Annotated in this window: 60 protein-coding genes (1 of these 60 cut by a window edge); 46 read left to right on the top strand and 14 right to left on the bottom strand. The window is 67.0% G+C overall.

Going from position 1 to position 54,874, the window contains the following annotated elements:
• From QZ332_RS04305 to QZ332_RS04235, 15 genes are all read left to right on the top strand, one after another.
• Positions 1-653, top strand: partial view of a hypothetical protein gene (locus QZ332_RS04305; RefSeq protein ID WP_295762747.1) — the 3' portion only. Its footprint begins 58 nt before the window's first position; only the last 653 of its 711 coding nucleotides appear in the window; its start codon lies beyond the left edge, outside the window; the stop codon is at positions 651-653.
• 58 nt (positions 654-711) lie between these two features.
• On the top strand, positions 712-1,119 hold the full coding sequence (ytfJ, locus tag QZ332_RS04300) for a GerW family sporulation protein (RefSeq protein WP_295762744.1): 408 nt from the start codon (positions 712-714) through the stop codon (positions 1,117-1,119).
• 51 nt (positions 1,120-1,170) lie between these two features.
• Entirely contained in the window at positions 1,171-2,268 is a 1,098-nt protein-coding gene (locus tag QZ332_RS04295; protein WP_295762741.1) for a D-alanyl-D-alanine carboxypeptidase family protein, read from the top strand.
• Positions 2,269-2,277: 9 nt separating this feature from the next.
• Positions 2,278-2,982, top strand: coding sequence for a pseudouridine synthase (locus QZ332_RS04290; protein WP_295762738.1), 705 nt, complete (start codon positions 2,278-2,280; stop codon positions 2,980-2,982).
• An 848-nt stretch (positions 2,983-3,830) separates the two neighbouring features.
• Complete coding sequence (locus tag QZ332_RS04285) at positions 3,831-4,376, top strand: CNNM domain-containing protein (RefSeq protein ID WP_295762735.1); 546 nt, start codon at positions 3,831-3,833, stop codon at positions 4,374-4,376.
• 11 nt (positions 4,377-4,387) lie between these two features.
• Entirely contained in the window at positions 4,388-6,238 is a 1,851-nt protein-coding gene (dxs, locus tag QZ332_RS04280; RefSeq protein WP_295762732.1) for a 1-deoxy-D-xylulose-5-phosphate synthase, read from the top strand.
• On the top strand, positions 6,238-7,062 hold the full coding sequence (locus QZ332_RS04275; protein WP_295762729.1) for a TlyA family RNA methyltransferase: 825 nt from the start codon (positions 6,238-6,240) through the stop codon (positions 7,060-7,062). The genes dxs and QZ332_RS04275 overlap by 1 nt, the downstream gene beginning before the upstream one ends.
• Positions 7,059-7,937, top strand: a complete 879-nt coding sequence (locus QZ332_RS04270; protein WP_295762726.1) for an NAD(+)/NADH kinase — start codon at positions 7,059-7,061, stop codon at positions 7,935-7,937. The genes QZ332_RS04275 and QZ332_RS04270 overlap by 4 nt, the downstream gene beginning before the upstream one ends.
• On the top strand, positions 7,934-8,383 hold the full coding sequence (gene argR / locus QZ332_RS04265) for an arginine repressor (RefSeq protein WP_295762723.1): 450 nt from the start codon (positions 7,934-7,936) through the stop codon (positions 8,381-8,383). The genes QZ332_RS04270 and argR overlap by 4 nt, the downstream gene beginning before the upstream one ends.
• Positions 8,384-8,607: 224 nt before the next feature.
• Positions 8,608-10,290, top strand: a complete 1,683-nt coding sequence (recN, locus tag QZ332_RS04260) for a DNA repair protein RecN (protein WP_295762721.1) — start codon at positions 8,608-8,610, stop codon at positions 10,288-10,290.
• Between the two features lie 112 nt (positions 10,291-10,402).
• Positions 10,403-11,047: a nucleotidyltransferase domain-containing protein gene (locus QZ332_RS04255; protein ID WP_295762718.1), complete on the top strand. Its 645-nt coding sequence runs from the start codon at positions 10,403-10,405 to the stop codon at positions 11,045-11,047.
• Between the two features lie 72 nt (positions 11,048-11,119).
• Positions 11,120-11,758, top strand: a complete 639-nt coding sequence (gene nth, locus QZ332_RS04250; RefSeq protein WP_295762715.1) for an endonuclease III — start codon at positions 11,120-11,122, stop codon at positions 11,756-11,758.
• 190 nt (positions 11,759-11,948) lie between these two features.
• Positions 11,949-12,206, top strand: coding sequence for a hypothetical protein (locus QZ332_RS04245; RefSeq protein ID WP_295762712.1), 258 nt, complete (start codon positions 11,949-11,951; stop codon positions 12,204-12,206).
• A 21-nt stretch (positions 12,207-12,227) separates the two neighbouring features.
• Positions 12,228-12,662, top strand: a complete 435-nt coding sequence (locus QZ332_RS04240; protein WP_295762709.1) for a hypothetical protein — start codon at positions 12,228-12,230, stop codon at positions 12,660-12,662.
• Positions 12,663-13,007: 345 nt separating this feature from the next.
• Positions 13,008-13,148: a hypothetical protein gene (locus QZ332_RS04235; RefSeq protein ID WP_295762707.1), complete on the top strand. Its 141-nt coding sequence runs from the start codon at positions 13,008-13,010 to the stop codon at positions 13,146-13,148.
• A 106-nt stretch (positions 13,149-13,254) separates the two neighbouring features.
• Here the strand turns inward: QZ332_RS04235 and QZ332_RS04230 are convergent, their stop codons facing one another.
• The 4 genes from QZ332_RS04230 to trpS all read right to left on the bottom strand — a co-directional run bounded on the left by QZ332_RS04230 (position 13,255) and on the right by trpS (position 17,450).
• A complete protein-coding gene (locus tag QZ332_RS04230; protein ID WP_295762704.1) occupies positions 13,255-14,040 on the bottom strand; it encodes a hypothetical protein in 786 nt (261 codons plus the stop codon).
• A gap of 1 nt (position 14,041) precedes the next feature.
• On the bottom strand, positions 14,042-15,193 hold the full coding sequence (gene wecB, locus QZ332_RS04225; RefSeq protein WP_295762701.1) for a non-hydrolyzing UDP-N-acetylglucosamine 2-epimerase: 1,152 nt from the start codon (positions 15,191-15,193) through the stop codon (positions 14,042-14,044).
• A gap of 83 nt (positions 15,194-15,276) precedes the next feature.
• Positions 15,277-16,437, bottom strand: coding sequence for an MraY family glycosyltransferase (locus tag QZ332_RS04220; protein ID WP_295762697.1), 1,161 nt, complete (start codon positions 16,435-16,437; stop codon positions 15,277-15,279).
• A gap of 11 nt (positions 16,438-16,448) precedes the next feature.
• The gene (trpS, locus tag QZ332_RS04215) at positions 16,449-17,450 is read right to left on the bottom strand and encodes a tryptophan--tRNA ligase (protein WP_295762692.1); all 1,002 of its coding nucleotides are present in this window, start codon (positions 17,448-17,450) and stop codon (positions 16,449-16,451) included.
• A gap of 204 nt (positions 17,451-17,654) precedes the next feature.
• On the opposite strand from trpS, the gene lepB (QZ332_RS04210) reads away from it, so the two are divergent.
• The 13 genes from lepB (QZ332_RS04210) (at position 17,655) to yihA (ending at position 30,229) form a co-directional block, all read left to right on the top strand.
• Positions 17,655-18,236, top strand: coding sequence for a signal peptidase I (gene lepB, locus QZ332_RS04210; RefSeq protein ID WP_295762689.1), 582 nt, complete (start codon positions 17,655-17,657; stop codon positions 18,234-18,236).
• 43 nt (positions 18,237-18,279) lie between these two features.
• A complete protein-coding gene (gene lepB, locus QZ332_RS04205) occupies positions 18,280-18,870 on the top strand; it encodes a signal peptidase I (RefSeq protein WP_295762686.1) in 591 nt (196 codons plus the stop codon).
• Positions 18,870-19,742, top strand: a complete 873-nt coding sequence (ylqF, locus tag QZ332_RS04200) for a ribosome biogenesis GTPase YlqF (RefSeq protein WP_295762683.1) — start codon at positions 18,870-18,872, stop codon at positions 19,740-19,742. Before lepB (QZ332_RS04205) ends, ylqF begins: the two co-directional genes overlap by 1 nt.
• An 8-nt stretch (positions 19,743-19,750) precedes the next feature.
• Entirely contained in the window at positions 19,751-20,257 is a 507-nt protein-coding gene (locus QZ332_RS04195; protein ID WP_295762680.1) for a hypothetical protein, read from the top strand.
• Complete coding sequence (locus QZ332_RS04190; protein WP_295762677.1) at positions 20,220-20,843, top strand: ribonuclease HII; 624 nt, start codon at positions 20,220-20,222, stop codon at positions 20,841-20,843. The genes QZ332_RS04195 and QZ332_RS04190 overlap by 38 nt, the downstream gene beginning before the upstream one ends.
• Positions 20,840-21,199, top strand: a complete 360-nt coding sequence (locus QZ332_RS04185) for a YraN family protein (RefSeq protein ID WP_295762673.1) — start codon at positions 20,840-20,842, stop codon at positions 21,197-21,199. The genes QZ332_RS04190 and QZ332_RS04185 overlap by 4 nt, the downstream gene beginning before the upstream one ends.
• Positions 21,200-21,229: 30 nt before the next feature.
• Positions 21,230-22,717 (top strand): threonine synthase, encoded by a 1,488-nt coding sequence (gene thrC / locus QZ332_RS04180; RefSeq protein WP_295762671.1) that lies wholly within the window; start codon positions 21,230-21,232, stop codon positions 22,715-22,717.
• Positions 22,717-23,397 carry a metallophosphoesterase gene (locus tag QZ332_RS04175; protein WP_295762668.1) on the top strand — a complete coding sequence of 227 codons (681 nt, stop codon included), beginning with the start codon at positions 22,717-22,719 and terminating at the stop codon, positions 23,395-23,397. Before thrC ends, QZ332_RS04175 begins: the two co-directional genes overlap by 1 nt.
• A gap of 91 nt (positions 23,398-23,488) precedes the next feature.
• Positions 23,489-24,949 (top strand): trigger factor, encoded by a 1,461-nt coding sequence (gene tig / locus QZ332_RS04170; RefSeq protein ID WP_295762665.1) that lies wholly within the window; start codon positions 23,489-23,491, stop codon positions 24,947-24,949.
• 150 nt (positions 24,950-25,099) lie between these two features.
• Positions 25,100-25,711 (top strand): ATP-dependent Clp protease proteolytic subunit, encoded by a 612-nt coding sequence (locus QZ332_RS04165; RefSeq protein ID WP_295762662.1) that lies wholly within the window; start codon positions 25,100-25,102, stop codon positions 25,709-25,711.
• A 37-nt stretch (positions 25,712-25,748) separates the two neighbouring features.
• Entirely contained in the window at positions 25,749-27,059 is a 1,311-nt protein-coding gene (gene clpX, locus QZ332_RS04160) for an ATP-dependent Clp protease ATP-binding subunit ClpX (RefSeq protein ID WP_295762659.1), read from the top strand.
• A gap of 124 nt (positions 27,060-27,183) precedes the next feature.
• The gene (gene lon / locus QZ332_RS04155) at positions 27,184-29,619 is read left to right on the top strand and encodes an endopeptidase La (RefSeq protein ID WP_295762656.1); all 2,436 of its coding nucleotides are present in this window, start codon (positions 27,184-27,186) and stop codon (positions 29,617-29,619) included.
• Positions 29,620-29,629: 10 nt separating this feature from the next.
• Complete coding sequence (yihA, locus tag QZ332_RS04150) at positions 29,630-30,229, top strand: ribosome biogenesis GTP-binding protein YihA/YsxC (RefSeq protein ID WP_295762653.1); 600 nt, start codon at positions 29,630-29,632, stop codon at positions 30,227-30,229.
• 324 nt (positions 30,230-30,553) lie between these two features.
• On the opposite strand, the gene gpmI is transcribed toward yihA, so the two are convergent.
• The 4 genes from gpmI to QZ332_RS04130 all read right to left on the bottom strand — a co-directional run bounded on the left by gpmI (position 30,554) and on the right by QZ332_RS04130 (position 35,344).
• Positions 30,554-32,071 carry a 2,3-bisphosphoglycerate-independent phosphoglycerate mutase gene (gene gpmI / locus QZ332_RS04145; protein WP_295762650.1) on the bottom strand — a complete coding sequence of 506 codons (1,518 nt, stop codon included), beginning with the start codon at positions 32,069-32,071 and terminating at the stop codon, positions 30,554-30,556.
• 157 nt (positions 32,072-32,228) lie between these two features.
• Complete coding sequence (gene tpiA, locus QZ332_RS04140) at positions 32,229-33,002, bottom strand: triose-phosphate isomerase (RefSeq protein ID WP_295762648.1); 774 nt, start codon at positions 33,000-33,002, stop codon at positions 32,229-32,231.
• Between the two features lie 506 nt (positions 33,003-33,508).
• The gene (gene pgk / locus QZ332_RS04135) at positions 33,509-34,789 is read right to left on the bottom strand and encodes a phosphoglycerate kinase (protein WP_295762645.1); all 1,281 of its coding nucleotides are present in this window, start codon (positions 34,787-34,789) and stop codon (positions 33,509-33,511) included.
• 48 nt (positions 34,790-34,837) lie between these two features.
• A complete protein-coding gene (locus QZ332_RS04130; protein WP_295762642.1) occupies positions 34,838-35,344 on the bottom strand; it encodes a tRNA (cytidine(34)-2'-O)-methyltransferase in 507 nt (168 codons plus the stop codon).
• A 348-nt stretch (positions 35,345-35,692) separates the two neighbouring features.
• On the opposite strand from QZ332_RS04130, the gene QZ332_RS04125 reads away from it, so the two are divergent.
• The 7 genes from QZ332_RS04125 (at position 35,693) to QZ332_RS04095 (ending at position 44,772) form a co-directional block, all read left to right on the top strand.
• Positions 35,693-36,145, top strand: coding sequence for a hypothetical protein (locus tag QZ332_RS04125; protein WP_295762639.1), 453 nt, complete (start codon positions 35,693-35,695; stop codon positions 36,143-36,145).
• A gap of 73 nt (positions 36,146-36,218) precedes the next feature.
• The gene (locus tag QZ332_RS04120) at positions 36,219-37,175 is read left to right on the top strand and encodes a ribose-phosphate pyrophosphokinase (protein WP_295762637.1); all 957 of its coding nucleotides are present in this window, start codon (positions 36,219-36,221) and stop codon (positions 37,173-37,175) included.
• A gap of 205 nt (positions 37,176-37,380) precedes the next feature.
• Entirely contained in the window at positions 37,381-37,977 is a 597-nt protein-coding gene (pth, locus tag QZ332_RS04115; protein ID WP_295762635.1) for an aminoacyl-tRNA hydrolase, read from the top strand.
• Between the two features lie 15 nt (positions 37,978-37,992).
• Positions 37,993-41,493: a transcription-repair coupling factor gene (mfd, locus tag QZ332_RS04110; RefSeq protein WP_295762632.1), complete on the top strand. Its 3,501-nt coding sequence runs from the start codon at positions 37,993-37,995 to the stop codon at positions 41,491-41,493.
• Between the two features lie 230 nt (positions 41,494-41,723).
• The gene (locus QZ332_RS04105) at positions 41,724-42,734 is read left to right on the top strand and encodes a peptidylprolyl isomerase (protein ID WP_295762629.1); all 1,011 of its coding nucleotides are present in this window, start codon (positions 41,724-41,726) and stop codon (positions 42,732-42,734) included.
• A 248-nt stretch (positions 42,735-42,982) separates the two neighbouring features.
• Positions 42,983-44,239 (top strand): acetyl-CoA C-acetyltransferase, encoded by a 1,257-nt coding sequence (locus QZ332_RS04100; RefSeq protein WP_295762626.1) that lies wholly within the window; start codon positions 42,983-42,985, stop codon positions 44,237-44,239.
• A gap of 134 nt (positions 44,240-44,373) precedes the next feature.
• Positions 44,374-44,772, top strand: coding sequence for a VOC family protein (locus QZ332_RS04095; RefSeq protein ID WP_295762624.1), 399 nt, complete (start codon positions 44,374-44,376; stop codon positions 44,770-44,772).
• Between the two features lie 53 nt (positions 44,773-44,825).
• On the opposite strand, the gene QZ332_RS04090 is transcribed toward QZ332_RS04095, so the two are convergent.
• The 6 genes from QZ332_RS04090 to rpsT all read right to left on the bottom strand — a co-directional run bounded on the left by QZ332_RS04090 (position 44,826) and on the right by rpsT (position 48,727).
• Positions 44,826-45,065, bottom strand: a complete 240-nt coding sequence (locus QZ332_RS04090) for a GlsB/YeaQ/YmgE family stress response membrane protein (RefSeq protein ID WP_295762621.1) — start codon at positions 45,063-45,065, stop codon at positions 44,826-44,828.
• Between the two features lie 60 nt (positions 45,066-45,125).
• Entirely contained in the window at positions 45,126-45,746 is a 621-nt protein-coding gene (locus QZ332_RS04085; RefSeq protein WP_295762619.1) for a TatD family nuclease-associated radical SAM protein, read from the bottom strand.
• A 22-nt stretch (positions 45,747-45,768) separates the two neighbouring features.
• Positions 45,769-46,638: a hypothetical protein gene (locus tag QZ332_RS04080; protein WP_295762616.1), complete on the bottom strand. Its 870-nt coding sequence runs from the start codon at positions 46,636-46,638 to the stop codon at positions 45,769-45,771.
• Positions 46,639-46,649: 11 nt separating this feature from the next.
• Entirely contained in the window at positions 46,650-47,546 is an 897-nt protein-coding gene (locus QZ332_RS04075; RefSeq protein ID WP_295762613.1) for a hypothetical protein, read from the bottom strand.
• The gene (locus tag QZ332_RS04070; RefSeq protein ID WP_295762610.1) at positions 47,543-48,337 is read right to left on the bottom strand and encodes a TatD family hydrolase; all 795 of its coding nucleotides are present in this window, start codon (positions 48,335-48,337) and stop codon (positions 47,543-47,545) included. Before QZ332_RS04070 ends, QZ332_RS04075 begins: the two co-directional genes overlap by 4 nt.
• A gap of 126 nt (positions 48,338-48,463) precedes the next feature.
• Positions 48,464-48,727, bottom strand: a complete 264-nt coding sequence (gene rpsT / locus QZ332_RS04065) for a 30S ribosomal protein S20 (protein ID WP_293279654.1) — start codon at positions 48,725-48,727, stop codon at positions 48,464-48,466.
• 217 nt (positions 48,728-48,944) lie between these two features.
• Here rpsT and QZ332_RS04060 point away from each other — a divergent pair, with 217 nt between their 5' ends.
• The 11 genes from QZ332_RS04060 to QZ332_RS04010 all read left to right on the top strand — a co-directional run bounded on the left by QZ332_RS04060 (position 48,945) and on the right by QZ332_RS04010 (position 54,682).
• The gene (locus QZ332_RS04060) at positions 48,945-49,583 is read left to right on the top strand and encodes a hypothetical protein (RefSeq protein WP_295762607.1); all 639 of its coding nucleotides are present in this window, start codon (positions 48,945-48,947) and stop codon (positions 49,581-49,583) included.
• A gap of 46 nt (positions 49,584-49,629) precedes the next feature.
• A complete protein-coding gene (locus QZ332_RS04055) occupies positions 49,630-50,184 on the top strand; it encodes a hypothetical protein (protein WP_295762604.1) in 555 nt (184 codons plus the stop codon).
• Between the two features lie 4 nt (positions 50,185-50,188).
• Complete coding sequence (locus QZ332_RS04050) at positions 50,189-50,473, top strand: hypothetical protein (RefSeq protein WP_295762602.1); 285 nt, start codon at positions 50,189-50,191, stop codon at positions 50,471-50,473.
• Between the two features lie 135 nt (positions 50,474-50,608).
• On the top strand, positions 50,609-51,301 hold the full coding sequence (locus QZ332_RS04045; RefSeq protein WP_295762598.1) for a hypothetical protein: 693 nt from the start codon (positions 50,609-50,611) through the stop codon (positions 51,299-51,301).
• On the top strand, positions 51,302-51,652 hold the full coding sequence (locus QZ332_RS04040) for a hypothetical protein (protein WP_295762595.1): 351 nt from the start codon (positions 51,302-51,304) through the stop codon (positions 51,650-51,652).
• Between the two features lie 13 nt (positions 51,653-51,665).
• Entirely contained in the window at positions 51,666-51,950 is a 285-nt protein-coding gene (locus QZ332_RS04035; RefSeq protein WP_295762592.1) for a hypothetical protein, read from the top strand.
• Positions 51,947-52,894 carry a DNA cytosine methyltransferase gene (locus tag QZ332_RS04030; protein WP_295762589.1) on the top strand — a complete coding sequence of 316 codons (948 nt, stop codon included), beginning with the start codon at positions 51,947-51,949 and terminating at the stop codon, positions 52,892-52,894. The genes QZ332_RS04035 and QZ332_RS04030 overlap by 4 nt, the downstream gene beginning before the upstream one ends.
• Positions 52,895-52,906: 12 nt before the next feature.
• Entirely contained in the window at positions 52,907-53,527 is a 621-nt protein-coding gene (locus tag QZ332_RS04025) for a hydrolase (protein WP_295762586.1), read from the top strand.
• Positions 53,524-53,706, top strand: a complete 183-nt coding sequence (locus QZ332_RS04020) for a hypothetical protein (RefSeq protein ID WP_295762584.1) — start codon at positions 53,524-53,526, stop codon at positions 53,704-53,706. The genes QZ332_RS04025 and QZ332_RS04020 overlap by 4 nt, the downstream gene beginning before the upstream one ends.
• Complete coding sequence (locus QZ332_RS04015; RefSeq protein WP_295762582.1) at positions 53,703-54,452, top strand: lytic transglycosylase domain-containing protein; 750 nt, start codon at positions 53,703-53,705, stop codon at positions 54,450-54,452. Before QZ332_RS04020 ends, QZ332_RS04015 begins: the two co-directional genes overlap by 4 nt.
• An 83-nt stretch (positions 54,453-54,535) precedes the next feature.
• The gene (locus QZ332_RS04010; protein WP_295762580.1) at positions 54,536-54,682 is read left to right on the top strand and encodes a hypothetical protein; all 147 of its coding nucleotides are present in this window, start codon (positions 54,536-54,538) and stop codon (positions 54,680-54,682) included.
• Positions 54,683-54,874 lie beyond the last annotated feature (192 nt).

Raw genomic sequence — 54,874 nt, 5'->3', positions numbered from 1 at the left:
CCCGGGTGGGCGTCCGGGCGGCCTTCGGCGGGGGGGAGTTCCGTTTGGATGCGCGGGTCGGCCCCCTGCGGATACATATCCTGCCCGCCAAGGCGAAAAAGCCCAAGGCGGGGGGAGCGAGAAAGGGGAAGGGGCCCAAGGAGCCGAAAGGGCCCAAAAAGCCCAAAAAGCCCAAGGAGGCGGGGGCGAAGCCCTCCATCGCCTGGGAGGACGTCCGGGACGCCCTCCGGACCCTGCTCCCGGCGCTGGGGCGGGCGCTCCGGCGGATCGGCCGGGGGATACGGATCGACCCGCTGCGGCTGTCCCTGGTCCTGGGAGGGCAGGAGGATCCCGCGGCCTCGGCCCGGCTCTTCGGCGAGCTGCAGGCCGCCGTCTGGGGCGGGATGCCCCGGCTGGAGGAGCTGATGGACATCCGGGAGCCGTACATCCATATGGACGTGGACTTCCTGTCCGCGGACACGGCGGCGGAGGGCGAAGCGGGCGTCACGTTCCGGATCGGGACGCTGATCGCCCTGGGCTCCGGCCTGGCGGTCCCGGCGCTGGGATGGTACCTGCGCTGGCGGAAACGGCGCAGGAAGCGTCCCCCGGGGCCGGAGAGGACCGGAGGGCCGGAGGAGCTCCCCGTGCAGGAGGTCGGAGGGCCCGCCGCTTGAGGCGCTCGGGAACACGAGACGAACGACCATTCGAAGACAGCAGAAAGGAAGCGCGAACATGGACAATACGACGGAGAAGAGACACCTGGCGGACAGCCTGATGCGTTCCACGATCGAGAAGATCCACGAGATGGTGGACACCAACGCCATCGTGGGCCAGCCCATCAACACCCCGGACGGCGTGACCCTGATCCCCATCTCGCGGGTCAGCATCGGCTTCGGCACCGGCGGCGGGGACTACGGCAAGGCGCAGCCCCGCCCCTCCGGCGGCGGAGGCGGCGGAGGCGTGAAGATCGACCCCGTGGCCTTTTTGATCGTCAAGGACGGCGTGACCCGCGTCCTGCCGGTGGCGGTGCCCCCGGTGACCGCGGTGGACCGCATCGTGGACATGGTGCCGGACCTGATGGACAAGGCCGAAAAATATCTCGACAAGAAAAAGGCGGAGAAAGAGCAAGAAACGCTCTGACCTGGATATACTATCGTCACTGCCGACTTGAGACGAACGGGGTGATGATATATGCGCAGACCCTCCCTCCGCCGGACGGGGGCGCTGGCGCTGGTCCTGGCCTGCCTGCTGGCCGGGCGGGCCGGAGCGGTGGAGACCTCCGCCGCGGCCGCCATCTTGATGGACGTGGACAGCGGGCGGGTGCTCTACGAGCGCAACGCCGATGCCCGGATGCTGATCGCCAGCACGACGAAGATCATGACGGCCCTGGTGGCGATCCGGGACGGGGATCTGTCCGATACGGTGAAGGTGAGCCGGGAGGCCGCCTATACCGAGGGATCCTCCATGTACCTGAAGGAGGGGGAGGAGCTGACCCTGGAGACCCTGCTCTACGGATTGCTGCTCTGCTCCGGCAACGACGCCGCCGTGGCGGTGGCCGAGCACGTGGGGGGGAGCGTGGAGCGCTTCGTGGAGCGGATGAACGACACCGCCCTGGAGCTGGGGATGGGAGGGTCCTCCTTCGCCAACCCCAACGGCCTGGACGACGAGGCGCACTATTCCACCGCCAGGGACATGGCGGTCCTGGCGCGGGCGGCGGTGGAGGACGAGACCCTGGTCCGCATCGCCTCCACCCGCACGGTGACCATCGGCGGGCGGACCATGACGAACCACAACAAGCTCCTGAGCTTCATGGACGGGTGCATCGGCCTGAAGACGGGCTATACCAAGGCGGCGGGCCGGACCCTGGTCAGCTGCGCGGAGCGGGGGGGCCAGCGCCTGATCGCCGTGACCCTCCAGGACGGCAACGACTGGGCGGACCACCAGGGCCTCTATGATTACGGCTTCACCGCCTATCCCGCCCGCCGGATGGCCCAGCTGGGCCACGAGTTCTCCCGGGCGGCGGTGGCGGGCGGCATGGAGGAGGACGTGCCCTTGATCGCGGCGGACAGCTTCGCCTGGCCGCTGGGGCCGGGGGAGCGGCTGGAGGCCGGCGTCGAACTGGACCGGGAGCTGACCGCTCCCGTGCGGGCGGGGGCCCGCGTGGGACAGGCCGTCTTCACCCTGGACGGGGAAGAGGTGGGCCGTGTGGGGCTCTTGTGCGGAGAGACGGTGCTGCCGAAGGCGGGGCCCGCCATGGACGTGCTGAAAGGCCGCCGGGCCCTCGTATAGGAGGACGGGATGGAAGGACGACTTCAAAAGCTCCTCTCCGCCGCCGGGGCCTGCTCCCGGCGGCGGGCGGAGGAGTACATACGGGCCGGACGGGTGACGGTGAACGGCGAGACGGCCCTTTTGGGCGCCAAGGCGGACCTGGAGCGGGACGACGTCCGGCTGGACGGCAGGCCGCTGGCCCTCCGGGAGGAGCGGCTCTACCTCCTGGTGAACAAGCCGAGGGGCTATGTCACCACCCTCTGCGACGAGAAGGGGCGGAAGACGGCGGCGGACCTGGTGGCGGGGTGCGGCGCGCGGGTGTACCCGGTGGGCCGGCTGGACCTGGACTCGGAGGGGCTGCTGCTGATGACCAACGACGGCGAGCTGGCCCAGCGCCTGACCCACCCCAGCCGCGAGGCGGAGAAGACCTACCACGTCTGGGTGGAAGGTCCGGTGGAGGGGGCGGCGGAGCGCCTGGCCCGGGTGACGGACCTGGAGGGGGAGCCCATCCGCCCCGCCAGGACGGAGGAGCTCCGGAGGAGCTCCGGCCGGGCCGTGCTGGCCGTCACGATCCACGAGGGGAGGAACCGGCAGGTCCGGCGGATGTGCGCGGCCTGCGGGCTGACCGTGACCCGCCTGCGCCGGGTGCGGGAGCACACGCTGGAGCTGGGGGACCTCCCGCCGGGGGCGTGGCGGCATCTGACGGCGGAGGAGGTCGCGGCGCTCCGCCGGTGAAAGGCCGGGCCCCCGGGGCCTTGGAAGTCCCGCCCCGGCCATGGAGGCGGGCCTGCATCCGGCGGTGAGAAAAATTTACTTTTTCCAGCCGCCGGATATCTTGCATATTTATGAGGGATGTGCTATACTGATGGCTGCTAAGCGGCGGCGCAGTATCCTAGTCAGATCTGCCGTTTCCTAGGGAGGGCCTAAAAATCCTCTGAAGGGCACATCGATGAAACCCGTGGTGCCTGCTTGATACGCCCAGTTTTGGGTGGGTGCTGGGGGGAAGCGCGCCTTTGCGCGCTTGCGGACTCAGGGCGTTTACCAATGGCATGGTCTATCCGACCCTGTTTCCGTGGAGACCTGTTCTTGTGCGCGGACGTACTCCCATCGTGGTAATTCCGGCCCGCGTACGAAACAGATTGGGAACCCGCGATGCGGTGCATCGGTCCTTCGGGGCCGTAACGCTGTGCGCGGACGTAGCCTGCCTTGCGTGAGGCGGGTGGATCAGGGAACTACGGGAGGCGGCCCCGGCCAGGGCATCCTTCCGATCGCCCTTTGAAACCCGTTTTGCAAAAGAGGCTAAAGAAGCGGACGGACTGTGGTGGAAATCACCTAGGCTGTCTTCACAGGGCAGGAAAAGGATTGCAGTGCGGACTAAGTGGCAGTCGGGCAGCGCGGACGGGCAACGCCGCGCCGGAGGGCTGAAAGGGAAACCGCCCCCATCGGCAACGAGGGGCGCGCTCCGGGGAAATCCAGCCCGTACCTAAGCCGTAAGATTTACTTTTTTTGCCGCCGCCGGTTTAGCATCATCATCGACGAAGCGGAGGGCGTCCGTCCGCCGGACGGTCCTCACGGAGGTTCTTTTGAAAAAGCAGCAGAAGGGGAAGGCCGCCCCTTCCCCATATCGTTGGGCCCTTACGGTCTTTTTGATGGCGGTGGTCCTGTCCGCCGTGCTGAGTCTGGCGTCGGAAGCGATGCTGGAGGGCGCGGGCCTGGCCGCCGCTCTTTTGATGCTGGCGCTGTTCATCGGCCTCGGCATCGTGTTCGACATCATCGGCGTGGCGGTGACGGCGGCGGATCCCCGGCCGTTCCATGCCATGGCCTCCCACAAAGAGAAGGGGGCCAGGGAATCCCTGATGCTCCTGCGGAACGCGGGGCGGGTCTCCAGCGTGTGCAACGACGTGGTGGGGGACATCTGCGGCATCGTCAGCGGCGCCACCGGCGCGGTGATCGTCACGCAGATCCAGCGGGCGCTGAGCGTGCGCACCGTGCTGATCTCGGTGGCCGTGACGGCCCTGGTCTCCGGCCTGACCATCGGCGGCAAGGCCCTGGGCAAGACCGTGGCCATCAAGAAGAGCACCCAGGTGGTCTATTGGGCCGGCCGTTTCCTGCACTTTTTCCACCGCTGAGAGGAGGACGTATGTTATTAGGATCCATCCACTCTCCAGCCGACGTCAGAGCGCTGCCGGACGGACAGCTCCCCCAGCTCTGCCAGGAGCTGAGGGAGTTTCTTGTAAAAAGCGTCTCCGAGACCGGCGGGCACCTGGCCTCCAACCTGGGGGCGGTGGAGCTGACGGTGGCGATCCACCGGGTCTTCGACACGGAGCGGGACCGCCTGGTCTTCGACGTGGGCCATCAGTGCTATATCCACAAGATGCTGACGGGCCGGCGGGAGGCGTTCCCCACCCTCCGCCAGCTGGACGGCCTCTCCGGGTTCCCGAAGCCCCGGGAGAGCGTCCACGACGCCTTCATCGCCGGGCACGCCTCCAACTCCGTCTCCGTCGCCCTGGGCATGGCCCGGGCCCGGACGGCGAGGGGGGAGGAGCACAGCGTCCTGGCCCTGATCGGGGACGGCGCCCTGACGGGGGGCCTGGCCTATGAGGGGCTGAACAACGCCGGGGCCTCCGGCGAGCCGCTGATCGTCATCCTGAACGACAACGGCATGTCCATCGACCCCAACGTGGGGGCCGTGCCCTCCCACCTGGCCCGGCTCCGGTCCAAGCCCGCCTACTACCATTTCAAGAAGTGGTATCGGAGCCTTTTCGGCGCCCGGCCCATGAAGAAGCCCCTCTACCGCTTCAACCACAAGCTGAAGACCCTGCTGAAAAAGAGCCTCGTGCCGGGGAGCACCCTCTTCGAGGACATGGGCTTCACCTACCTGGGCCCCATCGACGGCCACGACCTGCCCCGGCTGTGCGACGTGCTGAGCTGGGCGCGGGAGCTGGACTGCCCCGTGCTGGTCCACGTGAAGACCGTCAAGGGCAAGGGCTGCCCCTTCGCCGAGCGGAACCCGGACATGTTCCACGGCGTGGGCCCCTTCGACCCGGCCACCGGGCAGCTGAAGAAGGCGGGGGAGGAGACGTTCTCCTCCGTCTTCGGCAAGGCCATGACGGACTTCGCCCGGGCGGACGGACGGGTCTGCGCCGTCACCGCCGCCATGGCGGACGGCACGGGCCTCTCGGGCTTCGCCAAGACCTTCCCGGAGCGGTTCTTCGACGTGGGCATCGCCGAGGGCCACGGCGTCTCCATGTCCGCCGGCATGGCGGCCCAGGGGCTGCTGCCGGTCTTCGCGGTGTATTCCACGTTCCTCCAGCGGGGCTATGACATGCTGATCCACGACGTGGCCCTGGAGGGGCTCCATGTGGTCCTGGGCGTGGATCGGGCGGGGCTGGTGGGGGCCGACGGCGAGACCCATCACGGCTGCTTCGACGCCCTCTTCCTCTCGGAGCTGCCGGGCTACACCGTGCTGTGCCCGGCCAGCTTCGCCGAGCTCAAGCACATGCTGGGGACGGCCCTCTTCGAGCTGGACGGCCCCGTGGCGGTCCGGTACCCCAGGGGCGGGGAAGGGGCCTTCCGGGACGACACGTCGGACCGGCCCCTGGTCCGCCTCCGGGAGGGACGGGACGCGACGCTGCTGAGTTACGGCGTGCTGGTGGACCGGGTGCTGGAGGCCGCCGCGCTCCTGGAGCGGGAGGGCATCCAGGCGGAGGTCCTGAAGCTGAACCAGATCGCGCCCCTGGATGGGGAGGTCTTGGGGAAGTTTTGCGGAGGGACGGGCATCCTATTGGTGCTGGAGGACTGCTTCGGCGCCGGCTGCGTGGGCCAGCGGATCGCCGCCATCCTGGCGGAGGCGGGCCGGGCCCCGCGGAAGCTGATCTTGAAGAACCTGGGCAAGACCTTCGCCCCGGAGGGCAGCGTCCCTCAGCTGGAGGCGCGGGCCGGCCTGGACGCGGCGTCCGTGGCCGCGGCGGTACGGGAGGCGGTGGGCTGATGAGCGGTAAGATGAGGTTGGACGTCCTCCTGGTGGAGCGGGGCCTGGAGGAGAGCCGCCAGCGGGCCCAGGCCGTCATCATGAGCGGCGTGGTCTACGTGGACGGCCGGCGGGCGGACAAGCCCGGCGCGGCGGCGGCGCCGGATGCCCGGATCGAGATCCGGGGGGACAGGCTCCCCTACGTCAGCCGGGGCGGCCTCAAGCTGGAGAAGGCCATGCGGGAGTTCCCCATCCGGCTGCAGGGCGCGGTCTGCGGCGATATCGGGGCCTCCACCGGGGGCTTCACGGACTGCATGCTGCAAAACGGCGCGGCGAAGGTCTACGCCGTGGATGTGGGCCGGGGCCAGCTGGCCTGGAAGCTGCGCTGCGACCCCCGGGTGGTCTGCCTGGAGCGGACGAACGCCCGCTACCTCAGCCGGGAGCAGATCCCGGAGGAGCTGGGCTTCGCGTCGGTGGACGTGAGCTTCATCTCCCTGTCCCTTATCCTGCCGCCCCTGGCGGACCTGCTGGCCCAGGGCGGGCAGGTGGTCTCCCTGGTCAAGCCCCAGTTCGAGGCGGGCCGGGAGAAGGTGGGGAAGAAGGGCGTGGTCCGGGACCCCGCCGTCCATCGGGAGGTGCTGGAGCGCTTCCTGGAGCACGCGCGGGCGGCGGGCCTGACGGTCCGGGGCCTGACGTGGTCCCCCATCCGGGGCCCGGAGGGGAACATCGAATATCTGGGACATCTGCAAAAGACCGCCGAGCCTCCGGCGGCCTTCGACCTGGAGGGCCTGGTGGCGGAGTCCCACCGCTGTTTGAGCGGGCATGGAGAGGGGGAGGCGACATGAGCCCCAAAAAGATCATCCTCTGCCCGAACCCCAACCGGGACCAGGGCATGCGGACCACCCGGGCCGCGGAGGCCATCCTCCGGGGGCTGGGCTTCCAGACGGTGGTCTGCTCCCCCTTCCGGGACCGGAAGGAGGGGGCCTTCGCCGACTACGACGTGAAGCCCCTGCCTCAGGAGCTCCGGGGGGCGGACCTGCTGATCACCTTCGGCGGGGACGGCACCATTTTGCACCTGGCCAAGCTGGCGGCCCTGCACAAGATGCCGGTGCTGGGGGTGAACATGGGAGGGCTCGGCTTCGTCGCCGAGCTGGAGGCCGGGGAGCTGGAGCTCCTGCGGAAGCTGGAGGACTGGCAGTTCGAGACGGAGCAGCGGATGATGCTGGACGTCTCCGTGTTCCGGGAGGGCCGGCAGATCTACACGAACCTCGGCCTGAACGAGGCCGTCATCCGGGAGGGCCCCATCTCCCACGTCATCCATCTGAAGATCTCCTCCGACGGGCGGCACCTGGCGGACATCGCCGGGGACGGCGTCATCGTCGCCACGCCCACGGGGTCCACGGCCTATTCCCTCTCCGCCGGCGGCCCGGTGGTGGAGCCGGTGGCCCAGACCATGGTGCTTTGCCCCATCTGCATCCACAACATGCGCTTCTCTTCCTACGTCCTCTCGCCGGAGCACACGCTGACGGTGGAGCTGGAGCGGAACGGGCGCAAGCCGGTGTACCTCTTCGTGGACGAGAGCCGGGCCTTCGCCCTGCGGGCGGACGACAAGGTGCAGATCCGCCGCTCCCGGTATGTGACGAGGCTGGTGCGGCTGACGGAGCGGAGCTTCTGCGAGATCTTCGCGCAAAAAATGCTGCCGGGAGGGCTGGACACATGAAGGACGATCGACAGAGCAAGATCCTGGAGATCATCTCCCAGGAGAACATCGAGACCCAGGAGCAGCTCCTGGCCCGGCTCCGGGAGCGGGGCATCCGCTGCACCCAGGCCACGATCTCCCGGGACATCAAGCAGCTCCACCTCATCAAGGAGCCGGTGGGCCAGGGGGTGTATAAATACGCCGTCTCGGGCAACCGGACGAAGCTGAACGTGGCGGAGAAGCTGCGGACGATCTTCCGGGAGTGCATCATCAGCATCGACTCTGCCGGGAACATCGTGGTGATCAAGACCATGCCGGGCCTGGCCAACGGGGCCTGTTCGGCGCTGGACAACATGGAGATGAACGACATCGTCGGTTCCCTGGCGGGGGACGACACGGCCTTCCTGGTCATGCGGACCACGGAGTCGGCGGAGTTGCTGTGCCAGGAGATCAAAGAGATGCTTTGAGGCTTCAAGGGGGAGCGGGCTCCCCCTTGAAGATCCCCCGCCGCCAGTGACGCCGGTCCCTGGTGCGTGCGTCCAGGGCGCACGAGTCGGGGCATCCCCCTGACGCGCACGCCGTCAGGGGGATGCGTTCGATCTTTTCCTCCGCCCTGCGGAGGGACCAGGGGGAGGCCCCTGGCCCCCTTGTCTGATCGGACGTCAATCCTTGAACGAAGAGGGATATTGTGATGCTGGAGCTTCTGCACATCGAGAACATCGCGGTCATCGAGGAGGCGGACATCCGGTTCCGCCCGGGGTTCAACGCCCTCACCGGCGAGACCGGCGCGGGCAAATCCATCGTCATCGACGCCCTGGGGGCCGTGCTGGGGGGACGGACCTCCCGGGACCTGATCCGCACCGGGGCCGCCAAGGCCTTCGTCAGCGCCGAGTTCTCGGCGGTCCCGCCGGGGCTGCCGGGCCTGGCGGGGAACGGCCTCGCCCCCGACGAGGACGGGGCGCTGCTGCTGCAGCGGGAGATCTCCGGGGACGGGAAGAACGCCTGCCGGGCGAACGGGAGGCCCATCACCGTGGCCCAGCTCCGGCAGATCGGCGCGGACCTGCTGAACATCCATGGCCAGCACGACGGCGCCCAGCTCCTGGACGAGGAGCAGCACGGCGCCTACCTGGACCGCTTCGGCCGGACGGAGGGGCCCCTCGAGGCGTATAAGGGCGCCTACGCCGTCCTCTCGGACCTCCGGGAGCGGATCCGGGCCCTGCAGATGGACGAGGCGGAGAAGGCCCGCCGGGTGGACAGCCTGCGCTTCCAGATCGGCGAGCTGGAGCGGGCGGAGCTCCGCCCCGGTGAGGAGGAGGAGCTGGCGGCGCGGCGGGACCTCCTGCGCAACGGCGAGAAGTACTTGTCCGCCCTGGCCGGGGCGGACTACTGCCTCTCCGGCGACGACGAGAGCGCCGGGGCGGTGAGCCAGCTCCGGGACGCGGGAGAGGCCCTCGCCGGCGTCCGGGGCTTGTCCGGGGAGCTGGGGGAGGCGTATGAGCGCCTGGAGGCCCTGCGGAGCGAGGCGTACGACTTGGCGGAGACCATCCGGGACCTGCGCAGCGCCTTCGACTTCTCCCCGGAGGAGCTGGACGCGGCGGAGGGACGGGCGGACCAGCTCTACCGGCTGAAGAAGAAGTACGGGGCCAGCGTGGAGGACATGCTGGAGTATCTGGACCAGCGCCGGGCGGAGCTGGACGCCATCGAGACGGCGGACGACACGCTGCTCCTCCTGGAGAAGGAGCGGGGCCGGGCGGAGGAGGCCGTCCGGACGGCGGGCCGGGCCCTGACCGCCGCCCGGGAGGGGGCCGCGGCGGAGCTGGAGGAGCGCATCCAGGAGGAGCTGCGGGACCTGGACATGGGCCGGGTCCGCTTCTCCATCGAGTTCACGGAGAAGGAGCCCTCTCCCGACGGCTGCGACGTGGTGCGCTTCCTGATGTCCGCCAACGCCGGGGAGGACCTCAAGCCCATCGCCAAGATCGCCTCCGGCGGCGAGCTGGCCCGGATCATGCTGGCGCTGAAGAACGTGCTGGCGGAGCAGGAGGCCATCGGCACCCTGGTCTTCGACGAGGTGGACACCGGCGTCTCCGGCCGGGCGGCCCAGAAGGTGGCGGAGAAGCTGGCCCAGGTCAGCCGGCGCAAGCAGGTCCTCTGCGTCACGCACCTGCCCCAGCTGGCGGCCATGGCGGACACCCATTTCTCCGTGGAGAAGGGCGAGGCCAAGGGCCGGACCTTCACCCGCGTGGTCCGGCTGGACCGGGGCCAGCGGGAGGCGGAGCTGGCCCGGATCACCGGCGGGGTGAAGGTGACGGACGCGCTCTTGGCCAGCGCCGGGGAGTTGCTGGACGCGGCGGAGAGCTACCGGGAGACATTATGAGAGCCTTTATAAGATACATTGCAAAAGACGGTCCGGAAGAGCGGGGACACCGGGAGCGCAGGCACCCGGTGTCCCCTGTCCGGACGGCGTCCGGAAGGAGGACGGGATGGATATGGACGCATGGATGGAGGGGTTCACCGCCGGGATGCGGGAGGCGTTCGGGGAGCGCTTGCTCTTCGTGGGGCTCCAGGGGAGCCGGGCCCGGGGAGAGGCCCGGGCGGACAGCGACATCGACGTGGTGGTCCTCCTGGACCGGCTGGGCCCGGCCGGCCTGGACGCCTACCGCGCCGCCGTGGACGGGATGCCGGAGCGGGAGGCGCTCTGCGGCTTCGTCTCCGGCTGGGGGGAGCTGGCCGCCTGGGACCGGGCGGACCTGTTCCAGTTCTGCCGGGACACCGTCCCTTATCTGGGCAGCCTGGGGCCCATCCAGTCTTCGATCTGTGAGGCGGATGTCCGCCGGGCGGTCCACGAGGGGGCCTGTGCCATCTATCACGCCTGCTGCCACAACTACCTCCACGAACGGAGCCCGGAGCTCCTGCGGTCCCTCCGCAAATCCGCTTCCTTCGTCCTCCGGGCGAAGCATTTCCTGGAGACGGGGGACTACGTCTCCCGCCGGGCGGATCTGCTCCCGCTCCTCCAGGGGCCGGACCGGGAGGTGCTGGCCCCGCTGCCGGAGGGGGAGGGGGCGTTCGAGGAAGGCTCCAAGGGCCTGCTGGCCTGGGCGTCGGCGCTGATCTCCCGATACGCCCAGGTGTGATCTTCGGGCTTGCCCAAGGACCGTCCGTATGTTATACTGGACGAAGACCGAAACGAGGACAGGGGGACCGATATGAGACCGAAAGCCGCCGTCAGGCGCATCATCGAGACCTTGAAGGGCATCTATCCCGAGGGGCTCTGCTCCCTCCGGTATGAGAAGGACTACGAGCTGCTGTTCGCCGTGCGTCTCTCCGCCCAGTGCACCGACGCCCGGGTGAACATGGTGACGCCCGCCCTCTACGAGCGCTTCCCGACCCTGGAGAGCTTCGCCCAGGCGGACCCCAAGGAAGTGGGGCAGTACATACGTTCCTGCGGCTTCTACAACGGCAAGGCCAAGGACATGGTCCTCTGTGCCCAGCGGCTCCTCGCCGACTTCGGCGGCAGGGTCCCCGGCACCATGGAGGAGCTGACCAGCCTCCCCGGCGTGGGCCGGAAGACCGCCAATTTGATCCTGGGGGACATCTATGGCCAGCCCGCCTATGTCTGCGATACGCACTGCATCCGCATCACAGGGCGCCTGGGGCTGACCGACGGGTCCAAGGACCCCCTCCGGGTGGAGCGGCAGCTCCGGGAGGTCCTGCCGCCGGAGGAGTCCAACAGCTTCTGCCACCGGATGGTCCTCTTCGGCCGGGACACCTGTACCGCCCGGAGCCCCAAGTGCGGGGGCTGTCCCCTGGCGAAGGACTGCGCCGCGGCCAAAGCCGCGGGATGAAGGGAGAGTGCCTGTGCGGGATGCACAGGCACTTTTTTGCCCCCGCTCTCATATACTGCCATGGAGGCCGGCCCCAGCGGCGCAGATCTGCGCGCCGTGGGGCGGGCTTGGCCTCGCACCGATCGTCAGAGCGAGCCAAAATTCTGTTTGGTCCTTCCCTCCCAAGGGAACGGACGAAGGAGGGAGCGACATGGATGAGAGAACGGCCCGGATGGCCGAGCAGCTCCGCAAAGATCCGGCGGCGCTGAAGTCGCTGATGCAGTCCCGGGACGGGCAGACGCTGATGCAGATGCTGACCCAGGGCGACCGGGGCGCGGGGCTGCAGCGGGCGGTCCAGTCCGCCGCCAAGGGCGACACCACGGCCATGGTCCAGATGGTGAACCAGATCATGCAGAGCCCGGAAGGGGCGGAGCTGGTGGAGCGCATCAACAAAGCCGTCCAGAGGTGACGAGGGGAGGGGGCCGGCCGTATGGCGGAATTCGACGAGAAGCTGAACAGTATCCTGTCCGATCCCAGCGCGATGTCCCAGATCATGCAGCTGGCCCAGTCCCTGGGCGGGGGCGCGCCGGGAGCGCAGCAGCCTGCCCCCCCGCCCCAGCAGCCCAGCGCCCCGCCTCCGCCGGGCTGGGGCTCGCCGCCGCCGCAGACGCCTCCTCCGCCCCCCATGGGGGGCGGAGGGGACCTGCTGTCCTCCCTGACAGGCGGGCTGGACCCGAAGCTCCTCTCCCGGCTGCTGCCCGTGATCCAGGAGCTGGGGGGCCAGCGGGACTCCAACGCCCGAAACCTGCTCTATGCCCTGCGGCCCTATCTGAAGCGGGACCGGCAGGACAAGATCGAGCGGGCGCTCCAGCTGGCGCGGCTGTTCCACCTGGGGAAGAAGTTCCTTTCGGGATGGGAGGGCTGAGGCATGTATAACCGCTATATCCGCAACGACAACGGCAGCTATACCCGCATCCCCGAGGAGGGCGCGCCTCCTCCCGGCGGGGCTGCACCGGGGGGGCCGCCGCCGCACAGCGGTCCTCCTCCCGGCGGACCTCCCCCCAGTGGACCGCCTCCCGGCGGACCTCCCCCCAGCGGTCCTCCTCCCGGAGGGGGGCCTCCCGGGGGGGGGCCGCCCCCGGGCCCTCCGCCTCCGAACGGCCCGTCCGCCGCCGGAGCGCCTCCGGGAGGGGGGCCGCCCCATGGCCCAGGCCGTCCGCCGGGCGGTCCGCCGCCTGGCGGACGGCCCACGGACGGCCTCACCGGCTTTTTGCGCCATCTCCTGGACCAGTTCCATATGGACCGCGTGGACACCGGGGACCTGCTGGTGCTGGCCCTGCTGTTCTTCCTCTTCCGGGAGGAGGCGGACGAGGAGCTGCTGGTGGCCCTGGGGCTGCTGCTGATCTTGTGAACGAGAGGGAGGACGGGGCGTCCCGTCCTCCCAGGCTTTCGAAAGAGGGGCCCTTCCCGGGCCCCTCTCGTTTTGGATCGATCAGTTTTTCGGACCTTCCGCCAGCCTATCCCATGGGCGCCATCGGCTCCGCTGTGTCCTCGTCCAAAAGCACCGTGCCGTCCGGCAGGGTGAACCGGGAGGCGTCATACTCCGTCTGGTCCACGTACAGGGAGGTCATCCGGTACACGGCCTCCCCGTCCAGCAGGCGCTCCGCCTGGACCAGCAGGCCGTTCTCCACGCTGACCCAGTAACGGGTGGTATAGCCCGCGGCGTCCTCCGCCGTCTCCACGTAGATGCAGGTCAGCGCGTCCAAGGGCCGGTAGTCCGCGAGGAGGATATCGTCCACAGGCAGGTCCAGGATATCCTCATAAGTGGGGATGGACTGCTCCGCGTCGGCGGAGATGTCCCCCGCCGGCACGGCCAGGACCTCCGCGTCATGGCCGTAGCCGTACCAGATATAGGTCTCGTCGCCGTTGGTGATGCTGATCCGGGTCTGCCCGCCGGGCAGGCCCCGGTCCACGCGGGTCCATCCCCCCCGGACGATGGTGTAGAGCTCCAGCGTGCCGCCGCCGCCGTCCCAGAGGTATTCGATGGTCATGCTCCGTCCGTAGCTCTCCGGCCTGGACAAGCTGTATATGGCCGCCTGGACGGTCTCCGGGGCGATCTCCACCACGGTCAGCGCCCCGGAGGGGGAGCCGCCGTCCCCGGCGGCGGGGTCCCTGGGGGGGTCGGAGGAGGGGAGGGTGATGCGGGCGGTGCGGCTGAGGCTGCCTCCCAGCATCAGCGCCGCCAGCACGATGGCCAGGGCCAGGACGGCCCAGGTGATCCAATTCAGCTTCTGCTTGTCCACATCACGCCTCGTAGTCGGCGGGCCGCCGGGACCGGAGGCCGTAGCGCCATTCGATGGCGTCGGCGATGCGGCGGCAGGCGTCCCCGTCGCCGTAAGGGTTCACGGCGTGGGCCATGGCGTCGTATGCGTCCCGGTCCCGGATCAGCCGCTCCGCCATGGCGACGATGTCCTCCCGCACCACGCCGGCCAGCTTCACCGTCCCGGCGGCCACGGCCTCGGGCCGCTCCGTCTCCCGCCGGAGGACCAGCACCGGCTTGCCCAGGGCGGGGGCTTCCTCCTGGAGGCCCCCGGAGTCCGTCAGCACCAGGTAGCAGCGGGCCATGAGGTTGTGCATCTCGTCGGCGGGGAGGGGGTCGATGAGGTGGACCCTGGGCGCGCCCCGGAGGTACTTATCCACGGCCTCCCGGACCACGGGGCTGAGGTGGACGGGGTAGACCAGCTCCACGTCCGGGTCTTCCTCGGCGATCTGCCGGAGGGCCAGGCAGATGTCCTTCAGGGGCTCGCCGTAGTTCTCCCGCCGGTGGCAGGTGACCAGGACGATCTTCTTCTCCCCGTAGGGCAGGCGGTCCAGCTCTTCCGTGGAGAAGCGGTAGTCCGCCCGGACGGTGGTCCGGAGCGCGTCGATGACGGTGTTGCCGGTGATGAAGATGCCCGCCGGATCCCGGCCCTCCCGGATCAGGTTCTCCCGGTTCCCGGCGGTGGGGCAGAAGTGCATGTCCGCGATGCCGGAGGTCAGCACCCGGTCCATCTCCTCCGGGAAGGGGGCGTATTTGTCATAGGTCCGCAGGCCCGCCTCCACGTGGCCCACGGCCACCCGGTGGTAGAAGGCGGAGAGGGCCCCGGCGAAGGTGGTGGACGTGTCCCCGTGGACCAGGATCATGTCCGGCGCCAGGGCGTCGATGACTTCGTCCATGCCCAGGAGGCATCGGCTGGTGATGCCGGAGAGGGTCTGCCGGGGGGTCATGATGTCCAGGTCCCAGTCGGGCACGACGCCGAAGACCTCCAGCACGGAGTCCAGCATCTGCCGGTGCTGGGCGGTGACGCAGCAGAGGCTCTCGATGCCGGGCCGGGAGGCCAGCTCCTTCACCAGGGGGCACATTTTGACGGCCTCCGGCCGGGTGCCGAAGACGCTCATGATACGCAGCTTGTCCATTCACTCCTCCTCGTCCTCCCCCTGGGGGGAGGCTCAAAAGAACGTTGTCCCGGGCTTGAAGCCCCGCGGCGGGCGGGGCGCGTTCAGGAAGGCTCGTCCCCGCCGGGGGCGCCGGCCTCCCCCGCCTCCGGGAGGGCCGGCCCGCCGTGCTGTCCCAACTCTTTGAACCCCTCGATCTCCTCATGGAGCTCCTCCCGGATCTCCTTGGGGAACACCACCCGGGCGGCGACCGCCGCCACGATGCAAAGGGCCAGGAAGAACAGCATGGCCTTTTGCTCCCCCCCCGTGGTCAGCACCACGGCGGAGAGGCCCAGCATGGCGGAGATGACGTACAGCGTGGCCACGGCCTGCTTCTGGCTCAGGCCCATGTCGATGAGCCGGTGGTGGATGTGCCCCCGGTCGGCGTGCATGGGGCTCTGCCCGTGGGCGATGCGCCGGATGAAGGCGAAGGCCGTGTCGAAGATGGGCAGGCCCAGGATGAGGAAGGGCACGGCGAAGGAGATCACCGCATAGAACTTGAACAGCCCCTGGATGGACATGGTGGCCAGGATATAGCCCAGGAAGGTGGCCCCGGTGTCCCCCATGAACATCTTGGCGGGGTTGAGGTTGTAGGGCATGAAGCCCACGCAGGCCCCCACCAGGGCCGCCATGACGATGGCGACCTCCGCCTCGGAGGCGAGCAGGGCGATGACCAGCATGGTGGTGGCCGAGATGGCGGAGACGCCGTTGGCCAGTCCGTCCAGCCCGTCGATGAGGTTCACGGCGTTGGTGATGGCCACGATCCACAGCACCGTGAAGGGGACGGACAGCGGCCCCAGCACCCAGTACAGGCTGCTGGAGAAGACGTTGGGGTTGGAGAACGCCTGGATGACCACGCCGCTCATGGCGGGGATCAGGGCGGCGCCGATCTGCACCACGAACTTCAGCATGGCGGGCAGGGCCATGATGTCGTCCACCACGCCCAGCACCACGATGATGACGGAGCCCAGCAGGATGCTCTGGAGCTCCCGGTTCCCCGGGACGCCGCCCAGGATGAGGACGCTGATCATGAAGCCGATGAAGATGGCCAGCCCGCCCAGGCGGGGGATGGGCACCTTGTGCATCCGGCGGGCGTCCTTGGGCACGTCCACCGCCCCGATCTTATAGGCGAAGGTGCGGACCACGGGGGTCATGAGGAAGCTGATGACCAACGCCGCCAGCAGGGCGAGGGCCACGTAGGCGATCAGCTGGTTGTCTAAGGGCATGCCGTTCCTCCTTACCGGGCCAGGAGGCCCACCTTCTTGTAGACCTTGGAGAGGGTCCGGTCGGCGGTACGGGCGGCGCGCTCCGCGCCGGCGCGGTAGACGCTCTCCAGGTACGCCTTGTCGGCCAGCAGCCGCTCGGTCTCCTCCCGGATGGGCCGGAGGAGCTCCACCACGGCCTCGCCCACGGTCTTCTTGAAGTCGCCGTAGCCCTTCCCGCTGAACTCGGCCTCGATGGCCTCGAAGGACCTGCCGGTGGCGGCGGCATAGATCTGCATGAGGTTCGAGACGCCGGGCTTGCCCGACGGATCGTAGCGCACGCAGGCGTCGGAGTCCGTCACGGCCTTCTTGAACTTGCGCAGGATGTCCTCGGGCCTTTCCAGCAGGTAGACGCAGCCGCCCGGGTCTTTGTCGGACTTGGACATCTTGCTCTCGGGGGAGGTGAGGCTCATGACCCTGGCCCCCACCTGGGGGATATAGGGCTCCGGGATCTTGAAGACGTCGCCGTAGAGCCCGTTGAAGCGGCCCGCGATGTCCCGGCAGATCTCCACGTGCTGCTTCTGGTCGCCGCCCACGGGCACCAGGTCCGCCTGGTAGAGGAGGATGTCCGCCGCCATGAGGGCGGGGTAGGTGAAGAGGCCGGCGTTGATGTTGTCGGCGTTCTTGGCGGATTTGTCCTTGAACTGGGTCATGCGGCCCAGCTCGCCGAACATGGTGTAGCAGTCCAGCACCCAGGCCAGCTGGGCGTGGGCGGGGACGTGGGACTGGATGAAGAGGACGTTCCTCTCCGGGTCCAGGCCGCAGGCGATGTAAGCCGCCACCTGGGTGAGGGTATGGCGGCGGAGCTCGGCGGGGACCTGGCGCACCGTCAGGGTGTGGAGGTCGGCCATCATATAATAGCAGTCATATTCGTCAGCCAGGGCGGCCCAGTTCCGGATGGCGCCCAGGTAGGAGCCTAACGTCAGGTCGCCGGAGGGCTGGATGCCGCTGAGGATCCTCTTCTTCGCGTTTTCCATGGTACACACCTCGATATTCGGCCCCGGGGCCCCGGGGCGAGATTGGATCTTTGCTAGTTTACCACGAGATCTTGGAAAGTGCAATCTCTGGAAGGGAAAAAGTATCCGCACCGGAGGACTTTTTTGAAATACCCCTTGTGATCCCTCCGTTTTTTTGATATACTGGGCCGGATCGAAAACTTTTGGATCGTGGGAGGGATCGCGATGCCTGATGAGAAGGGGAGGGGACAGCCGGGCCGGGGGCTCTATGAGTGGGCCCAGGCACTGGTGTGCTCCGTGCTGGCGGCGGTGGTGGTGTTCGCTTTCGGGATCCGGGTGGTGGGCGTGTCCGGCGGATCGATGCGGGAGACGCTGCAAAACGGCGATCTGCTGCTGGTGGTGAACAGCCCCCTGTGCGGCGGGTATGAGCGGGGGGACGTGGTCATCGCCGCCAAGGCCGCCTTCGAGTACGGCGAGCCCATCGTCAAGCGGGTCATCGCCACCGGGGGGCAGACCGTGGACGTGGATTTCGGTGCCGGGATCGTCTATGTGGACGGCGAAGCGCTGGAGGAGCCCTATATCCGGGAGGCCACCTACCTGGCGGAGGGGACGGAGTTCCCCCTCACGGTGCCGCAGGGCTGCGTCTTCCTGATGGGCGACAACCGCAACGAGAGCCGGGACAGCCGCGCCCCGGAGCTGGGGGCGGTGGACGCCCGGTGCGTCATCGGCCGGGCGGTGTTCCTGCTGCTGCCGGGGCCGACGGCGGGCCTGGGGATGCGGGAATGGGGCCGCATCGGGGCCCTGTGACCGTCCGGCGGCGCCGGGAGACGGCCGGACCGGGCGCATAGATATGCGGGGAGAGATAGGCCGGGCGGGAGACGGGGCAGGCCGCCGGGAGATCTACGAGTGGGTCCAGGCGCTGGTGGGCTCGGTGCTGGCGGTGGTGCTGGTCTTCACCTTCGGCATCCGGCTCATCGGCGTGGACGGCCGCTCCATGGTCCCCACCCTCCAGGACGGGGACCGGCTGCTGGTGCTGGACGCCATGCTCTGCGGCGGGTATGGGCCGGGGGACATCGTGGTCCTGCGGAAGGAGAGCTTCCTCCCCACGCCCATCGTCAAGCGGGTCATCGCCACCGGGGGGCAGGTGGTGGACATCGACTTCGCCTCCGGGACCGTCTATGTGGACGGCCGGCGCCTCTGCGAGGACTATGTCAGCGGGCCGACCTCCACGGCGGAGGGGACGGAGTTCCCCCTCACGGTGCCGGAGGGCAGCGTCTTCGTCATGGGGGACAACCGCAGCAACAGCACCGACAGCCGGGACGCGCGGCTGGGCACGGTGGACGAGCGCTATATCATCGGCCGGGCGGTGTTCCTGGCCGTCCCCGGCCCGGACGCCGTGACGGGGGAACGGGGATTCGGACGGATCGGAGGGATCGGCTGATGGAGATCCAATGGTACCCCGGCCACATGGCCAAGACCCGCCGCATGATCGCGGAGCAGCTGAAGAACGTGGACGCGGTGTGCCAGATCCTGGACGCCCGCATCCCCCGCTCGAGCCAAGACCCGGACGTGGACGGCCTGACGGCGGGGAAGCCCCGCCTGGTGGTGCTGAACCGGGCGGACCAGGCGGACCGGGAGGCGACGAGGGCCTGGGCGGCCCATTTCAAAGAGGCGGGCTGGGCCGTGCTGGAGACGGACGCCAAGAGCGGCGCGGGCACGGCGAAGTTCCCCGCCGCCGTCCGGGCGCTGCTGGCGGACAAGCTCCGGGCCTACGCGGAGAAGGGCCAGGCGGGCCGGGTCGTTCGGGTGATGATCCTGGGCATCCCCAACGTGGGGAAGTCCACCTTCATCAACAAGGTCGCGGGCCGGAAGACCGCCAGGGCGGAGGACCGTCCCGGCGTGACCCGCTCCAAGCAGTGGGTGCCCATCGATAAGGGGCTGGAGCTGCTGGACACCCCCGGCATCCTCTGGCCCAAGCTGGACGGCCGGGACGTGGGCCTTCACCTCGCCTTCACCGGCGCGGTGAAGGACGAGATCCTGGACACGGAGGGCCTGGGATGCTATTTGATGGCGTACCTCGCAGGGCGCTACCCGGAGGCCCTGCAGGCCGGCTACAAGCTCCAGGCCCTCCCGGACCGGGGCGGGGAGGAGGACGACGCGGCCTACGGATACCGCCTGCTGGAGGCCGCCGGGCGGCGGCGGGGCTTCCTCGTCCCCGGCGGCGGGGTGGACACGGAGCGGATGGCGAAGATCCTGCTGGACGAGTTCCGCTCCGGCAAGCTGGGGCGGTTCACACTGGAGCTGCCGGGATGAGTGGGAGGATGAGAAAGGCCCTCGGCGCGGCGGCGGTGACGGCGTATGCGGTCCTGCATCTCTATACCGGCGTCCGCGCGATCTTTGAGAACGGGTACCATGACTACACGGCCTGGTCCTGGACCGGCCTGGGGCTGTGGCTCCTGTGCCTGCTGGCGCTGGATATGTGGCTGTACTTTTTCGGGGGAGCGGAGCTGCTGCGCAGTTTGGAATGGTCCTGGGGCTTCAGCACCGGGATGTACGGCGTGATGGTCCTGTGCGCTTTGCTGGACTGGACGCTGCCGGATCTGGCGGCGCTGGTGTTCGTCATCTGGTCCTTCGTGACGCCGGTGCATCAGCTGTCGGCCCTTTCCTGGCCCTTCCGGGCCCTGGCGGGGACCGAGGTCCGGACCTGCATGGGAGCTTCGTTCTGCCTTTTCCATCTCGTGTATGTCGCCCGGCTCCGCCGCCGGGCCATGAAGGAAGGAGCGCTGCCGGATGGACCTGTGGGCCCCGGAACGGGAACAGTGGGATAAGGGCTTCGAGCGCATCTGCGGCGTGGACGAGGCGGGCGCGGGCCCCCTGGCGGGGCCGGTGTACGCCGCCGCCGTCATCCTGCCGAGGGGGATCGAGATCCCCGGCCTGGACGATTCCAAGAAGCTGACCGAGAAGAGGCGGGAGGCCCTTTATGATCTCATCACCGCCCGGGCGGAGGCATGGAGCGTCGCGTCCGTCACGGAGGCGCAGATCGACGAGATGGATATCCTGAACGCCCGGATGCTGGCGATGCAGAGGGCCATCGACGGCCTCCCCGCCGGGCCGGACCTGTGCCTGATCGACGGCGACCGGGACCACGGCAGCCGCGTCTCCATCACCGCGCCCCACATCACGCTCGTCGGCGGGGACGGGAAGAGCGCCTCCATCGCGGCGGCGTCCATCCTGGCCAAGGTCAGCCGGGACCGCTACGTCTCCCGGGAGCTGGACGCCCTCTACCCCCAATACCGCTTCGCCAGGAACAAGGGCTACGGCACGAGGGCCCACTACGCCGCCCTGGACGAATACGGCCCCTGCCCGGCCCACCGGAGGACCTTCCTGAAAAAGTGGGAGGCGAGGCGGGGATGAACCGGGCCAAGATCTCCGGCGACCAGGGGGAGGACGCGGCCGCCCGGTATCTCGAGGAGCGGGGCTATGCGCTCCTGGACCGCCAGTGGCGGTGCCGCTTCGGGGAACTGGACATCGTGTGCCGGTCGCCGGACGGCGTCCTCTGCTTCGTAGAGGTGAAGCGCCGGGGCCCCGGTTCCATCGGCCTGCCCCGGGAATCCGTGGACGGCCGCAAGCGGGGCCGCCTGCGCCGGGCCGCGGAGCTGTATCTGGCCTCCCGCGGCCTGGACGCCCCCGCCCGCTTCGACGTGGCGGAGGTCTATGAGGGAGCCGGCGGCGCCCTCCGGGTGGAGCATCTGGAGGCCGCCTTCGAATGAAAAGACGACATCAGAAAGGTGAGGATGTATATGAAGTATTTGAGCACCCGGGACCGCAGCCTGCGGGTCACCGGAGCCGAGGCCGTGAAGCAGGGCCTTTCCAAGGACGGCGGGCTGCTGACCCCGGAGTCCATCCCCCAGATCGACGGGGCGTTCCTGACGGACCTGAGCAGGCGTCCCTACCGGGAGCGCGCCGCCAAGGTCATGGCCCTTTATCTGACGGACTACAGCGAGGAGGAGCTGCTGGGCTTCGCCGAGAACGCCTATGGCCCCGATAAATACGACACGCCCGCCGTGGCCCCCCTCCGCAAGGTGGACGGGGACACCTACTGCCTGGAGCTGTGGCACGGCCCCACCTCCGCCTTCAAGGACATGGCCCTGCAGATGCTGCCCCAGCTCCTCTCCGCCGCTCTGGGCAAGACCGGGGAGGACAAGACGGTCTGCATCCTGGTGGCCACCTCCGGCGACACCGGCAAGGCCGCCATGGAGGGCTTCGCCGACGTGCCCCAGACGAAGATCATGGTCTTCTATCCCAAGGACGGCGTGTCCAAGGTCCAGGAGGCCCAGATGGTCACCCAGGACGGGGAGAACGTGGGCGTGTGCGCCGTGGAGGGCAACTTCGACGACGCCCAGGCGGGCGTGAAGCGCATCTTCTCCGACGCGGATATCCGGGAGGCCCTGGCGGGCCGGGGCTACCTCCTCTCCTCCGCCAACTCCATCAACTGGGGGCGCATCCTGCCCCAGGTGGTCTATTATATCTCCGCCTACTGCGACCTGCTCCGGGACGGGGCGCTGGCGCTGGGGGACAAGGTGGACTTCTGCGTCCCCACCGGGAACTTCGGCGACATCCTGGCGGCGTACTACGCCAAACGCATGGGCCTGCCCGTGGGGAAGCTCATCTGCGCCTCCAATCAGAACGACGTGCTGACGGACTTCCTCCGCACCGGCGTGTACGACCGGGACCGGCCCTTCCACAACACCGTGAGCCCCTCCATGGACATCCTGGTCTCCAGCAACCTGGAGCGGCTGCTCTTCCATCTCTCCGGCGAGGACGACGCGGAGGTCCGGGGCTATATGGAGGCCCTGGGCACCGGCGGGAGGTACGAGGTCTCCGAAAAGATCAAGGCGGCCCTCCGGGAGCAGTTCTGGGGAGGCTCCTGCAGCGAGGCGGGGACCTTGGAGACGATCGCCCGGTATCACAAGGAGCACGGCTACCTCATCGACACCCACACCGCCGTGGCGGCGGGGGTGCTGGAGCAGTACCGGGCGGAGACCGGGGACCGGGCCCTGACGGTCTTCGTCTCCACGGCCTCTCCTTATAAGTTCTGCGACAGCGTGCTCCAGGCGATCGGCGAGACGCCGGAGGGCGACGGGGTGGAGCTGCTGGACCAGCTGAACGCCGTTTCCGGCGTGGCGGTGCCCCGGCGGCTGGCGGCCCTGAAAGGGAAGGAGCGGCGGTTCAGCCTCACCTGCGGGAAGCAGGGCATGGACGGCGTGGTGCTGGAGTTCCTGGACTGATGGCCCTCTATGCCATTGGGGACCTGCACCTTTCCTTGACGGCGGACAAGTCCATGGAGGTGTTCGGCCCCGCCTGGGAGGGCTACGTGGACCGCATCGGGGAGGCATTGTCCGCCCTGGGGGCGGAGGACGTGCTGGTCCTGGCGGGGGACACCTCCTGGGGCATGAGCCTGGAGGAGGCGGAGGCGGACTTCCGCTTCCTGGACCAGTTCCCCTGCAAGAAGTACCTGGTCAAGGGCAACCACGATTATTGGTGGACCACCGCCGCCAAGCTCCACCGCTTCTTCGGCGAGAAGGGCATCCATACCCTGGACATGCTCCACAACAACTGCTTCCCTTACGGGGACTATGCCCTCTGCGGCACGCGGGGCTGGTTCCTGGAGGAGGACGCCCACAACGTGAAGGTCCTCGACCGGGAGGCGGGGCGGCTGGAGGCGTCTTTGAAGGCGGCGGGGGAGAGGCCCATCCTGTGCTTCCTCCACTACCCGCCCCTTTACCAGGGCTACGAGTGCCCGGAGATGCTGCGGCCCCTGGAGGACCACCGCGTCCTCCTGTGCTGTTACGGCCATCTCCACGGCCACGCGATCCGCCGGCGGCTGGAGGGGCGGCGGGGAGGGACGGACTTCGCCCTCATCTCCGCCGACTATCTTGGCTTTGTCCCAAAAAAAATTTGTGACTGAAGGAAAAAAGACTGGAATTTTCGATTTTTTTCTGATAGAATACTGATTTGTCCCGGCGTATGAACGCCGGGGATGAACGGAGGAGAACGACATGAGTGTGAAAAGCTGCGAAAAGCTTGAGAAGAGTCAGGTCGCGCTGACCATCGAGGTGGAGGCCGCCGCCTTCGAGGCCGCCATCGAAAAGGCGTACCGGAAGACGCGGGGCAAGATCAAGGTCCCCGGCTTCCGTCCCGGCAAGGCCCCCCGGAAGATCATCGAGGGCATGTACGGCGTGGAGGTGTTCTTCGACGAGGCGATCAACATCGCCTTCCCCGACGCCTATGAGGCCGCCGTGAAAGAGCAGGAGCTCAATGTGGTGGGCTATCCCTCCGTCGAGCTGATGGGCGAGTGCACCCGGCAGGGCTTCACCTTCAAGGCTGTCGCGCCCGTGTATCCTGAAGTCGTCCTGGGCCAGTATAAGGGCCTGTCCGCCCCCAAGGAGGAGGTCAAGGTCACGCCGGAGGACGTGGACCGCCGCCTCCAGTCCCTCACCGACCGGAACACCCGCCTGGTGTCCGTGGACCGGGAGGCCAAGGAGGGCGACACCGCCGTCATCGATTTCGAGGGCTTCCTGGACGGTGAGCCCTTCGACGGCGGCAAGGGGAGCAATCACAGCCTGGAGCTGGGATCGCACAGCTTCGTCCCCGGTTTCGAAGAGCAGGTCGCCGGCATGAAGGCCGGAGACGAGAAGGATATCGACATCACGTTCCCCGAGGACTATCACGCGGACCTGGCCGGCAAGGCCGTGGTCTTCAAGGTGAAGTGCCACGAGGTCAAGGAGAAGGAAGTCCCCGCCCTGGACGACGAGTTCGCCAAGGACGTGAGCGAGTTCGACACCCTGGCGGAGCTGAAGGCCGACCTGGAGAAGCAGGTGGCCGAGGACCGGGAGAAGGACGCCCAGCGCGGCTTCGAGGACGCGCTGATGGAGCAGGTGGCCCAGGGCATCACCGCCGAGATCCCCGACGCCATGGTGGACGGCCAGGCCCGCCAGTTCCTGGAGAACTTCCGCACCCAGATCGCCCAGCAGGGCATCCCCTACGAGCAGTACCTCCAGATGACCGGCATCCAGGAGGCGAAGCTGCTGGAGGACGCCAAGGAGCCCGCCTTGCGCCAGGTGAAGATGGATCTGGCCGTCATGGCCATCATCAAGGCCGAGGGCATCGAGGCCACCGACGAGGACGTGGAGGCCGAGTACGCGAAGCTGGCGGAGCAGTTCGGCATGGATCTGGAGATGGTGAAGAAGTACATCCAGGCCGACCAGGTCAAGGACCAGATCTGCAGCCGCAAGGCCGTGGAGGTCGTGGTGGGGAGCGCCACCGCCGTCAAGCCGGAGGAGGGCCCCGCAGGAGAGGAGGCGCCGGCCGCCGAGGAGAAGAAGCCCGCCCGGAAGCCCCGCAGGAAGAAGGCCGAGGCCGCCGAGGGCGAAGAGCCGGCCGCCGCGGAGAAGAAGCCCGCCCGGAAGCCCCGCAAGAAGAAGACGGAGGAGACCGAGGAGCCGAAGGACGCCGAATGAGCCGGATCTTTCTATGAGGGCCCATGGATCCGACACGTTTCCACATGATGCCTGTGGTAACATGTGAAAATGCTCGTGATAGGAAGGACCGTCGGAGCGCGCCCCGCCTCCGATGGGGAGGGCGTCCACAAAAGACTGGAGGTTTTCACAGTGAGTTTAGTCCCTTACGTAGTAGAACAGACCAACCGGGGGGAGCGTTCTTATGACATCTTCTCCCGGCTGCTGAACGACCGCATCGTCTTCCTGGGCGAGGAGGTCAACGCCACCACGGCCAGTTTGATCGTGGCCCAGCTCCTGTACCTGGAGGCCCAGGACCCCGATAAGGACATCCAGCTGTATATCAACAGCCCCGGCGGCTCCGTCACCGACGGCATGGCGATCTATGATACCATGCAGTACGTCAAGTGCGACGTATCCACCATCTGTGTCGGGATGGCGGCCAGCATGGGGGCGTTCCTGCTCTCCTCCGGAGCCAAGGGCAAGCGCATCGCCCTGCCCAACGCGGAGATCATGATCCACCAGCCCTCCGCCGGGACCCAGGGCCAGATCACCGACATGGCCATCCACCTCAAGCGCCTGGAGATCATCAAGGAGCGGATGAACCGCATCCTGGCGGGGAACTGCGGCCGTTCCATCGAGGAGGTCACCGCCGCCTGTGAGCGCGACAATTTCATGAGCGCCGAGGAGGCCCGGGAGTTCGGCCTGATCGACAAGATCCTGGTGAACAAGGACAGCGGGGAAGCGAAGAAGGACGAGGCGTGAGGACGGCCCATCCCTGATAGAGAACTGAGGTAGGAATATGAACGACGACGGCAAGAAACCCCTGCGGTGTTCGTTCTGCGGCAAGCATGAGCAGCAGATCCACCGCATGATACAGGGCCCCGGCGTGCGCATCTGCGACGAGTGCGTCCACCTGTGCATGAGCATTTTGAACGACGGCTTCGAGGCGGACGCCCCCGCGCTGGAGGATCTGCCCGACCATCTGCCCGCCCCCCGGGAGATCCGCGACACCCTGGATCAGTATGTCATCGGCCAGGAGGAGGCGAAGGTCGCCCTCTCCGTCGCGGTCTACAACCATTATAAGCGCATCTTCTTCGGCGGTGACGAGGACGTGGAGCTCCAAAAGAGCAACATCCTGATGCTGGGCCCCACCGGCTCCGGCAAGACCCTCTTCGCCCAGACCCTGGCCCGCATCCTGAAGGTGCCCTTCGCCATCGCCGACGCCACTACCCTGACCGAGGCCGGCTATGTGGGCGACGACGTGGAGAACATCCTCCTCCGCCTGCTCCAGGCCGCTGATTTCGACGTGGAGCGGGCCGAGCACGGCATCATCTACGTGGACGAGATCGACAAGATTGCCCGGAAGAGCGAGAACACCTCCATCACCCGGGACGTCTCCGGCGAGGGCGTGCAGCAGGCGCTGCTGAAGATCGTGGAGGGGACCGTCGCCAACGTGCCGCCCCAGGGCGGCCGGAAGCACCCCCACCAGGAGTTCATCCAGATGAACACGAAGGACATCCTGTTCATCTGCGGCGGCGCCTTCGACGGGCTGGAGAAGATCGTGGAGAAGCGCCTGGACCAGAAGAGCATCGGCTTCGGCGCCAACGTCAAGGGAAAGAAGGACAAGGACCTGAGCAAGATCCTCCACGAGGTCCAGCCCCACGATATCTTGAAGTTCGGCCTCATCCCCGAGCTGGTGGGCCGCCTGCCGGTGATCGCGCCGCTGAACGGCCTGCGCCGGGAGGACCTGGTCCGCATCCTCCAGGAGCCCAAGAACGCCCTGGTGAAGCAGTACAAGAAGCTGCTGGAATACGACGACGTGGACCTGGAGTTCGAGCCCGAGGCCCTGGACGCCGTGGCGGACAAGGCCATCGAGCGGAACATCGGCGCCCGGGGCCTCCGGGCCGTCATGGAGGGGATGCTGACCCAGATCATGTACGACATCCCCTCGGATCCCACCATCGTCAAGGCCGTCATCACGAAGGAGTGCGTGGAGGGCAGGGGCCAGCCCATCCTGACGAGGGACCCCGAGAAAGTGGGCTATCCCGTGAAGCTGAACCCCGGCAAGAGCGGGAAGTCCCGGAACACGCCGCCGAAGTCGGCGTCTTGAACACGAGAAGGGCCCGGCCGACGGGCTTAGAGAGAGGAAGGGACGACGTCCCTTCCTCTCGGGCTGTAAGGCTCGATTCCATTCTCTTCCATCCGTGCCCTGCCCCTGGAAAGGAGCGTGAACCATGGGACTGACAACGACGAACCTGCCCGTCCTGGCCCTCCGGGGCCTGACGGTCTTCCCCCATATGGACCTGACCTTCGACGTGGAGCGCCCCATCTCCATCGCCGCGCTGGAGCGCGCCATGGAGGCGGAACAGGACATCTTCCTGGTCACGCAGCGGGAGATCGGCGTAGAGCTCCCGGCGGAGGAGGACCTGTACCAGATCGGTACGGTCTCCCACATCCGGCAGATCCTCCGGCTGTCCTCCGGCTCCGCCCGCGTCATGGTGGAGGGACGCCGCCGGGCCCGCCTGCGGCGGCTGTGGCAGTCCACCCCCTACCTCCAGGCCAACCTGGAGGAGCTGGCGGAGGAGCCCCCTTCCGAGGCGTCCCGCCGCAGCCCCCGGACGGAGGCGCTGCTCCGCCAGACCTGGAACCTGTTCAGCGAGTATGCCCAGCTGTCCGGCAGCGTCCCGGAGGAGGTCGTCACCGCGGTGATGGACGACCGGGACGTGGGCCATCTGGCGGACTTCATCGCCCAGAACCTCTCCCTGCGCCACACGGATAAGCAGGAGATCTTGGAGGAGCTGGCCCCCTTCGTCCGCCTGCGGAAGCTGAACGGGCTGCTGGCCCGGGAGTGCAGCATCCTGGGCTTCGAGCACGAGATGGAGGGCAAGATCCGGGACCAGCTGATCCGCGCCCAGCGGGACCAGATCCTCCGCACCCAGATCCGGGTCCTGCAAAACGAGCTGGGGGAGGACGACGAGGACGAGGCCGGGGACTACTGCCGGAAGATCCTGGAGCTGAAGCTGGGGGAGGAGGCGGAGGAGCACCTGCTCAAAGAGGCGGGGAAGCTGTCCCGCCAGCCCTACGGCAGCGCCGAGGCGTCGGTGATCCGGAACTATCTGGACGTGTGCCTGGAGGTGCCCTGGAACACCGAGACGCGGGAGCGGGTCAGCGTGGACGCCGCCCGGAAGGTGCTGGAGAAGGAGCACTTCGGCCTGGAGAAGGTGAAGGAGCGCATCCTGGAGACCATCGCCGTCCGGCAGATGAACCCCAAGGGCAAGGGGCAGATCCTCTGCCTGGTGGGGCCGCCCGGCGTGGGCAAGACCTCCATCGCCGTCAGCGTGGCCAAGGCGCTGAACCGGAAGCTGGCCCGTTTGTCCCTGGGCGGCGTCCGGGACGAGGCGGACATCCGGGGACACCGGCGGACTTACATCGGTTCCATGCCCGGCCGGGTGATCGACGCGGTCATCCGGGGCGGGTCCATGAACCCGCTGCTGCTGCTGGACGAGATCGACAAGCTGGGCAGCGACTACCGGGGCGACCCGGCCTCCGCCCTGCTGGAGGTGCTGGACAGCGAGCAGAACCACGCCTTCCGGGACCACTATATGGAGATCCCCGTGGACCTGAGCCGGGTGATGTTCATCACCACGGCCAACACCACGGACACCATCCCCCAGCCCCTGCTGGACCGGATGGAGGTCCTCCGCCTCACCAGCTACACCGACGAGGAGAAGGTGGAGATCGCCCGCCGCCACCTGCTGCCCAAGCAGCTGGCGGAGCACGGCTTGAAGAAGTCCGCCCTCCGGGTGGGCGACGACGTCCTCCGGGCCGTCATCCGGGATTATACCCGGGAGTCCGGCGTCCGCCTGCTGGAGCGCCGCATCGCCGCCCTGTGCCGGAAGGCGGACATGAAGCTGGTGTGCGGCGAGGCGAAGCGGCTCACCGTGACCGAGGAAGACCTGCCGAAGCTCCTGGACTGCCAGCCCTATCCCCCGGCCCTGCACACGGAGCGGGAGGAGGTCGGCGTGGTGAACGGCCTGGCCTGGACGGAGTCCGGCGGCGAGATCTTGGAAGTGGAGGTCAACGTCATGGAGGGCGCCGGCAAGCTGGAGCTCACCGGCAACTTGGGCGACGTGATGAAGGAGTCCGCCCAGGCGGCGCTGAGCTGCATCCGCAGCCGGGCGGAGGTGCTGGGCGTAGAGGCGGAGTTCTACAAGAACAAAGACATCCATGTCCATTTCCCTGAGGGCGCGGTGCCCAAGGACGGCCCCTCGGCGGGCATCGCCGTCACCACGGCCATGCTCTCCGCCCTGACGGACCGGAAGATCCGGGCGGGCATCGCCATGACGGGGGAAGTGACCCTCCGGGGCCGGGTGCTGGCCATCGGGGGCCTGAAGGAGAAGACCATGGCGGCCCTGCGGAACGGTATCCGCACCGTGCTGATCCCCAAGGACAACCTCCGGGACCTGGAGGAGATCGACCAAACGGTCCGGGCGGCGCTGGAGTTCGTCCCGGTGGAGACCGTGGACCAGGTCTTCTCCGCGGCGCTGCTCCCGGGACCAGGCCGGGAGCCGGCCGCTGACCGGGAGCCGGCTGCTAGCCTGGAAGAGACAGCGGGCCCCATCTTCGTCCCCATCAGCCGGGAGGATACAGAGGCCGTGTTGCGACAGTGAAGGAGGGAGCATGCCCATCGATTTTGGAAAAGCGGAGTTCATCCGCTCCGCCGGGACCCGGGAGCAGTTCCTCTGGGACGGCCTGCCGCAGTTCGCGTTCGCAGGCCGGTCCAATGTGGGGAAGTCCTCGGTCATCAACCGCCTGCTGGGCCGGAAGGACCTGGCCCGCGTAGGTGCGTCCCCCGGCAAGACCACCCAGGTGAATTATTACCTGGTGGACCGCCGGGCCTACCTGGTGGACCTGCCGGGCTACGGCTATGCCAAGGTCTCCAAGGCGGAGAAAGAGCGCTGGGGCCGCTTGATGGAGAGTTATTTCCAGGAGGCCCATATCACCGCCGGCGTGCTGATCGTGGACGCGCGGCACGAGCCCTCTGCCAACGATCGGACGATGCACAGCTGGTTCCGGGAGACGGGCTGTCCGGAGATCGTGGTGGCGAACAAGCTGGATAAGCTGAAAAAGAGCCAGGTCGATCCCGCCCTGGCCCTGATCCGGGAGGCCCTGGAGCTGGGAGAGGAGGACGTCCTCCTGCCGTTCTCCGCGGAGAAGGGGACCGGGAAGGAAGGGCTGATCCGCCTCCTGGACGCCGCCGCCGAGGGACCGCATCGATAAGGGAGCTGCCCGATGGGCCGTCAAGACGAGAGGAGCCCTTCCTGGGCCTCTCTCGTGACGCTCCTCCTTCCCGTTGAGGGGAGCCTCGTTGGTTTTTCGACACTGAGAGCCGCCCATGGGGCGGCTCTCAGCTCGTCTGTAAAGCAGGGAGGCTTGCCTGGCAGGCATGGGCAGGAGACGCGGGAGGGGGCGCCTCCCCGCCTTGGTCCGCGGACGGCCGGGGCGCGCTGGAACCCCCTTTGGCGCGGCGTCCGTCCGCCGGGAAGATGATGGGGACCCTCAGCAGCATGCTGAGGGTCCCCGTGTCATCGATAGAGGAACCGGTCACTGCACGATGAGGGTCGTCCCATCCATCTCCGGCGGGCAGGCCAGGCCCATCACGTCCAGCATCGTAGGCGCGATGTCGGCCAGTCGGCCGTCGGACCGCAGCTCGGAGCCAGCGCCGCAGAGGATGAAGGGCACCGGGTTGGTGGTGTGGGCGGTCATGGGACTGCCGTCGGGCTCCACCATCTGCTCGGCGTTGCCGTGGTCGGCGGTGATCATAGCGATGCCGCCCATCTTCAGGGTGGCGTCCACCACCTTGCCCACGCACGCGTCCACGGTCTCCACGGCCTTCACGGCGGCGTCGAACACGCCGGTGTGGCCCACCATGTCGCAGTTGGCGAAGTTCAGGATGATGACGTCATAGTTCCCGGACTCGATGCGCTCCACGCACTTCTCACAGACCTCGGGGGCGCTCATCTCCGGCTGGAGGTCGTAGGTCGCCACCTTGGGGGAGGGGACCAGCACCCGGTCCTCGCCGGGGAACACGGTCTCGCTGCCGCCATTGAAGAAGAAGGTCACATGGGCGTACTTCTCCGTCTCGGCGATGCGGAGCTGGGTCATGCCCATCTTGCTGAGATACTCGCCCAGGCCGTTGCTGACCAGCACGCGGGGGAAGGCCACTTCCACGTTGGGCATGGAGGCGTCGTACTCCGTGTTGCAGACGAAGGTCAGGGGGAAGAACTGCCGGGTGAAGCCGTCGAACTCCGGGTCCACCAGGGTCCGGGTGATCTCCCGGGCCCGGTCGGGGCGGAAGTTGAAGAAGATGACGCTGTCGTTGTCGGAGATGGAGCCCTCGGGGTCGCAGACCACCGGCTCCACGAACTCGTCGGTGACGCCCCTGCCATAGGACGCCTCCACCGCCGCCACGGGGTCGGGGTCGTTGATGGGGCTCTCGCCGTAGACCATGGCGTCATAAGCCTGCTCCACCCGGTCCCAGCGCTTGTCCCGGTCCATGGCGTAATAGCGGCCCATGACCGTGGCGATCTTGCCCACGCCCAGCTCCCTGCACTTGGCGGCGGTCTGAGCGACGAAGCCCGCGCCGGAGGTGGGGGACACGTCCCGCCCGTCCAGGAAGGCGTGGATATAGACCCGGCCGAGGCCCCGGTCCTTCGCCATCTCCAGCAGGGCGAAGAGGTGGGACAGGTGGGAATGCACGCCGCCGTCGGACAGCAGGCCCAACAGGTGCAGGGCGGAGCCCTTCTCCAGGCACGCGTCCATGGCGCGGCGGTAAGCGGGGTTTTGGAAGAAGCTGCCATCCTCGATGGCCCGGGTGATGCGGGGCAGGTCCTGGAAGACGACGCGGCCGCCGCCGATGTTGGTGTGGCCCACCTCGCTGTTGCCCATCTGCCCGTCGGGCAGGCCCACGTCCAGCCCGGAGGCGGAGAGGGTGGTGTGGGCGAACTCCCGGAAGAACCCGTCCAGCCGGGGGGTCTCAGCGGCCTTGACGGCGTTGCCGGTCTCTCCGCCTCCGGTCCCGAAGCCGTCCATGATGATCAGAGTGGTCGGTGTTTTGTTCATTTCGATACGCCTCCTCGCGGAGAAGATTCAGATCGTCCTCCCGGCGGCACGCGCGTCACGGGAGCGGCACGATCCGCGCGCCTTGGGCGCACGCCCCGGCGGCCGGTGCCGCCGCCGGCGGGGGAGACCGAGGGGGAGCGGCCCCCCTTGGGGGACATCACTCTTGGTTGGCCGCGTTGATGATCTCGACGAACTGGTCGGGCTTCAGGGCGGCGCCGCCGATGAGGCCGCCGTCGATGTCGGGCTGGGCCAGCAGCTCGGCGGCGTTCTTGGCGTTCATGGAGCCGCCGTACTGGATGGTGACGCTGCGGGCCACGCGGGCGCCGTACAGGGAGCGGATGGTGGCGCGGATGTTGGAGCAGACCTCGCCGGCCTGCTCGGCGGTGGCGGTCTTGCCGGTGCCGATGGCCCAGATGGGCTCATAGGCGATGATGCAGCGGCGCAGCTTGTCGGCGGGGACGCCGAAGAGGGCGCTCTTCACCTGCAGGGCGATCCATTCGGTGGTGATGCCGGTCTCCCGCTGCTCCAGGCTCTCGCCTACGCAGATGATGGGGTTCATGCCGGCGTTCAGGACGGCGTGGACCTTCTTGTTGACGGACTCGTCGGTCTCGCCGAAATACTGGCGGCGCTCGCTGTGGCCGATGATGACGTACTTGACGGCCAGGTCCTTGAGCATGTCGGCGGAGATCTCGCCGGTGTAAGCGCCCTTCTCCTCGAAGTAGACGTTCTCGGCGCCCACGGAGATGCGCAGGTCCTTGAACGCCTTCGTGGCGGTGGAGATGTTGCAGGCGGGGACGCAGATCAGCGTCTCGCACCACTTGGCGCGGGGCATGATCTTGCGGATATCCTCGGCGAACTTCTTGGTCTCGGTGGCGGTCATGTTCATTTTCCAGTTGCCGGCGATGACCGTTTTGCGGTATCTGCGATTCATGATCTTCAATCTCCTTTTATATCTTTCATTTCATGGCAGGCCGGAGGCCCGCGGGGACAGCTGAAGCGATTGCCAACTATTTTATAGCCCAAATAGACGGAAATGTCAAGGGCATAACGCATGTTCCCTGAACTTTTTCGGAAAAAGGGCCGTCTTCCCCGCCATATGGCCTGGGGATCCGCCGCGGGATGCGGGATGGATCTTCGCGGGAGGAGGGGGACTGGGGACCGCCCCCGGACGGAGCCCGGCCGTCCAGGGCGGCGCCCCGGCCCGCGGACCGGCGGCGGGGGCCGAGGGGGGAGGGATCCCGCCCGGCGGAGCGCCGGGGGCACAAAGAGGGCCCTGCCGGCGGGGAGGGGGAGCGTCATGAGAGGGGCCCGGGAGGGGCCCCTCCCGCTTCCGGTCCCCGGGCCTCAGGACGGCCCCGAGGGCCCGGGGATCCGCTCAGGCCGGCGGGGAGGCATGGGCCTGGACGAGGGGGAGCCCGCTCCCCCTCGGAGGACGCCTCACGCGTCCAGGAGGCAGGCGACGCCGGGGAGCTCCTTGCCTTCCATGAACTCGAGGGAGGCGCCGCCGCCGGTGGAGATGTGGCTCATCTTGTCGGCGTAGCCGAGCTGCTGCACGGCCGCCGCGGAGTCGCCGCCGCCGATGATGGTGATGGCGGAGGTCTCGCTCAGCGCCTCGGCCACGGCCTTGGTGCCCACGGCGAACTTGTCGAACTCGAACACGCCCATGGGCCCGTTCCAGATGACGGTGCCCGCGTCCTTCACGGCGTCGCGGTACAGCGCCACGGTCTTGGGCCCGATGTCCAGGCCCTGCCACCCGTCGGGGATCTGGCCGGCCTCGACCACCTTGCTGTCCGCGTCGGGGGCGAACTTGTCGCCGATGACGGTGTCCACCGGCAGGAGGAGCCTGACGCCCTTCTCCCGGGCCTTCTCGATCATGTCGAGGGCGTACGCCTCCCAGTCGGCCTCCAGCAGGCTGTCGCCCACCGTGCCGCCCTGGGCGGCGGAGAAGGTGTAGGACATGCCGCCGCCGATGATGATGGTGTCGGCGATCTCCAGCAGGTTGTTGATGACGCCGATCTTGGAGGAGACCTTCGCGCCGCCCAGGATGGCGACCAGGGGCCGCTTGGGATCGGCCAGGGCGCCGCCGATGAAGTCCAGCTCCTTCTGGATCAGGAAGCCGGAGACGGCGGGCAGGTAGGCGGAAACGCCGGCGGTGGAGGCGTGGGCCCGGTGCACCGCGCCGAAGGCGTCGGACACGTAGACGCCGTCGCTCCCCGCCAGGGCGGCCATCTGCTTGGCCAGCTCCGGATCGTCCTTGGTCTCGCCCTTCTCGAAGCGGGTGTTCTGGAGCAGCATGATCTCGCCCGGCCGGAGGGCGGCGGCCTTGGCCTGGGCGTCGGGGCCCACCACGTCGCCGGCCAGGATCACCGGTCTGCCCAGCAGCTCGCTCAGGCGCTGGGCCACCGGCTCCATGCGCAGGGCCCGGAGGGACTCCTGCCACGCCTCCTCCGTGATGGAGGACTCGTCCTTGCCCTTTTCCAGCTGCTTCTTCTTATAGGAATCGAAGGTGGCCACGGGCTTGCCCATGTGCGAGCAGGCGATGACGGCGGCGCCCTGGTCCAGCAGGTACTGGATGGTGGGCAGCGCGGCCCGGATGCGCTTGTCGTCGGTGATGACGCCGCTGCCATCCTTGGCCAGGGGCACGTTGAAGTCGCAGCGGAGCAGCACCTTCCTGCCCTTGACGTCGATGTCTTTGACGGTCTTCTTGTTGTAATTCATTTGAGAACTCCTCCAAAAAGCTATTTTTTGCGGCGCGGCTGCGCCGGTTCAAACGTTCTCGGCCATCTCCCCGGCCCCCAGTAGGCCGGGGAACCCGTTCTGCCGCAGGGCCTCGTACACGCAGACGGCCACGGTGTTGCTCAGGTTCAGGGACCGGGCCTCGCCGATCATGGGCAGGCGCACGCAGCGCTCCCGGAACCGCTCCCGGAACCACAGGGGCAGCCCGGCGGTCTCCTTGCCGAAGAAGAGCCAGCTGTCCGGCCCGAACCGCGCCCCGGCATAGGACCGGGGGGCCTTGGTGGTGGTGAGCCAGGCGTCCGCGGCGGCCTCGGGATGGCGGCGGAACAGGTCGTCCAGATCATCGTAGTCTGAGACCTCCACCAGATGCCAGTAGTCCAGGCCGCAGCGCTTCATGTTCCGCTGGATGGCGTCCTGGGAGATGTCGAAGCCCAGGGGGCGGACCAGGTGGAGGCTGGCCCCGGTGACGGCGCAGGTGCGGGCGATGTTCCCGCAGTTTTGTGGGATCTCGGGTTCCACCAGCACGACGTGCAGCATAGGGCGGGCCTCGCTTCCTCTCAGAATGGTATCATTGTAATCTATCATCTGAACGAATTCAACCATATCCTGCGAAAAAAATGCATTTCCTAGGAAAGCGCGTGGGGGAGGAGGGGGGAGATCCTGCGAAACGACGAAAATGCGGGCCCTCACCCGCCGTTCTCCCCGGCTTTTCCGTAGGGTCTGACAAAAACGGACAAGAAATAGGAAAAGATCTGGAAAAAATTCTAGGGACAAAATGTGAAAGACCACTGGATTTTCCACAAAGATCTGATATAATGGAAACAGCTTTCGTAAAAATGTGCAAAGGAGTGAGCGCTCATGTACCGCGCGGAGCGAGCTGTCCTCATGTTCGAAGAAGACGCCGCCGTCCCGGCGGGCGCCAAGCCGCTGATGCTGGAGACCGTGCTGTCCCGTCCCATTTTGTCCTGGGTGTGTGACCGATCGCGGGCCGAAGGCGTCCAGCGGTTTTTCGCTGTCTGCGGCCCCCGCTTCGCGGAGGGAGCGAGGGCGCTCCTCCCGCCGGACGCGGTGGTGTCCGAGCAGTGGGCGGACCTGGCGGCCTTCCTGGACACGGACGAGCCGGTGCTGGTGCTGCCCAGGGCGGCCTTCCCGATGGCGGAGGCCGGCCCCGGCTTCGCCTACGCCGCCTCCGGCCGCGAGCTGGCGCAGCGGTGGCGGGAGAAGATGACCAACGACGTCCAGGGCGCGGAGCTGGTCCCCGGCTGGCTGCCGGTCTATGGCCCGGAGACCATCGCCGAGATCGAGGCGCTGCTGGAGCGGAGAGGCGGGAGAGCGTAGATCCGTCCGATGTGCCGATCGGACAAAAAATATGATGATCGGTTAACGGTCATGGAAAGAGAGCGTTTAGGATATGATTTCACACGGGAAAGATATCAAGGTGTTTTCCGGCAACGCGAACCTGAAGCTGGCGAAGGAGATCTGCGCGCAGATGGGGACGAAGCTGGGAGAGGCCGAGGTCGGCGCCTTCTCCGACGGCGAGGTCTTCGTCTCCCTGTATGAGACCGTCCGGGGCAGCGATGTTTTCGTGGTCCAGCCTACCTGCAGCCCGGTCAACAACAACCTGATGGAGCTGCTCATCATCATCGACGCGCTGAAGCGGGCCTCCGCGGGCCGCATCACCGCCGTCGTCCCTTACTACGGCTATGCCCGGCAGGACCGCAAGGCCAAGGCCCGGGATCCCATCACCGCCAAGCTGGCGGCGAACATGATCACCGCCGCCGGGGCGGACCGGGTGCTGACCATGGATCTCCACGCCGCCCAGATCCAGGGCTTCTTCGATATCCCTGTGGACAACCTGGCGGGCAACCCCATCTTCGTGGATTACTACGCCAAGAAGTTCGGCTCCGCCTGCGAGGACATGGTGGTGGTCTCTCCCGACGTGGGATCCGTGTCCCGGGCCCGCGCCTTCGCCCAGAAGCTGCACATGCAGCTGGCCATCGTGGATAAGCGCCGCCAGCGGGCCAACCAGTGCGAGGTCATGAACGTCATCGGCGACGTGGAGGGCCGGGACTGCATCCTCTTCGACGACCTGGTGGACACCGGCGGGTCCCTGTGCAACGCCGCCCAGGCCCTGGTGAACAACGGGGCCCACAGCGTCAACGCCTGCGCGTCCCACGGCGTGCTCTCCGGCCCGGCCATCGACCGGATCAACGCCAGCCCCATCCAGGAGCTGGCCCTGCTGGACACCATCCCGGCCATCAAGCCCGGCCTCAGCGAGAAGATCAAGTACCTCTCCGTGGCCCCCATGTTCAGCGACGCCATCGAGCGCATCTACCAGGAAGTCTCCATCTCCAAGCTGTTCCGGTGATCTCGTCCCCCGAGGGGGGCGCACGGAGCGTCCGCACGCCGCGCCCCGGCGTCCCGCAGGGGGAGAGGGGCGGTCCGGCGGCGGCGCGGCGGGGGGATCCATACCTATCGGATAAGGCCATCGAGGCGGGGGAGGGTCACTTCCCCGCCTATTGGACCGTCCGGATCTGACGATCTTCAGTATCTTTTGGAAAGGCGGGACCGCTGTGTTTGGGAACAAGGGCTCTTCCGTGGAGTGGCTGATCGCGGGGCTGGGGAACCCCGGCCGGAGATATGAGGATACCCGGCACAACATGGGCTTCCGCACCGTAGAGCTGCTGGCGGAGCAGGCGGGCGTGAAGCTGAACAAGGTGAAGTTCAAGTCCGCATATAATATCATGGAGTTCGCGGGGGCCCGGTGCCTGGTGATGAAGCCCCAGACCTATATGAACCTCTCCGGCGAGGCCGTCCGGGAGGCGGCGCAGTTCTATAAGATCCCCGCCGACCATGTGCTGGTGATCTATGACGACGTGTCGCTGCCCGTGGGGAAGCTGCGGGTCCGTCCCGCCGGGTCCGCCGGGGGGCACAACGGCGTCAAGGACATCATCGCCCGCCTGGGGACCCAGGAGTTCCCCCGGATCAAGATCGGCACCGGGGCCCCGGAGGATAAGGACGGCATGATCGACTGGGTCATCGGCGTCCCCTCCCGGAAGGAGCGGGAGATCCTGCTGGGATCGTTCCGGCGGGCCATCCAGGCGGCGGAGTGCATCATCGTCCATGGCTGCCAGAAGGCCATGAACGACTTCAATCGCGCCTTGCCTTGAGCGAAGGGATCTGCCATGAAGCATTTGTTGAAGACCTTGGCCGGCCTCCGGGAGGCCGGGGAGCTCCTCCGCCGGATCGAGGACGGCGGCTGTCCCGCGGTGGTCACCGGCCTCCAGCCGGTCCAGCGGGCCTGCTTCGGCGCGGCCGTCGCCCAGGCGGCGGGCCGCCCGGCGGTCTTCGTCTGCGGCGACGAGGGGGAGGCCCGTCAGCTGGCGGGGGACCTGACGGCCCTGCTGGGCGTGCCGCCGGTGGCCCTGTTCAGCCGGGAGTGGCAGCTCCGCCCCGGCGCGGTGGCCTCCCGGGACTGGGAGCGGGGCCGCCTGGCGGCCCTCTATGCCCTGGCCGGCGATGCGCCGCCTCCGGCGGTGGTGGCCACCGCCGACGCGCTGATGGCCCGGACCCTGCCGCCGGACCTTTTGAGGCGCTTGTCCATCACCCTGGAGGTGGGGGAGCGGCGGGAGCTGGCGGAGCTGGCGGACCGCCTCCTCTCCGCCGGGTACGTCCGCTGCCAGCAGGTGGAGGGCGTGGGCCAGTTCGCCCTCCGGGGCGGCATCCTGGACGTGTTCTCCCCCCTGATGGACCAGCCGGTCCGCTGTGAGTTCTTCGACGACGAGATCGACTCCATGGGGGCCTTCGACCCCGGCACCCAGCGCCGGACCGTGAACCTGGACACCGCCCTGCTGCTCCCCGCCGCCGAGGTCCTGCCCCGGCAGGCGGAGGGCGGGCTGGAGGGCCTGGCGGCGAAGCTCCTGGCCCTGGCGGCGAAGCTGGGGGAGGAGGGGCCCGCCGCCGCCCGCCTCCGGGAGGACGGCGAGCGGCTGAGGAACGGCTCCATCCCCGACGGGCTGGACCGCTACCTCGCCGCCGTCTATCCCAAGGCCACCGCCGGGGCCCACTACCTGCCCCGGGACGCCGTGGTGTTCCTCTGCGAGGCGGGACGGGTGGACGAGCGGGCCAAGGGGGCCCTGCTCCAGGCCCGGCAGGATCTGGAGGCGATGATGGAGGCGGGCGTCCTGGCGGGGGAGTACGCCAAGCTGCTGCTCTCCGCCGAGGAGCTCTATGCCGAGCTGGCGGAATTCCCGGTCATCATGGCCAACGCCCTGCCCACCTCCCGCTGCCCCCTCCCGCCCCGGGGCCTGCTCAGCGTCGACGCCCGGCAGCTCAGCTCCTATGGCGGCAGCCTGGAGACCGCCGTGGCGGACCTGGAGCAGTACCGGCGCAGCGGCAGCGCCGTGCTCCTCCTCTGCGGCGGGGAGGCCCGGGCGAAGAACCTCCACGGCCTGCTGGCGGAGCGCGGCATCCCCGCCGCCCTGGACCTGGAGGGGAGCGCCATGCCGGCTCTGGGGGAGATCCGGATCTCGGTGGGCGCGCTCTCCGCCGGGTGCGAGTGGCCGGCGCTCCGGCTGGCGGTGCTGACCGAGGGCCAGCTCATGGCCCCGGCCCGGAAGAAGGCCCGGCCGGACAAGGGCTCCAACCGCCAAAAGATCCAGTCCTACACGGACCTGAAGCCCGGCGACCTGGTGGTCCACACCCACCACGGCGTGGGGCGCTTCGCCGGCATCCAGCGGATGCCGGTGGACGGCGTGGAGAAGGACTATATCAAGATCGACTACGCCGGAGGCGACTGCCTCTACGTCCCCGCCACGCAGCTGGACATGGTCTCCAAATACATCGGCGGCGGGGAGGACGGTGAGCACCGCCAGAAGCTGAGCAAGCTGGGCGGCACCGAGTGGGCCAAGCAGAAGGTGCGGGCCAAGAGGGCCGTCAAGGACCTGGCCAAGGGCCTGACGGCGCTCTACGCCGAACGCCAGCGCCGCCCCGGCTTCGCCTTCTCCCAGGACTCCCCCTGGCAGCGGGAGTTCGAGGAGGCGTTCCCCTACGCGGAGACGGACGACCAGCTCCGGGCGGTGGCGGAGATCAAGAAGGACATGGAGGCGCCCCGGCCCATGGACCGCCTGCTCTGCGGCGACGTGGGCTACGGCAAGACGGAGGTGGCCCTCCGGGCGGTGATGAAGTGCGTGCTGGACGGCAAGCAGGCCGCCATCCTGGTGCCCACCACCGTCCTGGCCCAGCAGCATTACGCCACGGCCATGGGCCGCTTCCGGGACTTCCCGGTGAGGATCGAGGTCCTATCCCGCTTCACCGCCCCCAAGGAGGCCAAGCGCATCCTGGAGGCCGCGAAGGGGGGCCGGGTGGACCTGCTGATCGGCACCCATAAGCTGCTGCAAAAGGACATGGCCTTCAAGGACCTGGGGCTGCTGATCATCGACGAGGAGCAGCGCTTCGGCGTCAGCCACAAGGAGCGGCTGAAGGAGCTGAGCCGCCAGGTGGACGTGCTGACCCTCTCCGCCACGCCCATCCCCCGGACGCTGAACATGGCCCTCTCGGGCCTCCGGGACATGAGCACCATCGAGGAGCCCCCGGCGGACCGCCAGCCGGTCCAGACCTACGTGCTGGAGCACGACTGGGCCATCCTGGAGGACGCCATGCGGAAGGAGCTGGGCCGGGGCGGGCAGATCTATTACCTGCACAACCGGGTGGAGAGCATCGACCTGACCGCCTCCCGCATCCAGAAGATGCTGGGAGCGGAGGTGCGCGTGGTCACCGGCCACGGGAAGATGAGCGAGCAGGAGCTCTCCTCCGTCATGCGGGCCATGGTGGACGGGGAGGCGGACGTGCTGGTCTGCACCACCATCATCGAGACGGGCATCGACATCTCCAACGTGAACACCCTGATCATCGAGGACGCGGACAAGATGGGCCTGGCCCAGCTCCACCAGATCCGGGGCCGCATCGGCCGCAGCGCCCGTCGGGCTTACGCCTATCTGACCTTCCGGAAGGGGAAGGTGCTCCAGGAGGTCGCGGCGAAGCGCCTCTCGGCCATCCGGGAGTACGTGGAGTTCGGTTCGGGCTTCCGCATCGCCATGCGGGACCTGGAGATCCGGGGCGCGGGGAACCTGCTGGGGCCGGAGCAGTCCGGGTATCTCATGAGCGTGGGCTACGACCTCTATTTGAAGCTCCTGGAGGAGGCGGTCCTGGAGGAGCGGGGCGAGGAGAAGCAGATCGAGACGGAGTGCTCCGCCGACCTGACCGTCAACGCCAACATCCCGGAGCGTTACGTCTCCTCCCCGGAGCAGCGGATGGACCTCTACCGGCGCATCGCCGCCATCCGCTCCAACGACGACGCCTCGGACCTGCTGGACGAGCTGCTGGACCGCTACGGCGAGGCGCCGAAGCCGGTGTTGGCCCTGCTGGACGTGGCCCTCCTGCGGGCGGCGGCGGCGAAGGCGGGGGTCTCGGACATCACCCAGAAGAGGGACGTCCTCCGCTTCCAGCTGGCGGTCTTCCGCCCGGAGGCGGTGGTGCGGGTCTGCGGGCTGAACAAGTACCGCCAGCGGCTCACGGTGGCCGCCGGGGAGGACCCGGCGCTGAGCCTGAAGCTGAAGCCCGGCGCGGACGCGCTGGAGAGCGCCATGGAGCTGGTGGAGGATCTGGCGCTGCAAAGCCAAGGATGAGGATCGGCGGGAGCGCGGGGACATAGCGTCCCCGCGCTCCGGAGCGTCGCGAAAGCAGCGAGACCTTCCTCGACGGGGAGGAAGAGCGTCACGAGAGGGACCCAGGAAGGGTCCCTCTCGTTTTCGACAGCCTGCGCGCGGGGACGCCATGTCCCCGCGCCTTGTCATATCCCCCATGCCTCACCCATATAGTGGGAGTGGACGACCTTGGAAGGGGAGGAGTGGGAGCGATGAGGAAACGGGCGGCGGCGCTGGCACTGGCCCTCTGCGTGGGGCTGAGCGGCTGCGCCCTGGAAAGAGAGGGGAGGAGAGAGGACGCCTCCCTGCTGGGCCGGGCGGCGGAGCTGGCGGAGGAGACGATCCTCCTGAGCGTGGACGGCCGGGAGATCCCGGCGTGGCGGTATCTCTACTGGCTGGCCTTCACCTGCGACCAGATCCGGGAGAAATATGAGGACGGCGGGATGGCGCTGGACTGGGGAGCACCGGTCACCGGGGGCACCCTGGCGGACTACGCCAAGGATCAGGCCCTGGCCGACACGGCCCTCTACGCGACCGTGGAGAACTGGGCGGAGCGGTACGGCTGCGTCTTGAGCGAGAAGGAGCGGGCGTCCCTGACCGGGCTCTGGGAGGAGCAGTCGGAGGCCCACGGGGGAGAGGAAGCCTATTTGGGGGAGCTGGCGGACCTGGGGCTGGACCGCCTCCGGGCGGAGGAGCTGGCGGAGGTGGGGATGCTCTACGCCAAGCTCTACGAGCTCGTCCTCACGGAGGGCAGCGAGCTTTCGGAGCTCTTGGAGCCGGCGGAGGGCCTAACGGTGGACCGCATCCTGATCGGCGCGGGGGAGGACCGGGAGGCGGCCCGGGAGGAAGCGGCGGCGGTCTTCTCCCGCCTGAACAGCGCGGAAGACCCGGGAGCGGCCTTCCCGCTCCTGGCGGCGGAGGGGGCCGATACGGCAGGGCCCCGGTCGTTCCTGCCGGGGGACGGGACCCTGCCGCCTGCCCTGGAGGAAGCCGCTCAGGCGCTGGAGGAGGGCCAGTGGTCCGGCATCCTGGAGTCGGAGGAGGGCTTCTCCATCCTCCGCCGCCTGGCCTCGGACGGCACGGCGCTGGCGGGGGAGGCGTTCGACCGGCTCCTCCAGGAGGCGACCGAGGACGCGCTGATCCGGACGACGCCCGCTTACGACCGGCTGGATGCCTCCGCCTTCGACGAGGCGCTCCTGGGACTGCGGGAGGAGGATGCGTAGGGGCCGGGCGCCGGGGGAGGACGGAGTTTTCGTCACCTTGACGAAAACTTTGGCAAAGTCGTCAAAGATTTAACGAAATTGTAAAACCTGACGAAAGCCCATTGACGGGGCCGGGGAAACTGTCTATAATGATAAACAGAAGAGGGCGGTCGGCGGAGCGTCGAAAGGTCCGCGGTCCGTCCCGCCCCGTCCGTTGAGACCCCGGCGGCCCGCCGAGCTGCCAAAATATTACAAAACGGAGGAACATCATGAAAGATCTTTATGTCGTGAACTGCTGCCGTACCGCCATCGGCTCCTTTGGCGGCAGTCTGAAGAACACCCCCGCCGCCGAGCTGGGCGCCATCGTGGTGAAGGAGGCCCTGAACCGCGCCGGCGTGAAGCCCGAGGACGTGGACGAGGTCATGTTCGGCTGCATCCTGACCGCCGCCCAGGGCCAGAACGTGGCCCGCCAGGTCTCCATCAAGGCCGGCATCCCCTATTCCGTCCCCGCTTACACCGTGGGCATGGTCTGCGGCTCCGGCATGAAGTCTCTCATCGAGGGCGCCCGCTCCATCCTCGCCGGCGACGCGGACGTGGTCGTCTGCGGCGGCACGGAGAACATGAGCGCCGCTCCCTTCGCCTCCATGGACGCCCGCTGGGGCGCCCGCATGGGCGACAAGAAGCTGGTCGACACCATGATCAAGGACGGCCTGTGGGACGCCTATAACAACTATCACATGGGCACCACCGCCGAGAACATCAATGACATCTGGGGCATCACCCGCCAGGAGCAGGACGAGTTCGCCGCCGCCTCCCAGCAGAAGACCGAGGCCGCGCAGAAGGCCGGCAGGTTCGACGCGGAGATCGTCCCCGTCCCCGTGAAGGTGAAGAAGCAGGTCGTGGACTTCAAGGTCGACGAGTTCCCCAAGGCCGGCGTCACCGCCGAGGGCATCGCGAAGCTCCGCGGCGCGTTCCCCGTGGGCCCCGAGTCTCCGGAGCCCCAGGTCGTGCACACCTTCGAGGTCACCGGCAAGAAGGAGACCGAGGATAAGGGCCAGCAGCGCGTCACCGCGGCCAATGCCTCCGGCATCAACGACGGCGCGGCCGCCATCATCCTGGCCTCCGGCGAGGCCGTGGAGAAGTACGGCCTGAAGCCCATGGCCAAGCTGATCGGCTGGGGCCAGGGCGGCGTGGATCCCAAGATCATGGGCGTGGGCCCCGTGCCCGCTTCCCGCGCGGCTATGAAGAAGGCCGGCGTGACCATCGACGACATCGACCTGGTCGAGGCCAACGAGGCCTTCGCCGCCCAGTCCATCGCCGTGGCCCGTGAGCTGGGCTTCGACATGGCGAAGGTCAACGTCAACGGCGGCGCCATCGCCCTGGGCCACCCCGTCGGCGCTTCCGGCGCCCGCATCATCGTCACGCTGCTGCACGAGATGCAAAAGCGCGACGACGCGAAGAAGGGCCTGGCCACCCTCTGCATCGGCGGCGGCATGGGCGTCGCCACCGTGTTCGAGAAGTGCTGAGCGGTTCCCCCTGAGAGGGGAGCGGTCAAGAGGACGTCCGCTCCTCCGGCGGCCTGACGGCAGGCCGCCGGAGCGGCGGCAAAGCAGGAGAGGGGCCTTCGGGCCCCTCTTCGATATCGAGGAGAGAGGGACGCATGGGAGGACATTTTCAAGGATTGGGCCATGTGGCCATATACACCCGGGACATCGGGGAGAGCGCGGCCTTTTATGAGGCGCTGGGCGGCGAGGTGACCGCCCGGGGCAGCGTGCCCACGCCGGGAGGGGAGAAGGAGCTGGCGCTGGTCTCCTTCGGGGGCATCACGCTGGAGCTGATCCGGAGCCCTGCGCCGGTCCAGATGGGAGAGGGGAGCATCCCCCATATCGCCATCCTGGTGGACGACCTGGACGCCGCCGCCGCCAAGATCCGGGCCGCGGGAGTGGACACGTTCATGACGCCGGAGAAGAAGGTCCTGCCGGACCTTTTCGGGGGCCTGGAGAACTGGTTCTTCACCGGCCCCTCGGGCGAGCAGATCGAGCTGCTGCATATGCTGTAAAGCAGGGAGCGCTTCCACCTTTCGGTGGAAGCGCTCCCCCTTTTGCCGGCGGTTCAGCGGAACAGTTTCCGTCCCAGCCAGATGAACAGGCACGCGCCGGCCACGTCGACGATGAGGCCGGCGATCCAGCCGTACGCGTAGAAGCCGATCAGGCCGAAGACCGCGCTGCCCACGACGGAGCCGACGATGCCGATGAGGATGCTGCGGAGCAGTCCGCCCTCGGCATCCATCAGCTTCCCGGCGATGGTGCCCACCAGGGCGCCCATGATCAAGGAACCAAGGAGATGGAACATAGCCTTCCTCTCTTTCTTGTCCCGAGAACGGGACGGTCGTTCGTATTGGAGGGAGCCCCCTCAATCTTCGATATACTTTCGCACCCGGTAGACCGCGCCGATCTCCTCCTCGCAGATCTTCCGGCACGCCTCGATCTCCTCCGGGGGGATCGTGTCCACCACGGTCATCATCACCGTGGGCACATACTGCCGCAGCTCCTTGGCGAAGGACTTCATGGCCTCGTAGGCCCCCGCCTGGGCGGGGTGGCAGAGGGCGTCGTATCGCTCCGCCGTGTCGGTGTTCAGGGAGATGGACACCATGTCGAACCGCCCGGCGAAGTCCGGCGCGATGTCCCGGCCGTGGATGAGGCTGCCGGTGCCGTTGGTGTCCATGCGGGTGAAGGGCTTTTTGCCCTTGGCCTTGAGCTGGTCGATGACCCAGCAGATGTCGTCGATGCGGTAGCTGGGCTCGCCGAAGCCGCAGAAGACCAGCTGGCCGTACTTGGAGAGGTCTCGGGCCTCGATGTCCGCCAAGATCTCCTCCCGGGTGGGCTCCCGCTCCAGCCAGAGGTTGTGGGTGTAGATGCTGCCGCCGTGCCCGTTGTGCCGGAGGCAGAACTCACAGTTGAAGTTGCAGCGGTTCGTGGTGTTGACATACAGGTTTTCCCCGTACTCATAGGTGATGGTGAAGCCTTTTTCCATGGATATCGCTCCTTATTCGTCGTCAGCTCAGATGGATCTGGGACAGGGTGAACACGCCGTCCTGATAGCGGACCACCGCGTCTACCTCCGCCGCGTAGGAGAGCGTGGGATGGAAGCCTTCGCCGTCCAGCCAGGCGGACCCGCGGAAGCGGAGGCTCTCCCCGTAAAAGAGGGGCTCCGGGATGACCTCGAAACTGACGATGTCCCCGGCGCAGAGCCCTTCGATGCATGCCGGGTCCCCTTCCTCCTGCTCCTGCAAAAGCTCCGTGATGTCCGTCAGCTCCGCCCCCAGGATGGAATAGGTCCGCCCGTTGACCGTCTCCACGGACATGGCTTCGCTCAGGTCCTCTCTGAAAAACTCCCAGGGGAGGGCGCAGTCCGTCAGGGTCCCGTCGGGGCCCTTCTCCAGGACGTGCAGCTCGTCGACGGAGACCCCAGTCCCGGTGCCGGGGTGGCAGACGGCGATCAGCTCGTCCTCCCAGTCATCGTCCAGATCGAAGCAGTAGAGCCGGGGGAGGATCTGCTGGGACGTCAGCCAGGGCCAGTCGAACTCCGCCAGACTGTCTCCCCAGCGGATGAGGGCCTTGTCCCACTGGAGGCCGTAGAGAGCGGCGTCCGCCTCCGGCAGCTCCGACGCCAGCACCGGGAAGTCGTCATCCGTGAAAGGGCCCAGGGGCGGAATGTGAGGCAGCTGATATCCCTCCGCCGGAGCCCGGCCCTCCGTGATCTCAGCGGGGGTGGTGAGCTCCGCCAGCGGGGTCAGCGCGGGGAGAGAGGCGGTCTCTGAGACCGCCGGAGGCTCCTCGGGCGGGGCATCCGGCTCCGCCGGGGCGGGGGAGGCGCAGCTGGTCAAGGCCAGCAGGAGGGAGAGGGCAACGGTCCATTTTTTCATGCGGATCCTTTCTATTGATGATAGCTGTAAAGGTGAAGGTCTTGCAGGATGAACACGCCGTCCTCCAGAAGGACTTCGGCTGAAGTCTCCGCCACATAGCAGGGGGCGGCGCTGTCCGGCGGGCTCAGGCAGAACGCGCCCCGGAACCGGAGCCCGCCCCAGTCCGTTGTCTCGAAGTCCGCGATCATGCCGAAGGAAGCCGACTCCAGGTCCAGCTCCGATCCCTCATGCTGGAACTCTACCAGCTCATGGCCCAGTATGGCGAAGGTCCGCCCGTTGAGTTCAGCGGTGTCGAACAGCTTGGGGAGCTCCTCCTGCCAGAGGCTCTCGGGGAAGGTGTGAGCCGTCAAAGTCCCGTCGGGGCCCTTTTCCAGGATATGCAGTTCCGCAATGGAGACCCCCGTGCCGGTGCCCACCTGGCAGATGACGGCGAGCTCCTCTACTCCAAGGCCGGTATCAAGCCCCTTTATTTGAGGAAGGGCCATGCTGGGGCCGGGGAAGAGCGTCCAGTCGAACTCCGCCAGGCAGTCCCCCCAGCGGATGAGGGCGGTCTCCTGGGAGGTGTCGGCGTACAGGGGCAGACCGTAAAGGACTGCGTCCGCCTCCCGGTCTTCTGCCAGGACAGCGATGCTTGGGCCGTCGGTGACCCAGCGCTCCGCGTTATTTCGATAGGTCCTCCAGTCCGTATCTCGGGGAAGGGGCGGCAGATCATAGTCCTCCGCCGGGGCCCGCCCCTCCGTCACCACGGCAGGGGCGGAGATCGGCTCCAGCTGCCGGGGCTCCGGCAGGGAGGGTGTCCCCGCCTCCGCCGGGGGCTCGTCCGGCAAAGGCTCCGGTCCCTCTGGGGCGGGCGCCGCGCAGCCCGCCAAAAGCGCAAGAGCCAGCAGGAGGGGGGATGTCTTTTTCATTCGCTGTCCTCGCGATAAGTCTCTTTGATCTTCGGGAACAGCCGCAGGCCGTTCTCCCAGGTGATCCGGGTCAGCTCCTCCGGGCTCACGCCCTTCCACTCCGCCAGCTTCTCGATGATGTGAGGCAGGTTCCGGCTGTCGTTCCGCTTCCCCCGGAAGGGGACGGGCGAGAGGTAAGGGGCGTCCGTCTCCACCACGATCCGCTCCAGCGGCGTGACGGCGGCCACCTCCGGGGCCTTCTGGGCGTTCTTATAGGTGATGGGCCCGTCGAAGCCCAGGTACCAGCCCCGCTTCAAAAGCGCCTCGGCCATCTCGGGACTGCCGGAGAAGCAGTGGAACACCCCCCGGACCTCGGGATAGTCCGTCACGATGGAGAGGGAGTCCCCGTGGGCCTCCCGGTCGTGGACGATGACGGGCAGGCCCAGCTCGATGGCCAGCTCGATCTGCCGCCGGAAGACGGTCTGCTGGAGATCCCTGGGAGGGCCATCCTTCCAGTAGTAGTCCAGTCCGATCTCCCCGACGGCCACCACCTTCTCATGCCCGCACAGCTCCCGGAGGGCGGCGAGCTCCGCCTCCCCGGTCCCGGCGCAGTCGGAGGGGTGGATGCCGGCGGCGGCGTAGACATGGGGGTGCTCCTCCGCCAGGGCCACAGCGGCCCTGGAGCTCTCCAGCTCACAGCCGGGGTCCACCACCAGTCCCACCCCCGCGGCGGGGAGGGCGGACAAGACCTCCTCCCGGTCGTCACGGAAACTGCCGGAGTCGTAGTGGGCGTGGGTGTCGAAGATAGGCATAGGGGGCCTCCTTTCGTCGTTCCGGGCAAAACGAAAAGGACATCCGGACGGATGCCCTTTCGGCCTGACGGCCTCCGGGCGTTCACACGGAAGGCGTCAATACCCCGTAGACGGGGATATGTTGGATCAACCGATCCGATTGAGCTTCAGGGTCATGGCGCTCTTCTTGTGAGCGGCCGCGTTCTTGTGCAGAACGCCCTTCGCCACAGCCTGATCGACTTTTTTCACCGCGACCTTGTAAGCGCCATCGGCATCGGTGCGATTGCCCTCCGCCGCCGCGGCCTCGAACTTTTTGATCGCGGTCTTGAGATCGGACTTCGTGGCCTTGTTGCGGGCGTTCCTCGCCTTCCCGATGAGGACGCGCTTCTTGGCAGACTTGATATTCGGCAAACCAAACACCTCCTTTGGCCGTTGATCTTATGTGGGCAGGGGAGACCCTACCGTACAAATCTATATTCTAACAGGGGAAGCTCCAAAAAGCAAGGGTTTTTTTTCATATTTTTCTGGTCGGCAGGCGTTAATATTAGGTTACACAAGGTCAAGCGACCGAGTGTAACCTAATTTTTTTATACATACGACCGCCAAAATGTGCGAGGAGGGCCTGAAAATGACAGTTACAAGCATTAAAGACGCCTGGACAGAGGCAGGAAAGATTTTCCACACCGATTATGAGTATAGCACCGAGCGCAGCGAACGGGCGGGCTACCCCATTTATTACAGCACCGCCGCCGGTATGAACGCCTGGATCAGTGACCTGGGCAACCGCCTGGAGGTCAACCTGCCGGACGGCAAGAACGTGAACATCTGGATCAAGGCCCCGGTGGAGGCCACCACCAGCGACAGCGCGGAGGAAACCGAGGACGACGGGAGCGCCACCAAAGAGGAGCGGCGCGAAACAGCAAAGCGGATCCAGCGGTTTACCTACTATTACACCAAGGAATATGTCCATGAATTGGACAATAAAAAGCGCGAGGACGCCGCCGTGAAAGAAATGCAGGGCGCCGCGACGGAGGGCGGGGAAATTAAGTGCATGGTGCTGACCGCCGAAAACAACGCCCGCGTTATGATGGGCTGCATTACGGACTGTATCGAGGCGGTGAATATCCTGACGAACATGGAGGAGGACGTGGACGACTGGATGATCGCGGGAATCAACGCCATGCTGGACAAGGTGTATAAGGGACACGCGATCCCGTTTGACCTCCCCACTTCCATCTGCGGCCTGCTGGGCGCACAGTACCGATAAACCAAAAGCCCGCCCCGGAGGTTACAAGGGTACGAAAGGGGAACACATGAAACGCGGTATTGAAATGTCGTGGATCTACGACTACATGGACCGCCCGGCCATAAAGATTGAAAAGAAACGCGGCAAGCTGACACTGAATGAAATCGAGGACCTGCTGCGGTATGAGGACAGCCAGCGGTATTGCGGCCACTATGCCATTCTGCTGAATTGCAGCGAGGCGACCGTGGACGGTGGCGGCCTGTATCTGGAGGAGGACCAGAAAGGCGACGTTGCGATCCTGTATCAAATCGAGCATGGGGAAACCTGCCCCGTGTGCAGCAAGTACACGCCGCCGTTTGATTATTGCCCCAACTGCGGGACGAACTGGAAAGACATGGACAAGGACGTGGAAAAGCTGATCACCGCCATGCGGGAGGAGGCGGAACGGGAAATCCGGTCCGAAAGCGAAAGCAAGACGCGGGACGGCAGGCTGGCGTGGTATTGGTCCTATATTGGGGCGCTGGATATGGCCCAACAACTGGGCATGATTACGGACAAGCGCCGCCAGGAACTTTATAAAGAGGTTGAGGAACTGAAAGAACTGGCAAAGGGGAAGGGGTGAAAATATGGCTGACTATGCTTTCAGGACCCTGGAAGACCGCCAGAAAATTGAAAAGCTGTGGGAGGACGGGCGGACGCCGAAAGAAATTTCCGAAACCACGGGCGTGTCTGTTCATGTGGTCTATAAGGAACTGACCAGGGGCCAGGACGGGACCCGCCTGCCGGACCAGCGCCTGCGGTACAGCGCGGATGTGGCCCAGCTGCGGGTGCAGCAATCGCTGGAGAAACGGGGCAAGCGGGCCGGACAGCCCACCGACAGCGGCCAGGCGGCGGAGGCCGCCGGAAGATAGGAGGACGCCATGGCGAAAAGGAAGGAAATCCAGTTCCAGGACAGGCATGGTGCCCTGCGGGGCCGCCAGAATGGTATGGAGTTCTGGATTCGAAAGGACGAACTGCAGACCAGGGGCAGAGAATAGCGGTATTTCGTGGCAATCTACCCCATGAGCAACAACCCCCAGCAGGTAAGTGCCCTGTCCCGCCAGGACTTTGACCTGGCCGGTGCCATGGAGTTCTGCCAGAAGATCGCCGCCGGGGAGATCAAACTGGAGGACCTGCAGGCGGCCTATGACGCGGAGGACGTGGCCAAGGAGCAGGCCGCCATCCGGGAAATGACCGAGCGGGCAAAGAAGTTCCACGCCCGCCTGGACGACATGGGGCTGAAATACCGGGACCTGTTGGAATTGGAGGTCCTGGCGCACAGCCTGGGCGACATGGGCCACAATATCATGCTGGGATATGAGCGCGGGGAGGGGTGGCCAAGTGGACCTGACAGCAACAGCGGCCCCAAGGTGGCCTATCTTGACGGCCAACCCGTGGAGATCGGCAACCCCCTGCCGGAGATCGCGCCGGACTATTCGGCGGGTGGTGCAACTGCGGAGGAGGCGGACAAGGCGGCGGAGAGGTTGGCGGAGATATGGGGCGATATGTCCATAACTGTGGAGGTGGCGGCGGAGGACCTGGAGCGGGTTATCTACTCCATCGAGTTGGCCTTGGCCATACATACGGCGCGGATATTCAAGCCGGAACTGGCCCGTCGCTACCTCCACACAAAGAAAAAGCGGACCCGTAAAAAGTACGAAAAGCGGATCGCGGCCTGGTTTCGGGAGGTGCTGGGGTAAATGTTCAGACTGAAGGCCAACAAAACCAGCCTATACAAGCTGGTGGGCAAATTTGAGGACCTGCCGCCCATGCGCCGGGTGGAGTTCACCAAGGCATACAGGACACCGGACTGGTGGCTGAAATGGACGGACGCGGACGGCCTGCTGTGCGTGGCTTTTTTCTCCACCTGTGCGGGAAAGGCCCTGCTGTCCATCGAAAAAAAGGAGTTTTGCGGGCCGCAGGTTTCCCTCGTGGTCCATGACCTGGACACCAAGGACCTGCTGAAGCGGGGAATGGTGGAGGAGTTCACCACGGCGGCGGAGTGTCGCCAGATCCAAGTGGAGAGGAGGGCGGCCTGTGGCGCGGTGTAAATTCTGTGGCCAGGTGATCGACTGGATCACCAGACTGGAGGGCAAGCCGGTCCCCGTTGACCCGGATCCCGTTTTTGTGATCGAGGACGGCGGCCCGGACACGTTCCTGGACGATATGGGCGCAACCATCACCGGGCGGCAGGCCAGACCGGAGGAGGAGCGCCAGGTCCTCCCCGTGGCCTTTATCCCCCACCGGCGGACATGCCCATGGGCGGACCTACCGGCACGGCGCCGCATAGAGAGGGAAACGGACGCCGGCGGCCTGGCTCTGGCCACATGGAAGGAGGCAGGGGTATGAATGTTTTAAGCCTGTTCGACGGGATCAGCACGGGCCGCATGGCCCTGGAAATGGCCGGGGTAAAAGTGGACAAGTATCTGGCCAGTGAGGTGGAGGCCGCGCCCATGGATATCTCCATATCAAACTGGCCGGGCGTGATCACCTACCTGGGGGACGTTCGGAAAGTGAGGGCGCAGGACCTGCCGCCCATTGACCTGCTGATCGGTGGAAGTCCGTGCCAGGGGTTTTCCAGGGCGGGGCAGCACCTGAATTTCGACGACCCGCGCAGCGCCCTGTTTTTTGAGTTCGCCAGAGTGCTGGCGGAACTGTGGGGCAAAAATCGGGCGGCCCTGTTCCTGCTGGAAAACGTGGCCATGAAAAAGGAATGGGAGGCCGTGATCACCGAAACGCTGGGGGTCCAGCCTATCCATATAAACAGCAAGCTGGTGAGCGCACAAAACCGCCCCCGTACATACTGGACCAATATCCCAGGCGTGGAGCAACCGGAGGACCGAGAAATCCGCCTGCTGGACGTGATCGACCGGGACGTGGACACGTCCGAATTTTGGGGGCGGGACGGCTTGCTGTTCGACCCGGACATACCAAAGGCCGCCGCCGGCCTTGTCAGCGTGGTGGGCGGTGAGGTCCGGGTGAAACAGGCCACGCGGGCGGGCTACATCGTGGCGGAGGAGGGCGACGGGATCAACCTGGCATTTCCAACGTCAAAGACCCGCCGGGGCCGCGTGGTCAAAGGGAAAAGCAACACCCTGGCCTGTGACTGCGAGGGGTGCGTGTACCACGACGGCGTGATCAGAAAATACACCATGACAGAACTGGAACGCCTCCAGACCCTGCCGGACGGCTACACAGCACGGGGAGCGGCCACCAGGGCAGAGCGGGTCAAGGCAATCGGAAACGGCTGGACTGCCGCCGTGATCGCTGAGATATTCAGCAAAATTCGATAATAGGAGGGCAACATGGAACATATTGCAAGGGATCCCAAGGCGGATTTTCTGGCAGTGTATAGCAGCACGATCAGGAGGGACGGCGCGGCAGCCATGATTTATTGGCTGGACTGCAAAACGGACTTTTTCACGGCCCCGGCCTCCAGCAAGCACCACCTGGCGCAGCCGGGCGGGCTGGCGGTCCATAGCTTGAACGTATACAAGCGCCTGCTGGAGATCACAGCGCTGGACGTATTCGGCGGGACGGACGGGACGCTTCTAGCGGAGGAGGTGCGGGAAACCGTGGCAATCCTGGGCCTGCTGCATGACGTGTGCAAGGTGGGTGTGTACCACCAGACGGACCCGTTCAAGGCCGCCATGGAGGGCAAGCTGGACACCATGGCCCCGTATGAGTTCCGGGACCCGTTCCCGCTGGGCCGCGGGGAGAAAAGCCTGTTTCTGATCACCAGCCACATGGCGCTGACCGAGGAGGAGGCCCTGGCCATCCGGTGGCACATGGGGGCCTATGACGACGCGGTGAAAGGCGGGTCCCGCTCCATGACGGAGGCCATGGACCTGACGCCGTGGGTGTGGCGTCTGCAGGAGGCGGATATGTGTGCCGCCTGGATCGACGAAAGGAGCGCGGCGGAGTGAAAAAGCTGCTATGTAAGCCCTGCGCCGTGGCCCTGGAGGACAGGGGCAAGACCGTGAAACCCGCCGCCGGGCGGTGTGAGAAAATCACCTGTGCGGAGTGTGGCCGCCGCCGGTTTGGGATCCTGTATGACGTGACCGGGTGGCCCACCCGCAGGAAAAAGGAGGACAAGCCAAAATGAGAAGAAAACGCGCTGAAACCGTGGACCAGCTGGAGGCGGTCCGGCGGGCGGTCCCGGTGATCGCGCTGGGGCTGGCCATTGTGGCGCTGATCCTGGCCGCCATGGCCATGGACGCCAGCAGAGAGGCAAGAGAGGCGGCGAAAGCGGAGCGGGTCGCCGTGATTTTCACCGTGGAACAGGAACCGACTGCCACCCTGCTGGTGGGCGACGCCTGGGAGTTCGCGGCCCTGTACCGGGCGGCGGCGGACCCGGCGGAGAAACAGCGGATCGGGGAGGCGCTGGAGGCCCAGGGCTATTTTTCGGTGGCGGTGCCCCTGTCCTGGGAGTATCAGGACTATATGCGGACCTACTGCCACCTGTATGGGTGCCCCTATCCCCTGGCGCTGGCCGTGGCGGACTGGGAAACCCGTGGCCAGTTCAACATGGACGCCATTGGACCCGCTGGGGAGGTGGGGATCTTTCAGCTGAACCCCGGCCCGGACGGGTCATATCACGCGGAACTGGAGGCCGCCACCGGCCTGGACCCCATCACCCCGGAGGGCAACATAGCCGGCGGGTGCTATAAGCTGGGGAAATACCTGGCGGAATACGGGGACGTGGCCATGGTGGCCATGGCATACAACAGAGGACAAGCCGGAGCGAGGGCGGCCTGGGAGGCCGGGATCACCTCCAACAGCTACACGGACGCCGTGCTGGAGGCCCTGGAACGCTGGGAGTGTACGGTGAACGCATGGGCCGGGGAGTAGATCCGGCGGAACGCGCCCGCACACTGGCCGCCGCCGCGCAGAGGGCTAGAGAAAGCCGCTGGAGCGCCCCAGGCAGGGCCAGAGTGGTCCACCCGGTCCACGGCACCGTGGTGGTCCCCCATTTGTCCAACCTGACCGCTATTCAAAACGCGGCGGAGGTGTGGCGGTGTGACTGGACAGAGATTATGGACGCCCAGGTGTGGGCAGCGGAGCCGGGGACGTGCCGGTGAAAATACCTTACATCATTTAGAGAGGGGATGAAAAAATGTTGATCAATGAGGCCGGGGTGGTCCGGGCCATTAAGAGAGCCTATAAGGGCGGCGGGTACACCGTCAACAGCAAGGGCGGGGTCATGTCCATTTACACACAGTCCTGGTATATCCAGGCCCGCCGGGAGGTCATGCCGCGCAAGGTCCTGGCCA

This window comes from uncultured Oscillibacter sp. (assembly GCF_910584465.1).
Taxonomy (GTDB): Bacteria; Bacillota; Clostridia; order Oscillospirales; family Oscillospiraceae; genus Oscillibacter.
The sequence above is the reverse complement of the archived record's forward strand: the minus strand, read 5'-3'. Positions and strand labels throughout refer to the sequence as shown.

Bases quoted from the DNA above. Each gene is read 5' to 3' on its own strand.
- mfd (WP_295762632.1), top strand. From the start codon at position 37,993: ATGAAGCATTTGTTGAAGACCTTGGCCGGCCTCCGGGAGGCCGGGGAG.
- QZ332_RS04030 (WP_295762589.1), top strand. From the start codon at position 51,947: ATGAATGTTTTAAGCCTGTTCGACGGGATCAGCACGGGCCGCATGGCC.
- QZ332_RS04070 (WP_295762610.1), bottom strand. From the start codon at position 48,337: ATGCCTATCTTCGACACCCACGCCCACTACGACTCCGGCAGTTTCCGT.
- QZ332_RS04120 (WP_295762637.1), top strand. From the start codon at position 36,219: ATGATTTCACACGGGAAAGATATCAAGGTGTTTTCCGGCAACGCGAAC.
- recN (WP_295762721.1), top strand. From the start codon at position 8,608: ATGCTGGAGCTTCTGCACATCGAGAACATCGCGGTCATCGAGGAGGCG.
- QZ332_RS04220 (WP_295762697.1), bottom strand. From the start codon at position 16,437: ATGCCCTTAGACAACCAGCTGATCGCCTACGTGGCCCTCGCCCTGCTG.
- QZ332_RS04275 (WP_295762729.1), top strand. From the start codon at position 6,238: ATGAGCGGTAAGATGAGGTTGGACGTCCTCCTGGTGGAGCGGGGCCTG.
- QZ332_RS04130 (WP_295762642.1), bottom strand. From the start codon at position 35,344: ATGCTGCACGTCGTGCTGGTGGAACCCGAGATCCCACAAAACTGCGGG.
- QZ332_RS04240 (WP_295762709.1), top strand. From the start codon at position 12,228: ATGGCGGAATTCGACGAGAAGCTGAACAGTATCCTGTCCGATCCCAGC.
- QZ332_RS04015 (WP_295762582.1), top strand. From the start codon at position 53,703: ATGAGAAGAAAACGCGCTGAAACCGTGGACCAGCTGGAGGCGGTCCGG.
- QZ332_RS04095 (WP_295762624.1), top strand. From the start codon at position 44,374: ATGGGAGGACATTTTCAAGGATTGGGCCATGTGGCCATATACACCCGG.
- ylqF (WP_295762683.1), top strand. From the start codon at position 18,870: ATGGAGATCCAATGGTACCCCGGCCACATGGCCAAGACCCGCCGCATG.
- QZ332_RS04195 (WP_295762680.1), top strand. From the start codon at position 19,751: ATGAGAAAGGCCCTCGGCGCGGCGGCGGTGACGGCGTATGCGGTCCTG.
- argR (WP_295762723.1), top strand. From the start codon at position 7,934: ATGAAGGACGATCGACAGAGCAAGATCCTGGAGATCATCTCCCAGGAG.
- QZ332_RS04290 (WP_295762738.1), top strand. From the start codon at position 2,278: ATGGAAGGACGACTTCAAAAGCTCCTCTCCGCCGCCGGGGCCTGCTCC.
- QZ332_RS04185 (WP_295762673.1), top strand. From the start codon at position 20,840: ATGAACCGGGCCAAGATCTCCGGCGACCAGGGGGAGGACGCGGCCGCC.
- QZ332_RS04295 (WP_295762741.1), top strand. From the start codon at position 1,171: ATGCGCAGACCCTCCCTCCGCCGGACGGGGGCGCTGGCGCTGGTCCTG.
- lepB (WP_295762689.1), top strand. From the start codon at position 17,655: ATGCCTGATGAGAAGGGGAGGGGACAGCCGGGCCGGGGGCTCTATGAG.
- QZ332_RS04055 (WP_295762604.1), top strand. From the start codon at position 49,630: ATGAAACGCGGTATTGAAATGTCGTGGATCTACGACTACATGGACCGC.
- lepB (WP_295762686.1), top strand. From the start codon at position 18,280: ATGCGGGGAGAGATAGGCCGGGCGGGAGACGGGGCAGGCCGCCGGGAG.
- QZ332_RS04175 (WP_295762668.1), top strand. From the start codon at position 22,717: ATGGCCCTCTATGCCATTGGGGACCTGCACCTTTCCTTGACGGCGGAC.
- QZ332_RS04075 (WP_295762613.1), bottom strand. From the start codon at position 47,546: ATGAAAAAGACATCCCCCCTCCTGCTGGCTCTTGCGCTTTTGGCGGGC.
- tpiA (WP_295762648.1), bottom strand. From the start codon at position 33,002: ATGAATCGCAGATACCGCAAAACGGTCATCGCCGGCAACTGGAAAATG.
- QZ332_RS04040 (WP_295762595.1), top strand. From the start codon at position 51,302: ATGTTCAGACTGAAGGCCAACAAAACCAGCCTATACAAGCTGGTGGGC.
- QZ332_RS04080 (WP_295762616.1), bottom strand. From the start codon at position 46,638: ATGAAAAAATGGACCGTTGCCCTCTCCCTCCTGCTGGCCTTGACCAGC.
- gpmI (WP_295762650.1), bottom strand. From the start codon at position 32,071: ATGAACAAAACACCGACCACTCTGATCATCATGGACGGCTTCGGGACC.
- trpS (WP_295762692.1), bottom strand. From the start codon at position 17,450: ATGGAAAACGCGAAGAAGAGGATCCTCAGCGGCATCCAGCCCTCCGGC.
- thrC (WP_295762671.1), top strand. From the start codon at position 21,230: ATGAAGTATTTGAGCACCCGGGACCGCAGCCTGCGGGTCACCGGAGCC.
- QZ332_RS04270 (WP_295762726.1), top strand. From the start codon at position 7,059: ATGAGCCCCAAAAAGATCATCCTCTGCCCGAACCCCAACCGGGACCAG.
- QZ332_RS04190 (WP_295762677.1), top strand. From the start codon at position 20,220: ATGGACCTGTGGGCCCCGGAACGGGAACAGTGGGATAAGGGCTTCGAG.
- QZ332_RS04125 (WP_295762639.1), top strand. From the start codon at position 35,693: ATGTTCGAAGAAGACGCCGCCGTCCCGGCGGGCGCCAAGCCGCTGATG.
- clpX (WP_295762659.1), top strand. From the start codon at position 25,749: ATGAACGACGACGGCAAGAAACCCCTGCGGTGTTCGTTCTGCGGCAAG.
- QZ332_RS04025 (WP_295762586.1), top strand. From the start codon at position 52,907: ATGGAACATATTGCAAGGGATCCCAAGGCGGATTTTCTGGCAGTGTAT.
- pgk (WP_295762645.1), bottom strand. From the start codon at position 34,789: ATGAATTACAACAAGAAGACCGTCAAAGACATCGACGTCAAGGGCAGG.
- dxs (WP_295762732.1), top strand. From the start codon at position 4,388: ATGTTATTAGGATCCATCCACTCTCCAGCCGACGTCAGAGCGCTGCCG.
- QZ332_RS04100 (WP_295762626.1), top strand. From the start codon at position 42,983: ATGAAAGATCTTTATGTCGTGAACTGCTGCCGTACCGCCATCGGCTCC.
- QZ332_RS04060 (WP_295762607.1), top strand. From the start codon at position 48,945: ATGACAGTTACAAGCATTAAAGACGCCTGGACAGAGGCAGGAAAGATT.
- yihA (WP_295762653.1), top strand. From the start codon at position 29,630: ATGCCCATCGATTTTGGAAAAGCGGAGTTCATCCGCTCCGCCGGGACC.
- lon (WP_295762656.1), top strand. From the start codon at position 27,184: ATGGGACTGACAACGACGAACCTGCCCGTCCTGGCCCTCCGGGGCCTG.
- QZ332_RS04090 (WP_295762621.1), bottom strand. From the start codon at position 45,065: ATGTTCCATCTCCTTGGTTCCTTGATCATGGGCGCCCTGGTGGGCACC.
- QZ332_RS04085 (WP_295762619.1), bottom strand. From the start codon at position 45,746: ATGGAAAAAGGCTTCACCATCACCTATGAGTACGGGGAAAACCTGTAT.
- ytfJ (WP_295762744.1), top strand. From the start codon at position 712: ATGGACAATACGACGGAGAAGAGACACCTGGCGGACAGCCTGATGCGT.
- tig (WP_295762665.1), top strand. From the start codon at position 23,489: ATGAGTGTGAAAAGCTGCGAAAAGCTTGAGAAGAGTCAGGTCGCGCTG.
- QZ332_RS04255 (WP_295762718.1), top strand. From the start codon at position 10,403: ATGGACGCATGGATGGAGGGGTTCACCGCCGGGATGCGGGAGGCGTTC.
- QZ332_RS04245 (WP_295762712.1), top strand. From the start codon at position 11,949: ATGGATGAGAGAACGGCCCGGATGGCCGAGCAGCTCCGCAAAGATCCG.
- QZ332_RS04050 (WP_295762602.1), top strand. From the start codon at position 50,189: ATGGCTGACTATGCTTTCAGGACCCTGGAAGACCGCCAGAAAATTGAA.
- QZ332_RS04105 (WP_295762629.1), top strand. From the start codon at position 41,724: ATGAGGAAACGGGCGGCGGCGCTGGCACTGGCCCTCTGCGTGGGGCTG.
- nth (WP_295762715.1), top strand. From the start codon at position 11,120: ATGAGACCGAAAGCCGCCGTCAGGCGCATCATCGAGACCTTGAAGGGC.
- wecB (WP_295762701.1), bottom strand. From the start codon at position 15,193: ATGGACAAGCTGCGTATCATGAGCGTCTTCGGCACCCGGCCGGAGGCC.